Below are 57,082 nucleotides of genomic sequence, written 5' to 3'. Positions count from 1 at the left end.
GCTGTCACGACGATGGACTAAAGTGACATGTGCAGCAATATTTGAAAGATAAAGCGCTTCTTCTACCGCAGTATTACCACCGCCTACAACCATGACATTTTGGTTCTTATAGAAGAAACCATCACAGGTTGCACAAGCACTAACACCTTGTCCCATAAATGCAGCTTCAGATTCAAGACCTAAGTACTGTGCAGTCGCACCTGTTGCAATGATAAGCGCATCACATGTGTATTCAGCCATATCGCCCTTTAATACGAATGGGCGAGTTTTGAGGTCAACTTCATTAATATGATCGTAGACGAGTTCTGTACCGAAACGTTCTGCATGAGCTTGCATACGATCCATAAGGACTGGACCAGTCAATCCTTCAGGGTCACCTGGCCAGTTATCGACTTCAGTGGTCGTGGTCAATTGACCGCCTAGTTGTATACCGGCGATGAGTGTCGGTTTGAGGTTGGCACGTGCAGCATAAACTGCTGCGCTGTAACCTGCAGGACCAGAACCCAGAATAATTAATCGTGAGTGACGAGCGCTCATTAAAGAACATCCTTCTTATATTGAAAATGCTAAAATTATACGTGAATCCACACAAGATTGGGGGCAAAACCATGTGGATAATATTGATAAGTTCAATCGAAATAGGCTATATCATGTTTGAGGAATTGATTATTTCAAAATTACGTGTCGAAAATGTGAATCGCCCTTCGATGTTAACAACAACAGTAAACAATCGTGCATCTTTTTTTTTAGAACGCGTGCATAATATAAAACTTATTGATTAAGGTAAGTTAGACCTTAAAAGATACCAACAAATAACGAATTGGGTTACAGGATTGTATATGGCTGCGGTGTCAAGTGTTTATGCACAACGCTTTTTAATGACATTATTTTTAATTTCTTTTGGCATTTATTTATTTCTTGCCACAGTGACCTACACACCTTTTGATCCGGGTTGGATGCATATCTCTAGTGATACCCAGCATGTTTCAAATGCAAGTGGGGTCGCTGGCGCTTGGATCGCAGATTTATTATTTGGTTTCTTGGGCTGGGCGAGCTTACTCATTCCTTTATTTTTATTTATAGAGGCGGTACAGGTTTGGTGGCCAAGAAGCTTTCTAAATCTACCTTTTCGTTATGCAGCACAATTCTTTTTGATCTTATCGATCTCTAGTTTATTGTATTTACATTGGAACACGCCTGCGGATACGCTGGATAATGCTGCAGGTGGCATCATTGGTTATGAGTTAGGGCAAAGCTTGTCTCACCTTTTGACCATTTATGGTGCGACATTGTTCTTACTGGCATTTAGTATTTTATTGATTACTTTAGCTTTTGGTATTCAATGGAATAAAACATGGTTGATGTTGAAAAAGACACCTGCCTATTTACAAGATTTATTCTATAGAAATGTGCCGCAGAATGAGTCCGCTTATGACCGTACTGAGCAATTGGCGGCATCAGAAATACCTGCAATAAAAAATAAAGTACCAGTACAGACTGAATCGGATGTGCAGCAAGCAACGTTAACTAGCGCAACGGTAGATGATGTCCAAGCCAAAGCAACAAAAATGGATGATTCACATCATCAGATTTTGGCGGAAAAGTTGTTTGCTGATGTCGTTGCGCGAGAGCAACAAGGTAATCAACCACAACAAACGCCGCAAACCGAAGACTTCGAGCAAACCTTACAACGCGCACATCAGTTTGAAACGGAAAGCCAACGCCTCGTTCAAACAGGTGAGGTATGGCGCGCGCTACAAAGTGATGATGCGAATCATAAACAAGAAATTGATGCGCTCTTAAGAGCTGCTGATGATGAAAACTCTTCTACAGCGCCACAGCCATCTCAGTCAGAACCAGAGATTCAGAAAAGCAATCATCACCATTTAGACTGGAATGATGATCAAATTTTTGATGAGCTATTGGCTGCGGTTCCAAACACCAAGACAGCGACGGATTTACACACACCATTTACGCCAGAGCTGCAACAAAATGCACATCATGCGGTGGATATTGATTTTGATTCGCCACTAAGTGAATCAACGCCAACAAAAAATCTTTATTCGCATACACCGCCTGCCAATAATACACATCTAGATGCACAGGATGATTTCGATCATTTTAATGATCTTTTAGTTGAAAGTGAGCAAGACAAAATAACCACGCCAACAAGCAGTAACCCTCATGTACAACTTGCTGCTGTAAGTGCCACCGCTGAGATGCAAAAAGAAAAGTTATCCAAAGAAGCTTTTATTGAAGCGTGGCAAGAAACAGCAGGTAAGGCTGAAACAGATTTAGATATAGAAGAAGATTTTGATTTGGATGCGCCATTAACGGATACATTTGGGCGACCAATGTCACGTGCGATGCAGGTTGCGCAGAAACGTCGTGACTTGCCAACTTTACCGGGCTTAGAGTTGCTGGATAAAGTTGATCCAAACAAAAAGGTGAATTTTACAGCGGAACAATTGGCGCGACTTTCTGAATTATTAGAAATTAAGCTACAGGAATTCAATGTAAAAGCCCAGGTGGTTGAAGCTCAACCAGGACCTGTGGTCACGCGTTTTGAACTCGATCTTGCACCGGGCGTTAAAGCATCTAAAGTGACTAATATTTCGCGTGACTTAGCGCGTTCAATGTCGATGGCATCTGTGCGGGTTGTAGAAGTCATTCCGGGCAAACCTTATATTGGTATTGAAGTTCCAAACAGCACGCGTGAAATGGTGCGTCTGATTGAATTATTGACCATTCCTGCTTTTACCGATCCAAATAGCATTCTTTCTATGGCGATGGGTAAAGATATTTCAGGTAATCCTGTTATTGCAGATTTGGGTAAAGCACCACACATGTTGGTCGCGGGAACCACAGGTTCAGGTAAATCAGTTGCGGTCAACTCGATGATTTTGTCGATGTTGCTGAAATATACGCCTGATCAATTGCGTTTTATTTTAATTGATCCAAAACAGCTAGAATTAGCCAATTATAATGATATTCCTCACTTATTAACGCCTGTTGTAACCGACATGAAAGATGCGGTGAGTGCATTAAATTGGTGTGTAAATGAAATGGAACGTCGTTATAAACTGATGTCATTTCTTAAAATTCGTAAACTCAGTGATTACAATCGTAAAGTCGAAGAGGCGATTGCAAATGGTGAGGATTTAATCGATCCAACGTGGAAACCAAGTGACTCAGCAACACAAGAACGTGCAGCACGTTTGACGCCGTTACCTTCGATCGTCATTGTTGCGGATGAGTTTGCTGACATGATTATGCAGGTCGGTAAAAAAGCGGAAGAAATGATTACGCGGTTAGCACAAAAATCTCGTGCGGCAGGTATCCATTTGCTGCTTGCAACGCAACGTCCATCTGTAGATGTAATCACTGGTTTGATTAAAGCCAATATCCCAACCCGTGTGGCATTACGTGTAAACAGTAAGATTGACTCGCGTACGATCTTGGATGCGGGCGGGGCAGAGGACTTGCTTGGTCATGGTGATATGTTGTTCTTAGGGCCGGGTAAAATTGAGCCTGAGCGTGTTCATGGTGCATTTATTAGTGATGACGAAGTCAATCGCATTTGTGATGCATGGCGTGAGCGTGGTGAACCTAACTATGTTGATGAAATCTTGACGCCTTTTGATGAGGAACCGTCTTCACGTGGTTTTGAAGATGGTGATGGTGATCCAAATCGTGATGCGCTTTATGATCAGTGTGTTGCTTTTGTTTTGGAAACACGCAAAGCTTCAACTTCTTCATTACAGCGCAAATTTAGTTTAGGTTATAACCGAGCTGCCCGTATTATTGACCAAATGGAAGAAAATGGTATCGTCAGTGCGATGGGTGCAAATGGAAAACGAGATATTCTCGTTTAACGAGAAAAATCCAATAATAAAGCCTCTATTTAGAGGCTTTCTTTTTATATTTGCTTATTTTTATATAGTAATAATCACATTTTTTATTTAAGCTTACGCTTTGGAGTCCCATTGCTAGGGTGAGCTATGTTAGTTGCATTGAGTACGCTAATCTTCATTCATTTTTGTGCATTAATTACACCCGGACCAGATTTCTTTTTGGTCTCGCAAACGGCAATCAGTCGTTCGCGTAAAGAGGCTGTATTGGTTGTTTTGGGTATTTGCATCGGTGCAATGCTTTGGTCACTATTGGCGTTAATGGGGCTCAATATCATTTTTGAAAAAATGGCTTGGCTTAAACAAGGGCTGTTGATTGCGGGCGGCTTATATTTGTGTTGGCTTGGCTTCCAGATGCTTCGTTCTGCTTTCTCTAAAGGGGATCAGACGGTAAATCCGATTGTCTTACCTCAATCACCTTATTTATTTTTTATGAAAGGATTGCTAACAAATCTGTCTAATCCAAAAGCAATCATCTATTTTGGTAGTGTATTTTCTCTGTTTTTAACCAATCCTTTATTTGATCAGCATCATTCATTGCTGTTTATTATTGTTTCAGTAGAAACTGCGTTATGGTTTACTTTGGTCGCATTTGTATTTTCTCTACCTACATTTCGCACAGCGTATCAAAACTTTGCAAAATGGATCGATGGTGTTTCAGGTGGGATTTTTACTTTGTTGGGTGTATATTTAATCGGAAGTCGATAATTATTTAAAAAAAAGCCTGCATGATGCAGGCTTTTTTTATTAAGCAAACTTTGCTAAGACTTCTAAGAAACCATCTTTTTGGCGTGGAAATTGTGCAATTACGTCATGGATGCGTAATCCTTCAGGATTGGTTGCATTCAAGTCACGGCCATCAGCCAAAAACTGAGTAATCAATCGCTCATAGTCATTTGGACGCATGTGTTTAAATGCGTGATAGAGGACATGAAAGTCAGCATTGACACCTGTTGGTGGAAGTTGGTTGAGGTAGGCAAAAACACGCTCATCTGACCATTCTTCATTGAAAGTTGCTGGCTGTGATAATGCCATGACAGTCTCCTCAGTCTTTAATAAAGGAAAAATATTCTACTCGAAGCGTAGCTTCTCGTCTTGCGACTGGGCAAAGCTATGCTTTGCTTACCCAGTCCACTCAAAGCATAGCTTCTCGTCTTGCGACTGGACAAAGCGTTGCTTACCCAGTCTCATATTTTGCCTTTATTTGCAAAAAATCGCTAATGAAAAAACTACTATCGATCTTCAGGTAAATTGATATTCATTTCTAACATTTCAATATTTGCTTCTGAACGAACTTGCATTTGAATATGCTGTTCATCCACACCTCGAACGTAACGACTGACGACCTGCATGATTTCTTTTTTCATTTGGTCAATTTTGTCTTGGCTTAAACGACGACCTAAGCCTTGTTCAGATGCAACAATTACCTTTAGACGATCTTTGGCAGTTTGTGCACTTGATGACTTTTCATCACTGCTAAATAGTTTACTCCAGAATCCTGCCATCATTACGCTCCAAATAGTCTAGCTAACCAACCTCTTGGCTGTACCACAATGTGTCGATAAGGACGTTCTTCACCAAGAAAACGAGCCACTAAATCATCATAGGCTTGACCAGCTTTTTCTTCTGTATAAAGAATAACAGGCTTACCTTCGTTCGATGCTTGAAGTACGCTCGGGCACTCAGGAATAACACCCAAAGTCGGAACACGTAAAATATCTTTAGAAATGTCATCAATCGTCAGCATTTCTTGTCTATCTGCACGTTCTGGATTGAAACGTGTGATACACAAGTGCTTACGGATACGGCCTTCGTTTTGCTCAACTTTTTTAGTTTTGCTATCCAACATACCGATGATACGATCTGAGTCACGAACAGAAGAAATTTCTGGGTTTGTGACAATGATTGCTTCATCAGCATGATACATCGCTAAAATTGCACCACGCTCGATCCCTGCTGGTGAGTCACAAATGATGTAATCAAACTCTTGTGACAATTCATCAATCACACGTGCAACACCTTCATCACTTAAGGCATCTTTATCACGGGTTTGTGAAGCAGGTAATATGTATAGGTTTTCAATTTCTTTATCACGGATGAGCGCTTGTTGTAAGCGAGCCTCATTATTGATGACATTAACAAAGTCATAGACGACGCGGCGTTCGCAGCCCATGATTAAGTCAAGATTACGTAAACCTACATCGAAATCGATCACAACAGTTTTATGACCACGTTGGGCTAATCCTGTTGCAAAAGATGCGCTGGTCGTAGTTTTACCTACACCACCTTTGCCTGACGTTACGACAACAATTTTGGCCACCGAATCCACTCCTATTTATGGTCATACGCCCCTAAAAGGGCTTTTTTGGTGTTTATAAATTAAAACTGCAAAGTTTCAAATTCAAGCTCTTGCTTGGCGTTTAAATAAATATGTACAGGCTGCTTGATCAGATCTTTAGGAATATCATCTGCAACACAATATGTCCCTGCAATAGAGACCAGTTCTGCTTCGAGAGAATTGCAAAAAATGCGCGCTGAAGTATGTCCACCTGCACCTGCAATGACTCTACCACGTGCATTACCATAAATGTGAATATTTCCAGATGCAATCACTTCAGAGCCGCTGTTCATACCTGCATTTAAGATAATATCGCCTTGATCTTGTACCAAACATTGCCCAGTACGCAAAATCTCATCATGATAAGAGGTGATATGCGTATGCGCTGTGTTTTTTTGTGGTGTTTGTATTGCAGCACTATTCGCTTGCTCTTTAGCTGGGTGAGCTACCACTTGTTCTTTAGATGCTTTAATCCGCTGTAAGGGTTGATCCGCAGGTAAAACAGGGAATTGAATCGCTCGTGCTTCATCACCTAAGAGACCATCAATTACTGCCATTGGTTGTAGGCCTAGATCGATTAACACTTGAATTAAGGCAATGAGTTCTTGTTCAACGGTACTGTCTATAATTACCAAAGTTCCTAAATAAGAACCTTCATTGAGTGTGCTCGTCAATTGCTGTCGGATTGCATTATGGTCATTTGTGTCGAAAGTTAATCGACTAAAATTCACCATTCTGCCCGTAATCCGTATATCAGCCATAATGTATCCTTCAGGGCTTTTAAGCACTCTAGTGTGTTATAAATAAAAGCAAATGCTAGAACAAATTACAGCAATTCTCTAGCTCGAATAGTAAATTTTCTTGTAATCATTCTGCTTTTTTGTTCAATTGAGCATTTTCATCCAGCATTTCTTGCCATTGCTTGACTCGAACTTGTTTGCTTATCGCCTCAATGCTTTCAAATACGACAGATTTAACCAATTCTTCCAAGTATTGATTATTAATATTTAGCTCACTGACTTTTTCTGCAATCAGTTGAAAATTTTCATTGGGCTGCTGAGGTGAGCCTGCTGTAAAAGGCTCGATTAAACCTGCGCTAATATTTTCCCCCAAGCGTTGTCCAATACTTTGAATCTGTTGCTCAATCCGCCCACCGACGATCGGAATAAGGCGTAATAGCTGGGTCAGTTCAGGGGTATCTTCGATGGCTTGATTGACAATCGCACCTACTTTTTGGGTAATCGCAGGTTGTTGCTGTTGTAAAGCAGTCGCCAAAGATTCTTGTAGCAAAGAGGAAAGTGTCGTCACAAATAACTGGCGGTGATGATCAACCAAATTATGAATGGTTTTTTGATGGCTACTATTGGTTTGTAACTCACGCTTTAGCCCATCAAGTACAGTCAGTACCACGCGATCGGATAACTCTTCCATCACCACACGATAATAAAATAAAAGTGTGCGCTGTATCTTTTCTGGGATCACCTGATAGCCCATTTCATATAAGCGGTAGGCAATAATCCCAGCCCGAAATAAACGTAAGAAACGTAAATAAGGAATAATGGCTAGAATTTCATAGAAATGCACAAATGGAAACCACCACCAACGAGCATGGTGTTTATTGATGATCGCAAAAATCCAACGTACAACCAGTTCTGCAATCAAAAAGATAATAAACCAAGCTTCAGTGGTGATAACCCAAGGGTTGAGATGGGTTCGATAGAAATCAAGAACGCTGAGTAGATGAATCTGTTGAAATAACCATTCCCCAAGAGAACTCATCAGGAAAAGGTTCATACCTAAGCAGAATAAGTTAAATACAATAATAAACACCATAAAGATGTCATAGAGCAAAAATAGTCGGAAAGGCCAACTGTTTTGATCGACACTGTGGTATTTAGATTTTGGCTTCTTATTCTGCTGAGTCATAAATTTACTTAATGTCCGATGTGGTTGTATATTTTTCTTTCATTTGCTGAATAAGCTGATCTTTTTCAGTCCAGATTTGATCGACCCATTTTTGGAAACGTTCACGAAACTCTAGATCATCCTCATAGTTGCCCCCAAGCACCCAATTAGGAATCTCAATTTTACGTAAATCGACAGCTATGCGGGATACATCACCCAACCAAAAATCGCTATATTCAGGCGGACCATCTGGATAAACAATGGTCATATCAACAAAGGCATCTACTTTATCACCCAGAATATTTAACGCCAATGCTAAACCACCCGCTTTAGGCTTAAGCAGGTTTTTATATGGTGACTGCTGTTTGGCATGTTTTTCAGGCGTAAAACGTGTGCCTTCTAAATAGTTTAATAAAGTAAAAGGCTGACTCAGTAATTGTTCACAGGCTTTGCGTGCTTCGAGCATATCGCGTGATTTTAGCTCAGGATTTTTAGCAATTTGTTCTTTTGTATGACGTTTCATCATTGGGAAGCCTAAAATTTTAAAGGCTTGACCAACAAAAGGAATGAAAATCAGCTCCCACTTGGTAAAGAAGCGGGTAAGCGGCATACGGGTTAAACCAAAATATTGATTAACTGTGGTGTCGACCCAGCTTTGATGATTACAAATCATCATATATCTACCTTGTAAAGTCAGATCGAGTTTTTCATCGATGCTGATATCCCAATGCAAATCTGGAAGGACATTGTCAATCAACCAGTTATTTACACTAAGCCAACTATTGGTAATTTGAATATTGGTTTCATCAACTTTCGCAGATTTTTTGAATAATTTTGTCAAACCTAAAGCCAGTACAGGAGGACCATGTAAGAAGGTACTGCCTGTGATGACTGAGCTAACGGTCAATCCTTTACTAATTTTTTGCAATAAAGATGCTTTTTTATTTGAGGTAGACATAAATCAAACCTTGAGTGCAAATGTTTAAAAAATAGATGATCCAACTATAAACAACAGAAATTGAAATACAACCGTATATTTGAGGATCTTGACAATTTTTATATATTTAGATGGGTTAGAGCGCATTTCTACAAAATATTAAAGCTTCTCCTGAGGCGTGAAATACCAATTTGTAGTAAACTTAACAATGAAAATGGTGATATTATTTTTGAAAAGAACAGTCAACGTATAACGATGAAGGAAATGTGTTGCTTTATTCAAGTAAAGTGCATCAAAGTATTACAAAAATATAAATAAACTGTTTATTATTAACAAAATATCAATGGTATGGCATCGTTTTCTCATTCATTATTCACCAAGACAACAAAATACATAGACAGGAGCTACGCAATGCGTGCATTAATGATTTCAACACTCGTAGGGGCTGGATTGGTACTTTCTGGTTGCCAAACTACTGGTAATAATATTGGCGGCGTAGAATATGATAAGTCTGCTCTAGGCGCATTGATTGGTGCTGCTGCGGGATATGGCGTTTCTAAAGGTAATGCAAATACAAGTAAGCAAAATAACCGTGCTGCGGCGATTGGTGCAGTTTTAGGTGGTGCTGGTGGTTTATATCTTGACAACAAAGAGAAAAAACTTCGTCAACAAATGCAGGGTACTGGTGTAGATGTTGGCCGTAATCCAGATGGTTCTGTTCAATTGATTATGCCTGGTAGCATTACTTTTGATACTAACAAATCAAATATCAAGCCAAACTTCTATACGACTTTAAACAAAGTTGCGCAAGTATTGGCTGAAGATAACCAAAGTGCGATCTTAGTAACTGGTTATACTGACAACACAGGTAATGATTCAATCAATATTCCATTATCTCAAGCACGTGCTCAATCAGTTAAAAACTATTTAGCTGGTAAAGGTATTTCAGGTGGTCGTATTGATGCACAAGGTTATGGTTCATCAAATCCAATCGCAGACAACAGTACTGCTGCTGGGCGTGAACAAAACCGTCGTGTAGAAATCAGCATTTATGCAAAACAGTAATTTTTACTGATTTTTAAAGAACCACCTTCGGGTGGTTTTTTTATTGCTTAAATTTCTTGCGACAAGCTGTGGCGTGTTATTTGCAGAAGACATCATAATTTATACATATCCCAAGATTTATTATTGGGATTCTAAAACAGAGATGTCTATAATCATGCTCGGAAACGTGAGAGGTATTACAACGATGTCATCTGCCAGTCAATTGAATGACAAGCAACTTGAAGCCATGAAATATGTTCAAGGGCCTTTGTTGGTGCTTGCAGGTGCAGGTTCAGGTAAAACTTCAGTAATTACGAGAAAAGTTGCTTTTTTGGTGCAGCAGTGTGGTATTCCTGCTCATCGCATCACTGCAATGACTTTTACCAATAAAGCAGCACGTGAAATGAAAGAGCGTGTCAGTAAGCTCCTTTCTCGTGAAGAGGCAAAAGGGCTTTCTGTTTCGACCTTCCATACATTTGGCTTAAATTTATTACGCTTAGAATTAAAAAACTTGCCGCTGAAAGCCAACTTCTCAATCTTAGATGCAGATGACTGTAAACGAATTTTGATGGATTTGATGCAGCGTGACAATTTATCAGGTGCTGAAAGCAAAGATTTGATTGCGAAAGCGATGCGAAAAATTTCAGATTGGAAAAACGATTTGGTTTTGCCTGAACATGCACATTCAACCTGTGAAACGGTCGATGATGTTCAGCTTGCGCACCTCTATCAACTTTATGAGCGGAACTTACGTGCTTATAACGCAGTTGATTTTGATGATTTGATTGTGATGCCAACACGTTTACTTCAGGAAAATGCCGAAGTGCGTGATAAATGGCAAAACCGAGTCCGTTATTTGTTGGTGGATGAATATCAAGATACCAACACTGCCCAATATACCTTAGTTAAGCTCTTAGTCGGGGTGATGGGACAGTTCACTGCGGTAGGAGATGATGACCAATCCATCTATGCATGGCGCGGAGCAAAGCCTGAAAACATGGCTTTACTCAAAGAGGATTTTCATAATCTAAAAGTGATTAAGCTTGAGCAAAACTATCGCTCGACTAGCCGTATCTTAAAAGCTGCCAATGCCGTGATTGAAAATAATCCACACATTTTTGACAAGAAGTTGTGGAGTGATAAAGGCCATGGTGAAACCATTCGTATCATCACCTGTTTGAATGATGATGATGAAGCCGAGCGTGTGGTTAAAGACTTAATCACACATAAGCTCATGAATGGTAAAAGCTGGAAAGATTATGCGGTGCTCTATCGTGGTAATTTCCAAGCACGTGTTTTAGAAACCCAACTGCGTCAGTTACAGATTCCTTATAAATTATCGGGTGGCCAATCATTCTTTGCGCGTGCTGAAATCAAAGATGTGATGAGCTATTTACGTTTAATCATCAATCCTGAAGATGACAGTGCTTTCTTACGAATTATTAATACCCCAAAACGTGCCATTGGTCCGGTCACTTTAGAAAAGCTCGGGTTATTTGCACAAGAAAATACTCTGTCATTGCTAACGGCATCATCCGATCAACGTTTGTCGATGGTGTTGCCAAAGAAAGCGACGACACAATTACATGAGTTCGCGGATTTTATTGCTACATTCACTCGTGAACTTTTAGATGATGATGAACCTGTACCTAAAGTCCGTCAGATGATCAACGAAGCTGGCTATATTGATTATGTGCGTGAACAAGCGGCGACACCAGCACAAGAAAAAACCAAGATAGATAATATTGAGACGCTATATACCAGTATCCAAAACCTGATCAATCGTGCCGACGATGTTGATGAGAAAAATATCGAAAGCGTAATTCGTAAACTGGTGTTGTTGGATATGCTTGAACAGCAACAAGAGGAAGAAGACACTGACAAGGTGAACCTATTGACGCTGCATGCAGCTAAAGGTTTGGAGTTTCCTTATGTCTATATGATTGGTTTGGAAGAAGAGTTACTGCCACATAAAAACTCGATTGCAGCAGAAACCATCGAAGAGGAACGCCGTTTGATGTATGTGGGGATTACCCGTGCGCGTCAGGGCTTAACACTGACACTGGCAGAGCAGCGTAAAAACGGTGGGCAAATGCGTCAGATGACACCAAGTCGCTTCTTGGATGAGCTACCGCAAGATGAGCTGGAATGGCATGGTCGTAAGAAGAAACTTGCGCCAAATGTTGATCCGAAAGAGCAGGCGCAGCATTATCTCGCAAATTTAAAAGCTTTATTGAAACGTTAAGAAAGTGTAAGTAGGAAGTTGAAATGAAAGTCCAAGTTAAAGTATTAGATGCACGTTTAGGTCAAGAGTGGGCATTGCCTTCGTATGCAACGACAGGTTCAGCAGGTTTAGATTTACGTGCTTGCTTGGATGAAGCGATTGAGATTGCTGCAGGTGAAACAGTTTTAGTCAAAACTGGCTTGGCGATTTACATTGAAGATCCAAATTTTGCGGGTTTGATTTTACCGCGTTCTGGTCTAGGTCATAAGCACGGTATCGTGTTGGGTAACTTGGTTGGTTTGATTGATTCAGACTATCAAGGTGAGTTGATGGTGTCTGTTTGGAATCGTGGACAAAACACCTTCCGTTTAGAACCTGGTGAGCGTTTAGCACAATATGTGCTCGTACCTGTTGTACAAGCACAATTTGAACAAGTGAATGAATTTGTTGCGACTGAGCGTGGTGCAGGTGGTTTTGGACATACAGGCCAACAATAACGTTTCAACAGATCTTTAAAAATGCAATGTTCTCGCGTGGAACGTTGCATTTCTCATATTGATTGTTACTTAAAACTATATTAAAAAGCAGCTGACGATTTATTTATTTTAATTTTTCTCAACAAGGGTACGTTAATTTCTTAATAGTAATATTTTTTGAATAGTCTTTCGATTATAAAAAATAGGGGCTTACTGTGAATATAAAACATACATTTCCTCTGAATATTTTTCGTGCTTATGATATCCGGGGAAAGCTAAGTAATTTAACACCTCATGTTATTCGTTCAATTGCCTACGCTTTAGTACTACAGTATAAAAAAGCTGAACAAAACCAAATCGTAATAGGGTACGATGCGCGTTTAACCAGTCCAACTTATGCCAATATTATTCAGCAAATATTTGAACAACAAGGTTTTAAAGTCACCAACATTGGGTGTTGTTCATCACCAATGATGTATTACATTGCAAGAGATTATGGTGGTAATGGCATCATGGTCACTGCAAGTCATAACCCAAAATCGGATAATGGGATTAAGTGGATTTTGAGCGGTGAACCACCGAATCCTGAAGCGATTCAAAAAATCGGTCAATTGGCTCAAGTCTCTTTGTCTGATTTAAATCAAGCACATGATTTGGAAAATGTCTTGCATAAGATTATTCCTCAGTACTGTTTGCAGTATCAGCAATCATTGCTCAGCGATATTCACTTATCACGCCCTTTGAAAGTTGTTTTAGATGGTTTGCATGGTTCGGCTGGTCGTTGCGCAAAACAGGTCTTAGAAAAATTAGGTTGCGAAGTGATAGCTTTACGCTGTGAGGCAAATGGTGATTTTCCAGATCATGCTCCAGATCCATCGCATGCAGCACATTTAAGACAATTACAAGCTGCAATTATTTCTGAAAAAGCAGATTTAGGCATTGCTTTAGATGGAGACGGGGATCGGGTGGTTCTACTGGACGAACAGGCACATATTATTAGCCCTGATCGTTTATTGTCTTTGTTCGCACAGATGTGTTTGTTACAACATCCACATAAAGAAATTGTATTTGATGTGAAGTGTTCTCGGATGGTTGCAGATACAGTGCAGCAACTCGATGGACAAGCGAAAATGATTCGTACAGGTAGTAGTTTCTTACGTGCTTATTTATCACAGTCGCAAGGTGAAGCCGTGTTTGGCGGGGAATATGCTGGTCATTATGTCTTTAATGATGGGCGTGGTTTTGGCTATGACGATGGTTTATACGCCGCATTGCGTGTAATGGAGTACTTTACCCAATCCAATGCAGGCAGTTTTTCTGAATTATTCGCGATTTATCCTGAACGATATTGCACCGAAGATACCTATATCAGTACGCACGAGGCGAATCCTAAACAAGTTTTAAATGATATTGAGATTTTAAGTCATCGTTTAGGTGCTCGTTTAAGTAAAATTGATGGCGTAAGACTTGATTTTGACGATGGTTTTGGCATTATTCGAGCATCCAATACGGGTGAGTATTTTACCGTTCGTTTTGATGCAGATAACCCAGATCGATTAATTGAGATTCGCCAAGAATTTGTTTCTATGTTGCAAGATCAATATCCTCTAATTGCACAAGAACTCGCACAGGCTTAATAAGGAGAGATACATGCCACCTCACGAGCATATCGGCATTGATAAAGCTAAAATTTTGATTGAAGCTTTGCCGTACATCCAACGTTTTGCAGGCAAAACTTTGGTGGTGAAATACGGTGGCAATGCGATGACTGATCCAGAGTTGGAAAGTTCATTTGCTCGAGACATCGTGTTATTAAAAACAGTGGGTTTAAATCCAATTGTGGTGCATGGTGGTGGCCCTCAAGTTGACTCATTGTTAAAGCGTTTAGGACAGGAATCAGACCGTATTGATGGTATGCGTGTCACCGATCAGGCGACGATGGAAGTTGTCGAAATGGTCTTGGGCGGTAGTGTCAATAAGTCCATCGTGAACTTGATTAATCAACATGGTGGTCGTGCCATTGGTTTAACGGGTAAAGATGGAAATTTGCTTCGCGCGCGTAAATTGTTGATGGAAAAGCAAGAAGCAGATGGTTCAATCTCTCAAATTGATTTGGGCATGGTTGGTGAAGTCACAGGCGTTAAAACGGATGTACTTGAGATGTTTACCCAAGGTGATTTTATTCCTGTAATTGCACCATTAGGTGTTGATGATGAAGGTAATACTTATAATATCAACGCGGACTTAGTGGCTGGAAAAGTGGCAGAAGCACTGGGTGCTGAGAAACTGATTTTACTCACCAATATTACTGGCGTACTCGATGAAAATAAAAATCTGTTGACGGGTTTAAGTACGCAGGAAGTTGATCGTTTAATTGAGACGGGTGTGATTTATGGCGGGATGATTCCTAAAGTTGGTTGTGCACTGGATGCGGTCAAGGGTGGTGTGGTCAGCGCGCATATCGTTGATGGTCGTGTGCCACACGCAACGCTATTAGAAATCTTTACCGATCATGGTGTTGGTACATTGATTACTAATCGTATGAAGCATTAAATATTCATACCAAGATGAAAGAGACCTCATATAGGTCTCTTTTTTGTCATCAGCTCTTCATGTTTTAGTCATGGCAATGTCATTTAAGCGATTTAAGGTAAGTCTAGTCATAAGGAGCTTTCATTATGCTAGAAAAATTAAACCAATATCGCCAAAATTTGACTTTACCTTTACGTCAAAAACCTTCGCAAACCCAGTTTCGTTTTGAATGGGTGGATAATTTAAAAGAATTACAACAAGTACAACGTTTTAGAGCGACGCAATTTAGCCATCAATTTGGGATGACTTTTGAAGATGGCCTTGATCAAGATATTTATGATTTTGGTTGTGAGCATGCAGTGTTACGTGAGAAATGGACAGGGGAGATTGTGGCTTATACACGGCTTAAATTGTTCCAAGGACATGAAATCGGACAAAGTTATAGCGCACAAGAGTTTGATGTAGTGCCACATTTTTCACATTTACCAAATGTATTGGAAATCGGCCGAACCTGTGTTCACCCACAGTTTCGTTCAGGCAAAGCTTTATCCATGTTATGGCTGAATTTAGCCCCGAAAGTTCTTTGGTCAATGCGTGCCAAGTATTTAATGGGCTGTGTCAGTATTCATCTTGAAGATAATTCAGCCCGTGCTTATTACACACACCGTCAAATTCAACAACTCGCTGCACATCAGAGCATTGATATTCGTTCAAAACGTGCTTTTGAGCCTGAACGTCCTGACTATAGCTTTCCACAAGACGAACGCATGCCCAAGTTATTTCAAACGTATTTAGGGATGCAGTCGAAGTTATCAAAGCAAGCATTCTATGATGAAGATTTTAAGTGCTTAGACTATTTCGTATTCTTAGAAGTCAATAAAATCGCGACCTCTTTTGTGATGAATAAAATGGTGCAACGTTAGAGCTTTGTCAGTTTTAATCGGGTCCTGTGCACATATTGAGATTTACAAGGCATCTGAACCTCATGCACAATAGGTAAAGATGTCAGAAAGTTAAAAAGATATGTGCCAACTATTAGGAATGAACTGCGCCACACCGACAGATATTACTTTTTCCTTTCGTGGTTTTTCCCAACGAGCCGGTGTGACGTCTGATCATTGTGATGGTTTTGGTATCGCTTTTTTTGAAGACAAAGCCTGTCGTTTATTTGTCGATAATCAATCCGCAGTTGAGTCACCAATTGCGGATTTGGTGCGTAACTATCCAATCAAATCACGTAATGTCATCGCACATATTCGAAAAGCCACGCAAGGTAAAATTACCTTAGAAAACTCGCATCCTTTTTTACGTGAGTTATGGGGCAGACATTGGATTTTTGCGCACAATGGTGATTTACACGATTTTAATCCTGTATTGAATGGGCGCTTTGAACCTGTTGGCAATACCGATAGTGAATATGCGTTTTGCTATTTATTAGATCAAATGGTTGAAGCGTTTGGCTATACAGAGCCTAGTCTTGAAGAGCTTTTTTCTCTATTAGAACGTATCGCCCCTCAAATCGCTGAACATGGCACATTTAATTTCTGCTTATCCAATGGTCAAGCACTATTTAGTTATGCCACCACCAAACTGCATTGGCTTGTGCGAGAGTATCCATTTCAACATGCACATTTGATTGATTTGGATGTGGAAGTCGATTTTAGTGAAGTGACAACAGCAGAAGATCGGGTCGCTGTGATTACCACTGAGCCTTTAACTCATAATGAGGAGTGGACGGCTTTTCAAGCGGGTGAAATGATTTTATTCCAAGATGGAAAATCGATTAAACATGCATTAACTCGCGTTGAACGACTTATTCGTGAAGCAGAAAATCCATCACTAAAACGGGTCACTAAAGCCGATCAATATTAGACGCTTTGTATTATTCCCATCTCGAGAAAAATGGATTTATAAAACAAATCTATCCATTTATAAAAATGAAGTAGCATCGCTCAAATGTAGGTTTTTTCTTAATTTAAAGATGTATATATCTTATATATTTCAATAAAATTAGATAGATAATTTTTCTAACTGGTTAAAAAATACTTGAGTGTTTTAGTGGGTGAAAAATTTAAAATAAATATAAAACAATAGGTTAATTTATTTATTTGAAAAATATGTAAAATCTGACAAAAATGCTTTGTTTTTATTTGTCTCCTTTATCGATATTATTCTTTTATTCAATAAATAATATTGATCTTGGGGGATTTTGGGGATGAAATGGTCTGTTGATTATAATACAGGTATTGAAGTTATTGATGATCAACATCGTCGTATTCTAGATTATATTAATGAAATAGATGAATTAAAACACAGTAATGATCGGGTAAAAATGAAAGGTGTATTGGATAATATTATTGACTATACCCAATCCCATTTCACGTTTGAAGAAAGTTTACAAGAAGAAGCAAACTATAAATATCGTGTCCCACATAAGCGTGTACATGACTTATTTATCAAGAAGATAGAAGTTTATCGAGAGCGTTTTGAATTGGGACAGGAAATCGATAAAGAGTTACATGAAGCACTGTCTAAATGGCTGATTAATCATATTCGTCATGATGATGCTGATTATGTTGGTGCGGTCAAAGAAAATATGATAGGCATTATTAAAGAGAATGAAAAGAAAAAAGGGAAAAACTGGTTCTCTCGCTTTTTCTCATAATAACAAGATAATAAGAAAAGACCCTTTATCATAGAAAAATAAAAAGGTGAGTATCAGTGTAAATAAGGGGTCTAATGAGTAAAATAATAATTCATGCGCGGCAAATCATCTAGATGGTGGTTTGCCTTTTTCTTTCTCTATCTTTTATTTTGATTTTCAGGCTTGAGAAAGGCAAAATAGATTGAATATTTCATTGTAAGCACCATAAAGTGCAATGAGTTCAAAGATTTTTCAAGGAATGCATTATGCAGGACACAACTCTGTCACGCTGGTTAGCTCCAGTGATGGCGTTTTGCTTATCTTTTGTCATGATTACCACTTTAGCCCCTACGGTTGGCGTCCAAATTGATCGTCAATTGGATTTCTGGTTGTTATGGTTAGGCACAATGTTTTTATTGGCGTTGCCCATTGCTTATCTTGAAATTGCTTTAGCAAAGCGATCACAGACAACAGCATTGCAAGCATTATCCACACTCACACGTGATGCTGATGCGTCACCAAGATGGCGTATTGTTGGCTGGTTAGCAGTTGTTTTTATCCCATTTTTTGCGGGTAGTGTTTTAACAACAGCAAGCAGTGTGGTGAGTCCACAAATTGCATTCGATCTTTCTGATCAAGTCCTTTTTGCTATTTTTGCCGTTATCGCACTCGGTTTATCCTTTATTCCACGCCAGTTTTTGCTTGCGTTGACAACCTTGGGTGTAGTTGCAGCTTTTATTCTTGCAAATGTGATGGGTACTGAGCTATCTGCATGGCATTGGACCAGTATTGAATTTAAAGAGTGGGGCAATGTCACAGTTCTTGCATTAGTCGCAAGTGGTTTGGGACTTGGTTTATATTGGCAAAGCAGCTTATCAACGGTGAAGCAGCAGCCAGCTGCGACTACAGCTGTATTGCCGATTTGGCTTGCTCAACTTGTTGCTGTAATTGCTTTTGGTTTTTTCTCTGTTCAGGCTCAACTTCCTGCATTGGCATGGGTGTTCGCTGCGATCATGGCGGCAGCATTGTTGATTCAATTGACAAGAGAACAGTTAGCACAACGTCAACTCGCTCCTATCATCCAATGGGTGATTATTGTTGCTGCGATCGCAGTGTGGGCTATTCCACAAGTTGAACAAGTCTTTAATACGCTGCTAATGTTATGGGGCTTGGCGATTTGCTTAATCTATGCTGTTTTTGCTGGCTGGATTATGAAGATCAGTCATTTGCGTAAAGCGATGGGCTTTAGCAATGAGTTATTTTATAACTTATGGCGTATAGCTGTACGTGTGGTCTTACCACTGTCAATCGTTGTTGCTGCCATCGCTGTGATCGGACAGAGCTTTTAATGGAACAAATCAAGCAAGTTTGGGTTGCTTATAGCAACCCTGAGCAACAGTTTCATATTGCGGTTGCATTTGTTGAGGGGATGACGGCATTACAAGCCATTCAGAACAGTGGTTTAGCCGATCAAGTCAATTTACCTGAACCTTTACAACTCGGTGTCTTTGGTACAAAGATTGAAGCTGAAACCGTTCTTCAAGCAGGCGATCGGGTTGAAATTTACCGTGCGTTGACGATTAACCCAAACGATATTCGGCGTAAACGAGCTGCTAAAAACCCAGTAGGGCGTTTCGCCAAAGGTAATCGTTTCAAACTATGAGCTTGATAAAGAAAACCCTTCACGAATGATTCGATGAGGGGTTTTCTTTTATAGTAAAGCGACTATAGTGGTGGTGCAGTCAAAATCGCTTCTTTTGATGCGGGTAAGCCAGGTTGTGATTCTGGAATCGTATCTAAACCTTCGATACGCTCTACATTTCCAGTTGCATCAAAGTAAATTTTGAGATGTTGGCCATGTGCTGCAGGTATTTTTGCTTTTTTTGCATAAGTGCCTGGGATATAGTTGTAGATATAGTCCCAACGTTGAGGATTCAGTGGATCTGAAACAGTCGGGCTTCCTAGCAAGAAACGGACTTGCTGGAAACTCATGCCGACTTGTACCTGAGATGCTTGTGCCTTGGTTAAGGGCGTTCCTTGTGGAATGTCGACTTTATAAACACCAAAGACAGAACAACCGCTTAGTACTGAAGTGACGAATAACGCCAGCATGATTTTTTGCATTTTGCTACACTATCCTGATAAATGATGATGCATTTGATCCGAGGATAGATCATACTGCATCTAAACTCTATTTCCTATTCCAACTTAAGATTTGTTGAGAGACCTTTTTTCATGCCTATTTCCAATCAAGACTTACGCAAAGCTGGACTTAAAGTTACCCTTCCTCGTATTAAGATTTTGGAATTATTAGAAAATTCAAAACAACATCATTTAAGCGCAGAAGATATTTATAAAACTTTGCTTGAACAAGGTGAAGATGTCGGTTTGGCGACAGTTTACCGTGTGTTAACACAATTTGAAGCTGCAGGTATCATTCAGCGTCATCATTTTGAAAATAATCATTCAGTTTTTGAAATCATGCAAGAAGATCATCATGATCATTTGGTTTGCTTAAATTGTAATAAAGTAATTGAATTTACTAATGATATTATTGAAAGAGAGCAGCATTTAGTTGCAGAAAAGCATGGTTTTGCCTTAACTGGACACTCTTTGAATCTTTATGGTTATTGCAAAGATACTGAATGCCAAGAGACTTATCGTAAAAAATAAGTTTGATTCGGTTAAAACTGATTAGTTCACTAAAAATGAACAATTAAAAAAAGGAAGGTTACAAAAACCTTCCTTTTTTTAATCCCTCCCAACCTCCCTTTATCAAAGGGAGGAGTACCCCTCTTTGATAAAGAGGGGCTAGGGGAGATTTTACTGACCATCAAAGGTAATATTGCGACTCGCATTTAAGAGTTGGTCTGCACCTTCTTCTGAAAGTTTAATGGTGAGACGTAAATCATTTGGTGAATCTGCATGTTTAAGTGCATCTTTATAAGTGATTTCACCTGATTTATAGAGGTCGAATAAGGCTTGGTCAAAGGTTTGCATGCCAAGTTCACGCGAACGTTTCATCAGATCTTTGATCTCATGAATCTCGCCCTTACGGATATAATCAGCTAATAATGGTGTATTGATTAAAATTTCAATTGCTGCACGTCGTGAATTGCCATCTGGTGTTGGAATCAATTGCTGAGCAACCATTGCTTTTAAATTTAGTGACAAATCCATATACAGTTGCGTATGACGATCTGCTTCAAAAAAGTGAATAATACGATCCAGTGCTTGGTTGGCGTTGTTTGCGTGTAGGGTTGCCAATACCAAGTGACCAGTTTCTGCAAAAGCAATCGCATAGTCCATGGTCTCACGAGAACGAATCTCACCAATCAAAATAACATCAGGTGCCTGACGTAGTGTATTTTTTAAAGCAACTTCAAATGAGTCAGTATCAATACCGACTTCGCGTTGCGTGACGATACAACCTGCATGTTGATGTACAAATTCAATCGGGTCCTCGATGGTAATAATATGACCTTTGGAGTTGTGGTTACGGAAACCAATCATCGAAGCCAAAGAGGTAGATTTACCTGTTCCTGTTGCACCAACAAAGATAATAATGCCGCGCTTGGTCATGGCAAGATCTTTGAGTACGGTTGGAAGTTTCAACTCATCCATCGTTGGAATGACGGTTTCAATTCGACGTAATACCATGCCTGGCATATCACGTTGTTGAAATGCACTGACACGGAAACGTGCGGTTTTTTCACGGTTCATAATCGCAAAGTTACATTCACGTGTTTCCGCAAATTCTTTGCGTTGTTTATCACTCATAATTGAGTGCAGTAACTGACCGACGATTTCACCTGATAATTTTGTTTTGGCTACAGGGACAATCTGTCCGTTAATTTTCATCGATGGTTCTACATCATCAGTGACAAATAAGTCAGATGCGTTTTGTTGAATCATCAAATTGAGCAAGTCATTAAAGTCCATGAGATTTCTCTAATCCATTTGTAATTTTTATAGGAATGATTCAGGTTGCTTGGCTGCGGTACGTGCCGTTTGAGGACTAATCAGACCTTTAGAAACCAGTGTTTTAAGACTTTGATCTAATGTGGTCATACCGTAGTTGGCGCCCGTCTGAATCGCAGAGTACATTTGTGCGACTTTATTTTCACGAACAAGGTTACGAATCGCAGGAATCCCGATCATGATCTCGTGTGCAGCCACACGACCACCACCATTCTTTTTCAACAATGTTTGAGAAATTACCGCCTGTAATGATTCCGAGAGCATGGCACGAACCATATCTTTTTCTTCAGCAGGGAATACATCGATCACACGGTCAATGGTTTTGGCTGCTGAAGTGGTATGCAGCGTACCAAAGACCAAGTGACCTGTTTCTGCTGCGGTTAAAGCAAGACGAATGGTTTCTAAGTCACGCATCTCACCGACTAGAATAATATCAGGGTCTTCACGCAGTGCTGAGCGTAATGCTTCATTAAAGCCATGTGTATCACGATGCACTTCACGTTGGTTGATTAGACATTTTTTAGATTGATGTACAAATTCGATTGGGTCTTCAACTGTTAAAATATGGTCATAACGATTTTCGTTGATATAGTCGATCATCGCTGCAAGGGTGGTCGATTTACCTGAACCTGTTGGTCCTGTAACCAATACAATACCACGTGGATAATCGCAGATTTGCTTGAAAATTGTGCCTAAACCCAAGTCTTCCATCGTCAAAACTTTAGATGGAATGGTACGGAAGACAGCACCAGCACCACGGTTTTGGTTAAATGCGTTCACACGGAAACGGGCAATGTTTGGGACTTCAAATGAAAAGTCGGTTTCAAGGTCTTCTTCAAAATCACGACGTTGTTTGTCATTCATGATGTCATAAACGAGACGATGGACATCTTTGTGCTCTAGAGCGGGTAGATTAATTCGGCGAACCTCACCATCTACACGAATCATCGGTGGCATGCCCGCCGAAAGGTGCAAATCCGATGCACCATTTTTTACTGAAAAGGCGAGTAATTCTGTGATATCCATAATTTCCCCGAAACAATTAAAAAAGTAATTCATTATTTTGTAGAATAATATAAGACTTTCCCCGAAGCTTACCAAGACTTCTGATTGTGGTTATGCAAAAAAAGATGTCGTGAATGAGAACTGTGTCAATGAATTTACTCCAACAGCAGCGCCAACAAGTATTAAGCCAAATCGAACAGGCTTGTCAGCGAGTTAATCGAACGGCAGCATCTGTACAATTATTGGCTGTCTCCAAAATGCATCCGAGTAGCAGTCTCCAAGAAATGTACGCGGCTGGACAACGTTGTTTTGGCGAAAATTATTTGCAGGAAGCTTTAGAAAAAATAGATGATCTAAAAGATTTAGAGATCGAATGGCATTTTATTGGTCATGTACAACGCAATAAAACCAAACAGTTAGCGGAAAAATTTGATTGGGTGCATGGGGTAGATCGTTTGATTATTGCTGAACGGTTGTCTAATCAGCGTTTAGATGGTCAGCATGCTTTGAATATTTGTCTTCAGGTGAATATTGATGGACAAGACTCTAAAGATGGTTGTCAGCCTGATGAAGTGGCGGAGTTGGTTCAGCAAATCAGCCAACTGCCAAATCTGCGCCTACGTGGTTTGATGGTGATTCCTGCACCTGAAAATCATGCTGCGTTTGCTGATGCTCAAGCTTTATTTGAGCAAGTAAAGTCTCAACATGCACAGCCTCAAGATTGGGATACGTTGAGTATGGGGATGTCGGGAGATTTGGATGCCGCAATTGCAGCAGGTTCAACGATGGTCAGAGTTGGGACAGCGTTGTTTGGTGCAAGGGATTATTCAAGTAAGAGTTGAGCGTAATCTAAATTATAAATGCTTTAAAATTTCACTGAATTTTTCGTAATTATGTAAGTTAGCATCGGCAATCAATGATTCCACTTGCGGATCAGGGTGAAAGAAGATGGTTCTCATACCAACTTTTTTTGCACCTTGTATATCTGCTATTTCATTATCTCCAACGAAGATACAATCTTGTGGATGCACATCAAGTTGTGTACATGACAATAGAAAGATTTCTGGATCAGGTTTTCGGAGTCCAACTGCTTCAGAAACGATAATACTTGAAAAGAACTCAGTCAGACCTAATGCATAAAAATTATGTTCTTGAAAGGGTGTCTTCCCGTTAGAGACTAATCCAATTAAATAACCTTTCTGTTTAAGATCAAGAATCGTTTCTTCAACATTTCTGAAACAACATGAAAATTTATTGAAATCATTGATATAACTTTCTAATAGTTGCTCTTTAGAAATATGTTTGATCATAAACTCTTGAGTTAATTTTTCATAAACAACATCTTTCCAAACTTTGCCCTTATCGTCTATATCAAGAAAGCGTTGGATAAATTGTTGTTTGATTTGATTGGGAATTAATCGAAAGTAATTCGTTTGCCAAGTTAGGAATCTGATGAGAGAAGTTGTCCGATCAAGCAGAGTCTGATCAAGGTCAAAAATAATAGCTTTGTTCTGTTTCATTTCAATTGAACCGTTGTGACTATTTATTCACTATAAAGTGAGTTAACCAATAATTTCAATCCGACTCGAACCTGAACCAATCGGCTGTACCTGAATCTGTACAGGAATGCGCTCATGCATTTCTTGAATGTGCGAGATTAACACCACTTTACGCCCTTGGCTTTGAAGATGATCAAGTGCATTCATCACCATATGCAACGAAGATGCATCCAGAGTCCCAAAGCCTTCATCAATAAATAGCGACTCGATTTTCATCGAACCTGATGCCATATTGGCGATCGCCAATGAAATCGCAAGGGCAGTGAGGAATGATTCCCCACCAGAAAGCGATGCAACAGAACGGGTTTCGCCGTCCATATCATGATCAATAATCGCAAGGCTGAGGGAATTATCTAAACGTTTGAGGGTATAACGTTGCGACAACATCGCCAGCTGTTGATTGGAATATTCCAATAAAATATCGAGATTATATTGCTGTGCTAAATCACGGAAATCTTTGCCTTTTGAGTCTCCGATGAGACTGGAAATCTTATTCCAACGGTGTTCTTGTTGCTGAATTTGTTGAATTTGATCAGCAAACTGTTTTTGTTTGGCGAGGTTTTGTTGATGTAATTCAAGTTGAAGTTTGAGTTGATCTCGTTGATCTATTGTTTGCTGTAAATTTTCTTGGTTGCTATTCATTAATTCAGTCAGTTGTTCAGCTTGAATATTCGGTTGCTGTTGTAGATGTGCATTTCGTTGTTCTTGGATTGTTTTAAGTGCGTAGTCTGCTTCACTCAAGAGACGATCTGCATTTTGTATGGCTAAACGAATCTGCTGTTCTTGGAGGGATGAAATTGCAAGTAACTCGCTAAGTTGGCCTTCAGTAAAATGTTCGTGTTGAGTCAGCCATGTCGCTACTTCAGCTTTACATTGTTCAAGCGAATGATGATTCTGCTGGTGTTGCGCTTTAAGTTGTTCCAATTCATTTTTTTGCTGTTCAAAGTTTTGACGGGATTGCTCAAAACTTTGCTTCACTTGCTGATATTGACGCTGCAATTGCTGACGTTGTTGATCATGTTGAGTTAACCATTCATTGGCTTTGAATTCAGTTGAACCCGTCATGATAACGATCAGTTGATTGGCTGCTTCAGTATTTTGTTTACCTTTGGCTTCGATATCTTTTAATTGTTGTTTTAAATCGGTGTGTTGTGCGGTTAATCCAGCCAAATTCGATTTTAATAAGCTCAATTGTTGATCCGCATGCTCCATTTGCTTGATGAGACTTTCTGCGTGATCAAGTTGCTGATTACGCTGCTGCAAACACTGCAAAATTTGCTGTGAAAATGACAAGGTTTGTGCAGACCATGATATTTTCTCATCGGGATTCAGGCAGTCAACGATATGCTGAATGTGTTGTTGTAACTGTTGTACTGTTTCAAGTTGATGACGTGTATTTTGAATGATCTGCGTTAGGTTGTATTGATCTTTATGGGCTTGGCTGAGTTGTTGTAGATCTATTTCAATCTGTTGTTTAGATTGCATTGATTGGGTGACTAAAAGTTGCAACGATGCTGTGATTTCATGCTGAGCCAAATTGAAATCTAGTTGAATTTCGGATTGCACTATAAGCTGCTGTAATTGATGATCCTGAATCTTTAATTTTTCACTGATCTGTTGCAAAGCATTTTGTAACTGTACTTGTTCAGTCTGAATCTGAGTCAATTGTTGCTGGGTGGTTTGCCAAAGCTGAAAACACTGCTGTTCCTGCTGAATTGCTTGTTGTTCTTGCTGCTGTTGAAGTTCATACAACGCTTTAGAAATCTGACTGGCATTAGCACGGTAGGGGTGTTCGGTACTACCGCAAACTACACAGGCTTCACCTTGTTTCAGTTGAGCGCGTAAATGTTCAATATTTTCTGCATGTAATAAACGTTGTTGCTGCAAGATATCTTGTAATTTTTCACGTTCATTTTTTGCAGATTGATAATCTTGCTCAGTTTTTTTCTTATTCTGTTCAAGCTGTTGAGATTGCTGCTGTACAATCTCGAATTTGCTTTGCAAAGACAAGACTTCATTTTTTAACTCAAAATAGTGCTGAAGTTTTTGCTGAATGATATCGAGTTGATTTAGTCGATTTTGTTGTTGTTCTTTTAATTTCTGTTTTTGCTCAAGCTGAATATCGATCTGCTGCGCTGTTCCAAATTGTTGAACTAAACCATTTAGCCTTATTTGATCTTGCTCAAGTTTGGCTTGGGCGTGTTGAATATTACCTAAAGCATTTTCAGCTTTTTGGTGTTGTTGGATAAATTGTCTGAGTTGTTGGATATGCGCATTTAAACCTTTATCTAAAGGTGAGAATTGAGTGCTTTGTTGTTGCTGCTTGCTGCAAATTTTTTGTTGTTCAATTAGGGTTTGAATACTTTGCTCAAACTGTTGCTGCTGAGTTTGCAAAGGCTGTTGTTGGTTTTCAATTTGGATTAATCGATTTTTGGTTTTGTTATAGTCATCTTTAATATGTTCGCGTTTTTGCAAATATGTTCTTAAATCGGCAAGTTCTTTGTGGTGCTTTTGTTCAAAATTTAGAAATTGATTTAATGCTGATTCTGCTTGGGAATACAGCGTTTTTTCTTGCTCGAATTGAGTCGATAAAGTCGCGAAGCTATTTTGTTTTTGCTGAATTTGAGGTTCGAGTTGTTGTTGTGTTTTTTGAAGTTGTTGTTGCTGGAAAATAACTGGTCGTATGTCTGAGAAGGTCTCTAGTTGTACGAGCAATTGACGATCTGCTGCTAAGCTATCATGGGCCTTGAGTTGAGTGGCGTGGTATTGCTGTTTTAAGACAATTTCACTTTCCATCTTATGTTTTTGTTCAAACCACTGCTGTTGTTGTTTAAGTTGATTTTTTTCATTTTCAAATTGTTGAACTTGTTGTTGTAGCTGTTGAAATTTATTTTTTAGCTCAGCAATTTCCTCATCCGAACGGATTTCAATATGACCCAACACATTTTCTAGTTGTTTACGTTGATTGCTAATTTCTTTCGTTTTTTCAAATGCCAATTGACCAATCTTCGCAAAGATACTGGAATTAGTCAGATATTCTAATAATTCACCACGTTCATTATCACGGGCTTTGAGAAATGCAGTCACTTCTGATTGTGCCAGTAAAACTGCACGCGTGAATTGCTCAAAACTGAGTTGGGTGATTTGTTGAATATGATTTTCTACGGCTTTGGTTTTATCGGCAATGACCACACCATCGGTTAAGCATTTCAGCGAGCGCTGTACGCTTTGTAATTTACCATTGGCATTTTCACGCGCGCGTTTAATTTCCCAACGAGCTAAATACTGTTTTTGATCTTGCGCCACAAAACACAGTTCAGCAAATCCATGACCAGTACCACGCCGTAACACTGTGAGAGGAGAATTAGTGAGTAATTCTGAACCGTCCACATCCAAGAGTTTGCCATCACTGTCTTTAAGTCTTGGAATTTTATTAAATAGCGCAAGACACATGGCATCTAAAATAGTGGATTTACCTGCGCCAGTTTTTCCAATAATCGCAATCAACCCAGCATTGGCTAAAGGCTCAGTTTCAAAATCAATAAAATGTTCACCTGCTAGAGATGCCAAATTTTTAAGTCGGATCGATAAAATTTTCATGGCAGCTCTTTAGTTACGGTGATCATCTTCAAGTTGTTTTTGTGCTTCGGCAACCAAACTTAGGAAGTCTTTGCTGACGTCATCATCAACGCTATAACCTTTTTTTTGCCAAATTTGCTGAAATAGTTTTTCAGGCGTCGGTGGTTCAAGGCTAATACTTTGCTTCATCTCAGCATTATTTTCATTGGATAAGTATTGTCTTGAAATCCGCACTAAACGATAGCGATCTTTGGGTAAGGTATCTTCAAATTGTTGTCTTAAATTGGGTTGAGGAGGGGTCGCCGTGTGATATTCAATATCGACATATTCTCGATGATCAATATTCTCAATCACTTCGTTCGCTAAACTTTTTAGGCGTTGCATCACTTCAGTGAGTTCACCTTTAATTTTATGAAGTTGAATGGATCGTGGGATAGCGATGGCTTCAAATTCAAATTTATTTTGGTCTTTTTCTGGATCAATGGTGACCTCAACCACTTGGTGTTTATAGTTGATTTCACTAAATGACAGTGGAATCGGTGAGCCACTATAACGGATATGCGAATGTTGTACTTTTTGTGGTTTATGCAGATGACCTAAAGCCACATAATCAATCACATCATCAAATAGCGTGGTGGAAAGTGCTTCTTCATTGCCAATGATAATCGGGCGTTCAGAATCTGACGTTTCACCGCCTTGCATATGTGCATGGGACATTAGGATGAGGGCTTGATTATCGGTTTTTCTGCGTTTTGCCTCAGCGATCAATTGTTGATGTAAATAGGCAATCGCATTTTGGCTGTGAGTGGTATGTTCATTAAAGCCCGTGATTTCGGCCGAACGTAAAAATGGTAGGGCAATGCACCATGCTACAACCTGTTTATGCTCATTATAAATCGGCAAAATCAAACGCTCTAAATCCAGACTTTTATCTTCATTCCAACGAATTACACCGACTGTTTTGGCATTGTATTTTTCTAAAAGGGGTTCAACTTGTTCGATGCGGTAGCCTGAATCGTGATTCCCTGCAATCATCAAGGTTTGCATCTGAGGTGCGATGTCATGCGCATCGGCTAAGAATTGATAGAGTTGCTTTTGGGCTTGTGAACTGGGATTGATCACATCAAAAATGTCACCTGCGATCAGCAAAGCATGTGGTTGTTTTACCTTGATTTGTTCAAGTAACCATGCCAAAAATTGTTCATGTTCGTAATGGCGGGAGTGATTATAAAAAAATTGCCCCAAATGCCAGTCAGAAGTATGAAAAAAACGCACGGTCATGAAATGGAAAGTCCCAGTTTTGAATAGGAATAAGGTAGCATAATTTACAGCGAGAAAATGGAATGGCGTTATTTGAATGCAACAAGTACGCTTAAATTGATTGAAGATCGTTCAGCAAAGCATCGAAATGCTTTGCTGAACTTATAATCTCTCTACAGCGTTATGAATTAATGATGAAAGTCATTCTCCATTTTCCACGGTAATGTTTTAGGCGAAATATGCAAGAAGTGAAGGTATTTCTCAAACTGATTTAAAATATCATTGATGAGTGAGCTTTGATCGAAGCCATATACATCATAAGCACGTCCTCCGCGAAGTAAGAAAACTTCTGCTCTATAATATTTTTCTTGGTCAGCATATTCCTTACGCTTCAGCTCTTTCATATAGCTTGGCGTGCTGTATTCACACATTCGTATTTCGTAGATAAACTCAACATTATTGGGTTCTGATAATTTAAGCTGTACCCGAGCATTTACCTCATCATAGGTCACTTCAAATGGCCAATCTTTTTCTTGGAAGCCTTGTTTCACTGCCTCGATACTTTGATACGCGGTAGATGCAATAAACTCTCTGACTTGTTCTTGGGTTGGAAAGGCCACTAAATAGTTGAGACGCCTTTGTATTAAAGTTTCAGTATCATCATTTTTTTGTGCGTTATGCTGTGAAGGTTGATGATGGGTCAAACTGGTATTTCGATGTTGTTCGATCGCCAGTGCTTTGCACAACCCGATGATGGCGATTAACATAATAATGGTAAAAGGTAATGCACTCACGATGGATGCAGTTTGTAGGGCTGAAAGCCCACCTGCAAGTAATAAGCCTGAAGCAATAAGACCTTGTGTTGTGGTCCAAAATACACGTTGCCATATCGGGGTATCGGTTACGCCACCTGAGGTCAATGAGTCAATAACCAATGCTCCAGAGTCCGCAGAGGTAACGAAAAAAGTAATAATGAGGATTACACTCAAAACGGACAATAAAGTGGTGAGGGGTAAGTGCTCATATAACTTAAACAATGCAATGGCTTTGTCTTGCTGCACATCTTGAACGAGAGACTGGTAACCTTCGACTAAAATTAAATGTAATGCCGTATCACCGAACACAGAGAACCATAAAAAGGTAAAAATAGTCGGAATGAGCATGATACCCACGATGAACTGTCGAATGGTTCGCCCGCGACTAATTTTCGCAATAAAGATTCCTACAAATGGCGCCCAAGAAATCGTCCATCCAAAGATGAATAATGTCCAGTTACCAATCCAATCATTTGCTGTATAGGCCTGTAAACTAAAAGTTCTCTCGACGAGATTGCTGAGATAACTTCCTGTATTTTCTACAAAGGTTTGTAAAATAAATAAAGTTGGTCCGACGATAAACACAAAAAGCATCAGTGCCACTGCGAGCCCAATATTGATGACCGATAGTCGTTTAATACCTTTATCCATGCCTGCGACAACTGAAAATGTGGCTAATAAGGTAATAATTAAAATGGTCGCAATTTGTACAGGGATACTGACGGGAATAGAGGGGAATAAGTAATTTACACCTGTATTGATCTGAGTGACAGATAACCCTAGCGTGGTTGCAATACCAAATAAAGTCCCTAAAACTGCAAAGGTATCAACAGTATGTCCCATCCAGCCATTTATTCTATTTCCAATAAATGGGAACAGTGTGGAGCGCATGGCAAGTGGTAGCCCATGTCGAAAAGTAAAATAAGCGAGTGACAATCCGACCACACCATAGATAGCCCAGATATGAAATCCCCAGTGGAAATATGAAATCTGCATCGCTTGTTTTGCAGCTTCAATCGTTCCTGGAGCGCCTTGAGGCGGGGCACTAAAATGTAAAACGGGCTCTGCAACGCCAAAAAAGAGCAATGCGATGCCGTAACCAGCTGAAAAGAGCATGGCAAACCACGACAAGAAACTATACTCAGGTTCAGCATGATCTGGGCCTAACTTGATATTTCCCCAGTTACTCATCGCAATCCCGACAATAAAAATGAGAAATGCGGCGACTGCGAGCATGTAAAACCAACCAAAGGTGTTGGTCACATAATTGAGAACTTGAGAGAAAAACTGCCCTGCTAATTCTGGATTGCTGATGGTGCCGAGAAGAACCAACACAATGACGATGATGGTTGGGATAAATACGGGAAATAAAATTGCGGTTCTAAAAAAACCTTTCGTTTCAGTAAATGTCATATAAAACCTTGCTAATTCGATATATTTCTTTAATTTCTAAGTCGATCGAGGGTTTATATAACATCATTGATAAATGATATTTCGTTTGAATCGGTATGAATAGGAATGTGCTTGGGTCGACATAATTTTGTTCATATTGAACATACTATCGTCAAAAACCAGATAGTACAAATCAACAAAAAATACAAAACACAAAGCTAAAAGAATTTTTACAGTGGATTCGTGCTTATGAACTTGGATGGATCACTTTAAAAATATCATCTGCAATCGCCAAATATTGAGGAAAAAATACTGTACAAGATGATCATTGATCATCTTTAAACGATCCTCTAGTTTGATATTTAAATGATGATTCGACGCTTTAATTATTTACACCTTCTTTGTATTTCTCTGATCGGAGAATGAGGAACGATTGAAGTTCCGCAAGGGCATGTATGAAAGAAGTCTATTTAAAAAAAGAGGAAATAGAAAATGAGCTTAGGTAAAGTAAGCCGCGAAATAATTGATCATATCATGTTGATTGGGTTAGACCGAGTCCCCAAACGCAATGCTTTTGATAGCCATATGATTTCAGCTTTGTCCCAAGCTTTGACGGAATATGAAGATGATCCTGAATTGCGTTGCGCCGTGATTTTTGCTCATGGTGATCACTTTACCGCAGGTTTGGATCTTGTTGAATTGCAGTCCAAAATCTCAGAGGGAATTTTCAATTTTGATGAAAATCAAATTAATCCTTGGGGCGTTGGCGGTCGGCACAGAACCAAACCCTTGATCGTTGCGGTACAAGGAATCTGCTATACCGCAGGGGTGGAGTTGATGCTCAATGCTGATGTGGTGATCGCGAGTGAAGATACTGTATTTGGTCAACTTGAAGTATTACGTGGCATTATGCCTTTTGGGGGTGCAACGGTACGCTTTGTGCAGGCCGCAGGCTGGCAAAAAGCGATGCCATATTTATTAACAGGTAAAACGTTTGATAGTCAGACTGCAAATGAATTGAATCTTGTTTCTGAGGTCGTTGAACAGGGCAAACAACTTGATCGTGCCATAGAAATTGCTCAAGAAATCTGTATTGCTGCGCCTCTTGCTGTACAAGCTTTACTGGCTTCGGCAACGGATGCTGTGACGCTAGGGCAAACTGTTGCATTTCAGAAAATGGATAATTACCTTAAACCATTATTTGAATCTGAGGATGCTCAAGAGGGTATACGTGCCATGCTAGAAAAGCGTCCGCCGCAGTTTAAGGGGCAATAAGTCTCGAGGTGTTATCTATCAATCAAAAGAATATCTTTTAAGTTGATTCAAGTTTAAAATTTGATTAGTACAATTGCTTAAAATCTGAAGCAACTTGCTGTATTTCATTAGTACCATGAAACCAAATGTAGACAGCATCTGAAAGTGTTTGTGGTGTGTGATCATAGGGAAGAAAAATTAAATAATCTCCGCACCCATTACGAGCGATAGCAATGGCAAGTTCAGGAAAACCGACCCACTGTCTCGCAAGTTTTGTTTCATGCAAAAGATGATTACAAGTACGGATTTTTCGTTTTTGATTGGATTGATCAAAAAATGGGAAAATTTGCCAGTAATCTTCTGCGATAAAAACATCACCACCATTTTCCTCAAGCATCTTATTTTTAAATGATTGGGGGAAAACGAGATTCAGCTCTTTTTCCGTAGCTAAAATATATTCTTCCTCTATGGGAAAAGGCATAGTTAAATCTCAATAAGATTGAATTCAATGGTCTATTTTATATAGCTTTTTCATCCATTTCACAAATCCCAAAAACATTATTATCTAAATCGAGGAAATAGCCCTGCCAGCAACGATTTGGAATGGCAAATTTATCCATTGCCACAATACCTCCTAGGCTTAAAATTTTAGCGGCTGTTTCATCGAAGTTTGCAACTTCTATGGTGCAGGTATAGGCATTGGTACCACACTCAGTCGGTGGGGTTGCAACAGGGCGCTGTAATAAACCACCGTGAATGCCGTCAGTTTCTATGCGATAGTATTCAATTGGCAAATCCTCTACTTTTTCAAACTTCCAGCCAAAAGCCGACGCATAAAAAGTGGTATCACGTTGCGGGTTTGAAGATTGGATTTCAAAATAAATAATAGCGTTCATCCATTTATTCCTTTGTCTTTATTGTCTTTGAATTATTCTAAATAGATTGGGTGATCTGGACATAAAGATTTATGTAAGTATGCTTTATTGGAATACATCCCTTGACTGGAAATACAAATTTTATTCGTTTAATCATTTTGAGATAAACGTATTGAAAATGAATGTAATTAAATTAGCGAATACACCATGACTTGTAGAGCAGGCGGCATTTAAAACACAAATTTTAGGCAAATAAAAACCGACGATTCGAGTGATGGTAAATCGTCGGTCAAATCTTCATCATAAGTTCTGGCTGCTAACAAAACCAATTCCGAAGAGGAAAAGTCATAATGAAAGGTCACCGAAAACGTTGCGGATGCCGTGCAATGTAGCTTCGGTTGCTGCGACCTTGTACTCTATATAACGAGACTAGATGCAGATTGGTTGACATAAAAATGAAAAAAAAGTGAAAAAAAACTATAATCATTGATTAAGGTCGATCTAATTGGGTATATGCTTATGATTTCATTGCGTTTGTATTATTTATGGTTTTTTATCATTTGTCTCATTTCGACTTTATTGGCTGGTGTGCTGGCTGCGATTTTACCAAATAGTATCGGCGGTATCCTCACCGCACTTCCTTATCTGATTGCGATCATCTTTGTATTATTCAAATTTTTAAAACAACAACAACGTGCACCCAGTATCCAAGAGAAAAAACGTTTAACACTCGCCTTTACCTTGATTTTTTGGGGATATAACGTATTGGGCTTATTGTTGGGGCTATTTATCTTTGCTCGTAAAGATCCTGAAGTTTGGCAGAACTTCCTCTTGTATTTGCAACAACCTAAATTCATGCTGACTGTACTCGCGATGTGGTTGATGCTGGCGATTCCATTATTCTTAATTACTTATTGGTTTTATGGCAAGCAAGCACAGCGAATGGCGCATAAGATGTTTGGATAGTTTCAAAGTCATCTTGTAATTCATTTTTATTCTGTTATAGCTACTTATACATATCATTTTTGATAGGTAGCATCATGCAAAAATTGACTGTACTGGTAACTGGTGCGAGTGGTTTCATCGGCTCTCATCTTTTACCGTTTCTGTTAGAACAACAATATCAAGTTATTGCCTTAACTCGACAAAAACAAAACGCATCTCAACATCCGCATTTAACTTGGGTGAATGATTTAGAGCAGATCCAGTGCGTTGAAATAGACTATGTGATTAATCTCGCTGGTGAAAGTATTGGGCAGAAACGCTGGAGCGAACAACGAAAAAGGCAACTCATAGAAAGCCGAGTCAGTACGACAGAAAAGCTCTATGAATGGTTAGAGCGTAAACAGATTTATCCTAAATGTATTATTTCAGGTTCAGCGATTGGTTATTACGGGATTGATCCGACTGAACAATGGGCGACAGTGTGCGATGAAAATTCGCCTCCACACGATATTTTTATGTCAGAACTATGCCAAGCCTGGGAACAGGCAGCATTAAAATTTTCTAATCAAAATACCAAGATCATTCGTTTAGGTGTGGTTTTTGCGGGTGATGGTGGGATCTTACCGCAGATGCTTTTGCCTATTAAATTGAATATGGTCAGTAAAATTGGTACAGGATTACAACCCGTAGTATGGATTCATATTCAGGATGTGCTGCGCGCCATGTTGTTTTTATTGACCTTGGAAAGCTCGCAAAAGGTTTATAATCTTGTTGCTCCTGAACAATCCAATCAACAGCGATTTGCCCGTATTGCAGCCAACGTTTTAAAGCGTAAACCATTTATGCGGATGCCAAAATGTATCTTTGAATGGAGCTTAGGTGAACAGTCGCAATTGATTTTAAATGGGCAATATGTACAACCAAGTGCGTTATTAGCGCATGGGTTTGAATTTAGTTATCCCGATCTTGAGTCTGCATTACAACAAATTCTAAGGCGTGACTAAGGCCAAGCGCTGCAATCGTTGAGGTGAATAAGCTGTTGGATTGACAAAAGTTTCTTGTCCTAATATCAACTGGCGTAGAAGTTGAGCCGATCCAGCACCCATACATAGCCCATTACGGAAATGTCCAAAGTTTGCCCATAGATTTTCTATTTCAGGCATTGCACCAATATAAGGAATACCGTGTGGCGAACTAGGGCGTAAGCCTGCCCAACGTTTCACAATCGGGAACTGTTCCAACTCAGGAATCATCTCCAAACAAGCCGTTAAAATGTTGTGCTGGGTTTGTTGATCAACGGTAGTGCTAAATCCACACTCCGACATACTCGAACCACAAACGATATGACCATCTTGACGTGGAATCAGATACATCACACGATTCATACACATGGTGGGGAGCCAGTTCTCAGGGGTTTTAAACAGTAGCATCTGACCTTGAACGGGATGAACAGGAATGTTTCGTTGTATTTGTTCAACCCAGTGTTGACTCCATGCACCAGACGCGAGTACCACTTGATCGGCAAAATATTGTTGCCCATCTTCCGCCTGTAAGCCATGCACTTTTTTATTTTTAATAATGAGTTTTTCAATCGGGCAGTATTCAAAAAAACGGACTGAAGGGTGTTGTTTTAAATAGCTGATCAGTGATTGGAGTAAACGAGGATTGCGGACATTTGAAAGCTCTGGGAAATAGATTGCTTGTTCGAAGTCCGCAGAGATATGCTGATTTACCTGTTGGATGTCATCGCCTGTTAAGTATTCACAACGTTGCATCGGCTCATGATATTTTTCAGCATATTCCAAGCCTACTTGGAAGTCACCCTTATCAAAAATCAGCATACCTGTATCGTGAATTTGAAAATCAATGCCTGTGATAGGGTATAGTTTTTCATTCCACCTTTGATATAGGGATTTGCCATATTTGGCGAGTTGATTCACTTCAGGCGCATATCGCCAAGGGTACATCGGGGAGAGGATACCGCCACCCGCCCACGAAGCGGCTTGACCAGCTTGTTGTTGATCAAAAATATCGACTGAGCAGCCTTGTTCAGCAAGCTCAAGTGCAGTCATTAAGCCGCTAATCCCTGCACCAATGATGGCAATATGCATAAGTGGAGTTCTATTTCATCTCTTTCAGTTTACGCGCTGCTTCTTCTGCAAAATAAGTCCAGATACCATCTGCACCTGCACGACGACAGCACATCAATGATTCTAAAATCACACTGTCAGATAACCAACCATTTTGAATCGCGCCTGCAAGCATGGCGTATTCACCACTGACCTGATAGATGAAGGTCGGTACGCCAAAGGTGTCTTTTACCTCACGGACGATGTCGAGATAAGGCATACCCGGTTTGACTATCACCATGTCTGCGCCTTCTTGAAGATCCAATGCGATTTCATGCAACGCTTCGGAACGGTTGCCGATATCCATTTGGTAATTATATTTATTGCCGCCTTTTAAGTTGCTTGCTGAGCCAACTGCATCACGGAATGGACCATAGAAGCTAGATGCGTATTTCGCTGAATAAGACATGATGTTGGTATAAATAAAACCATTTTGTTCAAGCGCTTGTCGAATCGCACCAATACGACCATCCATCATGTCACTTGGTGCAACTACATCAGCACCCGCCGCCGCATGGCTCAAGGCTTGTTTAACCAAGCATTCAACTGTTTCATCATTCAAGACATAACCTGTCTCATCAATAATTCCGTCTTGACCATGCGTGGTATATGGATCAAGTGCGCCGTCTGTAATTAACACCATTTCAGGTAATTCTTTTTTTAATAAACGGCAGGTGGTTTGTACTAAACCATTTTCATCCCAAGCCGCTTCTGCTGTTAAACTTTTATCTTGTTGTGGGGTAACTGGAAATAATGCAAGTTTTGATACACCCAGTTCCAACAAGCTTTCAGCTTTTTTGAGTAATAAATCAGCAGATAAGCGTTGCACATTTGGCATGCTTGGAATATCTTGCGTTTGTTGCTGTCCAGGTAATACAAATACTGGATAAATCAAATGATTAGCTGTGAGTTGTGTTTCACTGACCATGGCACGAAGTTGGTCATTTTTACGGATACGGCGCATGCGAGTCGCAGGAAAAGCTGGACGATTGAACGTATAAGTCATAACAATCTCGATGTTCAGTATTACACTATAGGAGTAATTGAATCTTTTTAAGTCACGCTAGGGGAGAACTTAGCGGCTTAGGTCAATTAAATATCCTCGCTATTGTAGCCCCATAATTTTAGATTTGTACAAAATAATGGGATGTTTATCGTTCCTTTGGATTTAGACAGCGTATGAATGATGTAAAGAAAAACTGGACAGGTAATATTCAGTTAGGTGCTAAAGCCGATCATGGCGTGGTATTAAAACAGCTTTGTAAAGCATTTAATTCTTCACCATTTTTTAAGCACTGTGGCATGGTCATGCGAGTGGTGGATGATCAAATCGAGGGTTATATCGACATGCAATCTGAACTGATTGGTAATGTCGCTTTCCAAATTTTGCATGGTGGTGTTGCTGCAACAATGCTGGATAGTATTGGTGGCGTGGTGGCGATGGAACAACTTTATCGTCGTGCAAACCCTGAAGATTTACCCGATACCATTAAAAAAGTCTCTCGCTTAGCGACGGTCGATATGCGTGTTGATTATTTAGCACCGGGGCGAGGGAAATTCTTCATCGCACGTGCAGAAACATTACGTTTAGGGCGCAAGGGCTGTACTATGCGCATGACCATGGTCAATGATGAAGAGAAACCGATTGCAACCGCAATTGCATCTTATGCATTTTAGTCATCTCCTGAATACTAAAGCGTCTTTGGACGCTTTTTTTTATTTTTATAATCCATATCAAAAAATAATCATAAACCTTATGAATCTTGTTTTTTAGGTATAGCGATTCTGATGGTCCGAATCATTATAGCCCCTTGTCTGTCTTTAGCTTTTAAATTTTGATATTCAGTTAAGTTTTCAAAATTAAGCTGGTTAGCTGATTAAACCAAAAGTTAAAAAGTCGTTTTAATTTTCAGGAATAACCGATGACTGACGCCCCAGCAAATTCACTGAATATGGTTTCAGACTCGGCATCAGGTGATGCGATGAAAGCAAAACGTAAAAAGTTTCTTGGATTTTTTGCGCTCATTCTGATTCTTGCCGCAATTTTGTATGCGATTTTGGCGCTATTTTTCAATCATTCCGTCAGCACAGATAATGCTTATGTCGGCGCAGAAACTGCTCAGATTACTTCAATGGTTAGTGGGCAAGATGATGGTTTTGGGTTTGTTTTTTAAATACTGGTTGAGTTTAGAAATGGCAGATTATGTTTGTATTTATCAAAATACAGCATGCTAGAATCGGGCAGATCAGTTAAAAATTAAGCTAGATAAACCATGGAGGAATATTATTAGGTGCTGGGAATAAACCTAACTCATTCAATATTATTAAAACTTTAATTTTATCAAATATTAAAAAATCTCAATACCTGAGAACAAAGAAGCTTGCATAGCAATTGCATGGATAGGTAGGCATAAATAGTGGAGTGATCACGTGAATAAAAGATATACATTTCTTTTCAGTAGCTTATTAGCAGTCGGTTTATTACAAGGGTGTGGAAGTGATTCCTCATCAGATCAGTCCAAAGATGATTCAAATATTGGTCAGCCACCGCAGTCGAATTTAATTGTTGATAATGACCCGACCAGTTGTAGCAAATTGGCGCAAGACGGTTCAAGTGTCGTGGTTGGATCTAACCAAAATGGTGATCCATCAGCCCCTGAAGCTGCATCGGGTTATAAGTTAGGTCATACCGTAAAATATGCAGATAAATATATGGTGGTGGCAAATACCCCACTCGCGGTAAAAGCAGGCTGTGATATTTTAAAAGCTGGCGGCAGTGCAGTTGATGCTGCTGTTGCCGTACAAGCTGTACTGGGTTTAGTTGAGCCGCAATCAAGTACCATTGCTGGTAGTGGTTTTATGATGTACTACGATGCCAAGACTAAAACCGTAACTGCTTATGATGGGCGGGAAACAGCACCTGCCGCAGCCAATGAATATTATTTAATTCGCCAAAATATAGATGATCCAAACTCACCTGCACCTGTACCAAGTGCACGTCGTAGTGGACGTTCTATAGGCGTGCCGGGCGTCATGCGTTTGTTGGAACAGGCACAGCAAGAACATGGCAAACTGAAATGGAATCAGCTTTTTGATGAGGCGATTCATTTGGCGGATAATGGTTTTCGTATTCCGGGGCGATTGGCCAGTGCCATTGAAAGTAATGCCAACAATCTAGCGCTTGATGCGAATGCGATGAAGACCTATTTCTATCCTGATGGTACACCTAGAAAAGTAGGTGAAACCATGACCAATCAGGACTATGCAAAAACGCTAGAAGCACTTGCAACTCAAGGAGCTGGGGCAATGTATAGTGGTCCGATGGCTAGGAATATTGTTGAAAAGGCTGGGCAGATGGTGGGAGATGATCCAGCACGTACACCAATGACACCAAGCTTGATGACGTTGCAGGATTTATCCGATTATCAAGTTAAAAAACGCCATCCCATTTGTACGACCTACCGTGACCGTTACTACATTTGTACGATGCCACCTCCATCTTCGGGCGGTATAGCTGTTGCTCAAACACTGGGTATTTTAGAAAGCTTTGATATGGCCCAATACCCACCTAAAAATCCAGAAAATGAAGGTGGAGTACCAGATGTAATGGGCGTGCATTTGGTGTCTGAGGCAGAGCGTTTGGCCTATGCCGACCGTGACAAATATGTGGCAGACACTGACTTTGTACCTTTACCTGCGCGTGGTATTGCAAGTTTGCTTGATAAAAACTATTTAAAACAACGTGCTGGCTTGATTAATCCAAATCAAAGTATGGGTGTGGCACAGGCAGGTGATTTCAATTCAGCTTTTGGTGTCGATAACACTGTTGACCATGGTACAACTCAGTTCACGATTGTGGATGCTTATGGCAATGTGGTTTCAATGACATCGACTGTTGAATCGAGTATGGGGTCTTTTCACATGGTGGATGGTTTCTTACTGTCGAATCAGTTGACTGACTTTAGTGCTAATCCTTATGACAGCACAGGGGCACTGGTTGCCAACCGTGTGGAAGGTGGTAAACGTCCTCGTAGTACGATGGCACCTACTTTAGTCTTTAAGGGTACCACGTCAGATGAGTTTTATATGGCAACGGGCTCACCTGGGGGCGGAACCATCATTCAATATGTGGTTAAAACTTTGGTTGCTGCACTGGACTGGAACTTAAATGCTCAGCAAGCAACTTCTTTGTTGAACTTTGGTGCAACCAATAGCCCAAATACCAATATTGACAGTTCGAATGACCAGCTCTCTTTGATTGAGCTGATCGAAGGTTTAAAAGCAAAAGGGCATAGTGTTGCGAATACTGCGCAAACGAGTGGTATTTCAACGATTATGAAAGTCAAAATTGATAAGCAAAGCAAATATGCTGGTGGGGCAGATCCACGCCGTGAAGGCATTGTTTTAGGTAATGGCGCTTTGTAGACTAAACTTAAAAAGCTGTCATTTTTGGCAGCTTTTTTTATGCAGGCCTTGAAAAAAACAAAAGCTACTCAATTATATAAATATGCCCATCAATGGCGGACTGTTGATAAAATGCGCAGTATTTTATTTTAGATATGCTATGATGTTGCTGTACTTAGGGGGTGTTTCTGGCTTCGACGCTGGTGATGAAACTTATAGATGCATGCCGAGAGCGCATTTTCTCTCGTAAATCAAATTTGCATTTTTTAGTCGCAAACGACGAAACTTACGCTCTAGCTGCCTAAGGGCAGCTTGTCCGCTTCACTGAATACTTGTGGTTAGTGAACCCGACTGTAGCGCACGCACACAAGTCCGTATAGAGCCAAGCCTCGGGGCTTTATACCAAACTAAGAGGATCGCGATTTGTACCCTGTTCGTCGGGTCACAAAGAGTTAAAATAGTAGACGATATCTAAGCATGTAGTATTCTCGAGTGTAGTGCTGGCGGACGCGGGTTCAACTCCCGCCATCTCCACCAAAATTCTCTATATAAAAAAGCCACTTATCATAAGTGGCTTTTTTATTGACAGGTTTTTGACAGGTTTAGTCTGTCTTTAATTTTCCCATCTCTATTTTGTTTTTATCGCCGTGCATCCACTTCGCATAGCGTTTCATCATCATTTGCAGACTATGGCCCATCTGGTTAGAAACAAACACCGGGTTAATTCCATCCATAAGCATCATAGTCGCATACGTGTGCCGAGCATTATAAGCAGGGCGATGACGAATACCGCATCCTCTCATTGCAGCAACAAGTCTGTTACGTGGTGGCTTCTCATTAAAAAATGGTTCACCAGTTTCAGGGCAAATCATCAAATATTTACTTCGAATATTTCTATCCATTTTATATTTGATTAATTCATTTGCAGCTTTCTCAGATCGTGGATTCAAATATACATCACGCGCCGTGTGAGTTTTTGTCACGTTCTTCTCAACGCCGCGTACTCGACTTTTATTGACTTTGAACATACCGCTAAAAAAATCAAAATCCGATTCTTTTAATGCAATCAGCTCTGAAGGGCGGCAACCACTCCAAAAAGCAAGTTCGTAGTACCAGTAATATAAAATCTCATCTCCTTTTAAATTCATTTTTAACCAGTCGAGAAGGGCATTCATTTCTTTTCTGCTGAATGGATCTGGAATATCAACTTGTACTTTCTTATTCCTAATACTTTCCAGTGGATTTTCATGAATGTATTTATTCTCCATTGCAGAATCAAAAACACCACGTAGTGGAATGAGGCAATTATTTAGGGTTTTCGCAGTTTGAAAGTCACGATCAATAATTGCTTCTTTTATGTCCTCTGTTGTAATTGAGTTGATTGGCTCTAAAGCAAAATAGCGCATCCAGTGATATTCAAGAATATTTAAATAACCTTTTTTGGTGTCCGCATTACTTTCACAAAATTTAAGGTATTTCTGGGCTACTTCCTGAAAAAGAATCCCTTCGTTGACAATGACTGAGTCATCATCAACGAATTGGCCTCGAGCCTCTGCAATATCACTATCAGTTAAAATACCCCATTCAGCTTTAGTCGCTAACTGATTTCTAATTTTAGCGGCTGCCGTGATACCCTCTGCACTTGGGGGGTGCGGTAGCGTGATGTTGTATTGTTTCTTTCTTCGCTCGAAGTAGATTTGGATTGCGCCGTTTCTGATCCGCACACCTGTTGGCATCGACTTTGTGCTTTTTGAGTCAGCCATTGATTGAAACCTTTAATCGAATAATAAATATTTCCATCCTGTTTAGTCCAAACAAGATCTTCTTGCCATCGTTTACGGCGGTGCGTTAGCTTTTCTTCATCAATACCAGTAAGAGCTGAAAACTGGTTGGCACTTACCCAGTCAAGCGGAACAAGGCCAAGACGAACGAGTAAATCAAAAAGTTCTTCATTCATGTTGTTGTACCTCACTTCTAGGTTTTGCCCACCATAAAAATGGACCGTCTTCACTATCATATGCGGCGATTAAGAAATACTCTGATGAAGGAGGTTGAGGTTTCCATTTGGACCAATCACAACCATCTTCTTCAGGTACTTCTGGAATATCCTCATACCAATGGCCTTCAAATTTCAATTTGATACCAGCATTACACTCTAGTGTGGCCAGTTCTTCTTTTGTATAACCACGTTCATCATGATCATTCCAACGTGGATCGACGAGTGATAAATCAGGGTGCGACCAATTATAAATATCATCTGGCAGTTCAACAGGTTTTAATTGCTTAATCATGATTTGCATCCCCTATTCTCTAATAGGCATTAAAACGCCATGTACTTCGTCATTTAGCTCAACGTAGGTTGGTTGATTGTGTGCGGTTGGAAAGAATTTCGGACAAAAAATCTTTAATGTTTTTGCGCATTTCATAAAGATATGAATGTAATCAAGATTCCAGTGAACAAATTCATTCGGTGCTTCCGCTGGTTTCTTAATGTCTACGCGAGCAATATCTGGAAACTTTCCATCAATTGGCTTGAATATTTCATAAACATCCTCTTTGTAGTCCATTAACCAAAAATCTTTATCGATTTGGCTGATTTTGATTTCGTCATGCATTGGCGACTTCCCTAATTTTTTGATTAAGGATTCAATAGCTATTCTTGGAATGATGACTTCCATGTCATGCACATCATCTGCATTGCAGATCAGTGCACAATGACCATTTGTAGCCGCAATTATTCCATCTTTGACTAAAACACCAGTGAGATAAAACCTAACATCATTTTTTGCTGCAAAAGGTAGAGCAGCTTGTAGATGGCTATACTTAACAGAAACCTGCTTTATAAATTCCATATCTAACTCCACTGAATGTTTGTTAAACCATCTATAAATTCTTTGCCATTCTTTAGCCATTGGTTTAAAAATGATAAATATTGATGCTGCATGGCTTTGTTCATCTGACCTTTGTAGTTCAGTTCTAATCGAGCTGATTTAGGTTTAATGAACTCAACTGTTAGTGCATTTCGCTTGGGCATGTAGCCATTTTTCTTTAACCATTCACGAAAAGCTATTTGCACTGCTACTGGTGGGCGTGATGCTTTTCTCATGTGGCCACCTGCTTCTCAAGTTCGGCTTTTTTAGCAACATGGGCAATCATAAGTTGGTGTGCTAATGTGCCATCAACTGCAACCATCTCTTTGATCTGTGCAAGATATGCATCAAGAGTATTTAGATCCGAAGCTTCCCTGATTTGTGTTACCAGTGGCTTTCCCAATTCCACCAGCCGTTTACTAATCGCCGTGATCAATGGCAATCGTTGTTCTACTGTCCAATCTAGCGTTTGTGATGCAGGTTCATTAGCTTCATCAACGGATTGAGCTTGCTGAACAATGTCAATAAGGTTGGTGAGTTTTTTCTCATACAAAAAATTAAAATGAAGTTCAGACCTTTTGGCACCAAGTTCGCTTAATAATTCCGCCTTCTGAATAGAATCCAAGTGACGATCATCACCAATATCCCTATCTATACCTACGATAGTTACAAGGCTATTCGCCTCTGCAATTCTAGTTCCATACCGATTATGCGTATCAATGGATAAACTTTTCATTTCATCAGACGTTGGTATTGATGATAATTTCACTAAAGCTTGACGCTTATTTTGGAGTGAAAATTGATATTGATCTTTTTGTTCTAGCGTGAGGGTTTCTTCTAGAACATCTAAATCTATTAGGGTGTTTGTTAAATCAATTCGATCCACAATATTGATCGATGAATTTTGATTGCTGTCAATAAGATCTAACTGGTTTAGCTCTTCTTTTTGGGCTTCAATCTCTACTATCAAGAAATCATAAGCTCCAGCGGAAGCAGGATATTCAGTTTGGGTTTGCTTAATTTCTTCTGAGATAACAGTTAATTCATCCACGGTCTTAGCAGCTAATATCTGTTCTAAGAACTCAGATGTAAGTGGGGCTTTTTTAAACTTAGGCTGAGCATTTGTATCTTTAGTTTCGCTGTTGCTATAAATCGATTCTAAACGTTGTTCACCGCGCTCATTCAAAGATTGGACTTGCTCACGATCCAAGCGATTATCTGCACTTAACGTATAGCGAACCTGCATTACATCATCTACAGTCATACATTTATCAAGCTGAGAAATATAATCTTGGACTATGGCTGTTGTATTTTCCATGGTTTGCTGCTCATCCAGCGGTTCATTTTCGGGTACTTGTTGTTCGGATTCAACAACTGTGGTCTCAGTAGCTTTTTTCTTACGTCCACCACGTTTTTTGGTTTCAGGTTTTGGTGATTCGCCATCAACCACGAAAAAATCGTAGTCCACCACAGTTGGCTCATCTGAAGTAATACCCAACAAAGATCTAAACGCTTTAATCTGAATAACGGCGTTTTCTTCATCACGTTGAACAGATCCGTTATTGACACCTGAAATCAACATTTCATTTTCAGGATTAAATGTCCCTTTTAAAATTGTTCCACTTGCACCGATATAAAAAATGTCTTGTCCTGGTGAAAGCTCTTCAAGGGTGAATGGTTTTGAAAATTCAAAATCACCGAGCGTTATAGTGTCGATCTGAATAGCAAAAACATAATGAGGATCGAACCAAGTTTCAGCTGACACGTTGCCAAGATCTTCAAAGAACTCAGACTCTGCATGACGACACACAACATTTTTACCAGCTTGTTTTGCTGCAAAGGCTTCTTGTACCGATAGTAATGTATGCATTTTTATTGTCCTTCTTTGATATATGCAACTAAGGCTGAATTGATTGCCTGGTGATCTTGGCGATTTGTAAAGTCGTTGTAGCCTTTACCATTCACATCAGTGATTTCACCAATCTCCAAGCTTGAGATCGACACTGGATCCGTATCAAATGAGAATTTAACGGGTATATAGAATCCGCCAAGCTTGAGAAGGGCATTACTAGAAGTGGGTAAGATGTGTGCGCCAACAACTTCAAATTCGCTGGCAAAAATGAAATCGTTTGTTGGGATAGGTGCTGGATTTGCTGTGGCCTTATTGTTGTAAACAAGCAGAGCAAATACGATTGCTATTGTTGCTGCAAACCATACGCACACTGCACCAACAGTGAAACGGAAAGCTGGATTGCTTATAATTGGAGTTTGTTCCATAATTTACCTCATGTAACGTTTTACGTTGTTGTGAAAAGCCCCATTCGCCGTCGGAAGTGAGAGGGGCTTTTTGCTGTTCATGAGAAAATAGTAAGCTAACTTACCTTTATGGTCAAGTGTTTTGGTAACTAAAATTACTTTATTTTTTTGAAGGCTTACTTTTTATGTTTTAATAGACAAAAGAAAACTCATCACAGAGGTGATATGAAAAAAGCATGTATCAGCAGTGTTATCGTGAATCCTAGTATCAGAGGTGGTATTTACATTGAAGTAAAATGTGCATCTGATACTTTCTTCCTCGACATAGGAAATATGTATTTAGAGTTTAAAAGGGTAAACCAAGATACGTTCCAATTAACAGGATCGCACTCGGCAGGCTATCCAGACTTGCATCCAATAATTTCGTGGAAAGGTGTTTTATGGACTCGGCAGGCAGCTCTTGAAGCGCATCAATCATTGACTGCTTATATTCAGGGGCTAAATCTGATTGGTTGATTCGACTTTCTAGGATTGCCTTTAATGTGTTAGCTTCAAATTTTACCGTTACGACATTTAAAATAGCGGATAGACCGCCGTCATCCGCTAAAAAGTCCAATCCTTTAGCTGTAATTGTAATGAATTCTATGAAGTGGATGCCGTCCAAGCTAACTGAATATGAATTTGGTTTAATAAGCCCATGTTCCTCTAAATATCGAAGATTGGAATAAAACTTAATATCAGATGTATCCATAGTTAATGGTAAGCGATTCTCATCAAGCTCTGATGGGTGTGCCTCAGCAGCTAAAGTAAGAATGATGTTCTGTAATTCTCTATCTAAATGCATTTCTTCACTATTTTAAATTTAGCTGTTTCGGGTTCAAAGTTTAGTAGCTATTCGGGTGTTCTTGCTTATGTTGGCTTGGTGGCACGATATCCGTAATCGCAGTTATGCTTTCTACCTCATCCATATCAAAAGTGAGCTTTTCACCACCATTCACAGCAAGTAGATTCAATACATTGTTATGTATGCCAATAAACTCCTTAAGCGTACATCTCCCATCTTTTAGGCACACTTGAACAAACTCAGTCGGTGTTGGCTCTGCATCTGGATCGCAAACTACATACCAACCATTGCGGATTGCTGGATACATTGAATCACCAGTACCTTTGATTCCATAAGCTCTCTCACCAGCAGAATGAGTAGGGATGTATCCATCACCACCATTGCCTTCATAACCCATATCTGAGAAATAACCATCCATCCCCATCTTGCCATACGCTTTTACAGGGACCCATCTTTTTGAAATAACGAATGGTTTTTCAATGGTATTTGAAAATAGAACAGCATCCTCACTGTCAGGAATGTTGTACTGCTTCTTAAAAGCTTCGATATCAAGCTTTTTAAACTGAGAGGTATTGTTTTCCAGTTGACTAATAACAACCTCTGATTTTTTTCCAGAGAGCAGCCACTCTGGAGTTGTGTCCAATGCCTTGGCAAGCGCAAGAAGACTTTCATGTTTAGGGGTGTTTTCATCCTTCTCCCAATAAATTACAGAAGTTTTAGACACGCCAACTAAATCAGCTAGTTGTTGTTGCGTTAGTTTTTTTACTTTGCGCAATTGTTTTAGTCGAGTACCAAGAGTTTCCATCACAAAACACCTTTGAGATATGTAAGTAATCTTACCAATTGACAAGGTAAGTTTAATGCTATTTAATAAGGTAAGTTAAATTACTAAATGAGTAACTTAGATGACTAAATCTGATGCTTTAACCCTGCTGAACTGCACGGTTACTCAGTTAGCAGAAAAACTAGGTATTTCACATAACGCTATTAGCCAATGGGACGAGTCAAAAATTCCATTGGCAAGAGAGTACCAAATTCGTGATTTAGCTAGTGGTAAAGAACCATTAAAGAGAAATACGGCAACGGTATAAGGGCAATTAAATGAGTCTTGAAAAGAAATCTACACATGTGCGGTTATCTCCTGAGAACCATGAGCGAGCAAAAGTTCTTGCTGAAATCAAAGGTAAAGACCTTGCTCAATATCTTGCGTATTTACTTGAGAAGGAAATAGCAGGTGAGTGGCATGTTCTTAATTTACAAGCAAAATCATTTGAGCGCTTGGGATTAGGAGCTTTGATGAGGGATTTATCTACAGAGGTGATTTTCGCCGAGGGATCGGAAGGAATTCATCGGGATTCAGACATTAAAAAAGCCTGATATCTGACATCAGGCTTAGGTATTCATAAAACTAGAGGGTTTCAATGAACATGATTAATTTAACAGAACATCCATGCAGTAACAAGTGCAGTGAATTTAAAGAAGAACAGTGCACACATTGTTTAATCATGGGTGATGATCAATACATCGAAAATCATATTTCACCAAACTGCAAAATTGTCTCAAATGACGAAAGCATTTTTTATAACCGTGCAATGAATGCACAACGGGAGGTTTCATGACGAATTTCCCAGCAGGTACAACACATTTGGAAAATGACGGCACGTTCTGGAAGTGTGAAAAAAATATGTGGTCGCACTGGAACGAGAATTTTAAAAAATGGTGTCCATACGTTGGATTGGTAAATAAGAATTTTATTGATGTGCGTATGCCATTGGTTGGTGAAGTATGAGATATGGATCAGTTTGTTCAGGTATTGAAGCTGCGACTGTTGCTTGGCACATGTTGGGTTTTGAACCAGCTTGGTTTGCAGAGATCGAGGAAGCACCTAGTCTAATTTTAGATCACCACTATCCCGAAGTACCGAATTTAGGCGATATGACATTAATTCGTGGAATGGTACGCCGTGGTGAAGTTGAAGCACCTGATGTTTTGTTTGGTGGAACTCCATGCCAAGCATACTCAGTTGCTGGTCTGCGTAAATCACTTGATGATGAGCGCGGACAATTAACACTTGAATATGTGAGGTTATTAGATGCAATTGATGATACCAGATCTTTACATGGCAAAAAGCCATGTATTGCAGTCTGGGAAAACGTGCCAGGAGTCCTCAACACAAAAGATAACGCTTTCGGCTGCTTCTTGGGAGACCTTGCAGGTTCGGGGTGTGAATTGCAGCCGTCAGGGCGAAAGTGGCCAAACGCTGGTTGTGTGTTTGGACCATCTAGACAAGTTGCTTGGAGAGTCCTTGATGCTAAATATTTCGGACTCGCCCAACGACGCAAAAGAGTGTTTGTTATCGCAAGTGCTCGAGCAGAAAGTATCGGAGAAATACTTTTTGAGCGAAAAAGCGTGCACAGGGATTCTACGCCGTGCAGCAGCAAGGGGCAAAGTGTTGCCGCCTATCGTTCAGCACACGCTTCAAGAGCAAGCCAAACTATCAGCGGGAAAAATTACACTCCACCCATTTTAGCCTCGCATGGAGAAAAGAAGTGGTTAGGTAATCAGGAAGCTTTTTGCGGTGATTACTATATTAAACATGCGATTGGTGTAGGTGGTGACAATGCGAATGTCTCTGTCTCTGAAGAACTGTGCCCGACACTCTTAGCAAATCACAGTAGAGCATATGTTATTAAGACCTATGGCATTCAAGGAACTCTGATTAATCGTACAGAGAAATCAGGTCCAGAGGGATTAGGTTTTAAAGAGGAATTATCTTACACACTAACATCAACCCAAAAAAATGCAGTTTTATATTGCGGCACCAAAAATGATGCTTTACGTGATCTATCTGAAGATATTGCACCAACTCTTAGAACTGGTGGAAAAGGCGGAGGACCCATACAACAAGCTATATTTTACTTTATCCCACCTTATATCTTCTGTTTAGCGCGCTACCTCACAGAAATTGAATGTGAGCGTCTGCAAGGCTTTCCAGATAACTACACCAGAGTGCCAAAAGTTGCCATGGGTAAACGATATAAAACGCTAGGAAACAGTATGGCTGTCAATGTTATGCATTGGATAGGTAAACGACTCCGCACTTATTTGTTGGGGGAGCTTGTATGAGCAAATTTACGCCTAATTCATTCCAGATCACGAATGCATTTGTTGATGAAGCAATGGATAAAATTAGTGATGCGTCAGTTAAAATCTATTTGCTGATAGTGCGCAAAACACGTGGCTGGGGTAAAGACTTCGATTCTTTGTCTCTATCTCAATTAGAGGGCTTATCAGGCAAGAGTAGACCAACAGTTGTTAAGTGTCTGAATGAGCTTGTCAAAGTAGGGCTAGTCAAGAAGCATCCGCCGTCAGTGTATGGCAACGTTTATTCATTGATAGAAAATTACAACATTGGTGAAAGAATTAGCTTTGCTAGTAAAAAATCTTTACTAGTGCGGAATTTTCACCCTGTAAATAAAGACTTACAGATACTGCTAGTTAAAAATTTTAACTACCCATTAAATGGTAAAAAACAGGTTAAAAACTCTAAGGATTTGCCTAAAAATCGTACTAAAGTGGCTACCAATATCCCACGTGATTTTAAGGATGGGTGGTTAATTAATTTTACTAGTAAAAAATCTTTACTAGTAAAAAGTTTTTACCCTGCTAGTAAAAATATTTTACCTTTGCTAGTAAAAATTTTTAACACACAAAAGACACTATCAAAAAACACTAATCAAACTAACAGCGCGCTTGAGGAAAAATACGAAATCTTTTGGACTGAATACCCAAAGTGCAAACGCAAGATTCGTAAATCAGAAACTTTTGCAGCGTTCAAAAAACATGCAAAACATTTTGACGTGTTGATTTCAATTTTAAAACTTCAAAAAAATTCTGATGATTGGATCAAAAACGATGGTCAATTCATACCAGCACCGCAGTCTTGGTTGAATCAAAAATTATGGGAAGTGGATTACTGGCTTGAGCAACTAAACCAAAAATCTACATCGGTGGTGATACCAGCACAAGTTCAGCAGGAACAATCTCAAGTTCGCTTCAAACCTGAACCAATGCGTTTTGGACAAGGGTTGGTGTAATTATGAAATCAATCGAAACCTTACTTGATGACCGCTTGAAGAACCATCAGTACGAAATCGCCGTTCTTGCAACACTGATGACTTACACGAACGCTTGCAATGATTTCATTGGTCAAATGACTGATGATCTTTTTACGATCCATACGCATCAAGTAATTTTCAATGGTATGAAAAAACTTTATGAAGCTGGATCAGCAGTTGATTGCGTTACGCTCTTAGGTGGCATTCAATCATTGGGTGAATCCGCATCAGGTATTAATGAAAAATATTTGCTAGATTTTTTGTCTAATGCACCCATTTCCCAATTAACGAATTTTCCAGATTATTTAAAACATTTGCAGGATCTGAAAGCTCGCCGTGATTTACGTGATGCCGCAGAGAAAACAAAATTCTTGGCGAATGATCTAAGTAATGGATCTGCTGATGATGCGATCGCAAAGGCAACTAGTTTGCTTGGTGGCATTGGTACTGGGAATGATGCTGATAGTGTTGAACACATTGTCCATTCTGCAATCAATGTATTTAGTGAAATTGCAAAGATACAAGAAGAAAAGGAAAAGGGTACATACAAGGTTCGTGGTGTAACAACAGGCTTTTTCGGTCTAGATTCAAAATTAAATGAAGTCGCACCAGGTGATTTGATAATTATCGCTGCACGACCATCAATGGGTAAAACTGCATTTGCTCAAAATATCGCTGCACACATCTCAACTAATTTAGCTAAGCCTGTTTTGTTTGAATCATGCGAAATGAAGAAAGAAAAAATCGCACGGCGTTTCATGGCTGCAATGGGTAACGTTGAATTGAGTCGCCTACAGTCTGCTGATATTCGTCCTGAAGATTGGCAGGGGTTGCAACAAGCAACAATGATTTTAGAGAAAGCCCCAATTCAAATGCACGACGGTAATGTCACATTATTTGATATTCGCCGTCATGCACGTCAGACCAAAAAACAACATGGATCTATTGGCGCAATCTTTGTTGATTATCTACAACTGATTAAAACTCCAAATTTACCATCAAGCGCATCTGAGAATGATCGATTAACCCATGTGTCGAACGGTTTAAAAGGCATTGCGATGGAGTTTGATTGTCCTGTATTCGCATTGTCACAGTTAAGCCGTGATGTTGAGAAACGTCCTAATAAACGCCCTGTTATGTCTGACCTACGTGGATCTGGTGCAATCGAGCAAGATGCAGATGTGATTTTGTTTTTATACAGAGATGAATACTACAACCAAGACAAATCTAAATTTTTGGGCTTACTTGAAGTAAATGCCGCTAAGTGTCGTGACGGCGCAGTGGGTAAAACCTTCCTTTGTTCTGAACTTGAATATAGCCGTTTTTCCAATGTAGCGAGTCACCAGTTAGAAAGCCTTGAAAATATGGGGGATGCAGCGTGATCGAGCATGATGTTTCAAAGTCGATTAATAAAGTTCTGTTATTTGTTTTGGTGATGTTGTTTTGTGTGGCAGTGAGAGGGTGTGGTGCATGAGTAAAAATCTAAAGAAGAGAAAATGTGGTTCTTGCGGCGGTTACTGTGGTGGACGGAAAGGCAGTTGCAAGTTTGTTTCCAATGAAGAAAAAAATCGCGCTGATCAAATCTGGTCAATGTTGGTGGGTGGTAAAGGAGGACAATGTTAATGAAAGCAGTAGATTTAATTAAAAATCACGACCTAGATTACGCCGTCAATATTATTAATTCTGCACCATCTAATGCTACTGAATGGAATGATGGTTTTGAGTTTAAGTGTGGTCAAAATGCTGTATCGATTAGTCCAGAGGATCGGGAAAAGTATTTTGTTGATCTGATTGAGCTTAGACGTGTAGTTGAGTCATTAAGTACAATCAATGAACTTGATGGGATTGATTGTGCCAGAACTGAATTTAAAACTATGTTTTTTGAAGATGAGCCTTATCGCATCAAAGCAAGCGGTAGAAATATTTGCAAGGATGATTTGTGGCAGTCAATTCAGGATTGGGAGTCAGTATATGGGTGATCTAATTATAGGCATAGATCCTGATCTTGATAAATCAGGTGTGGCGTTAAAAGGTTCTCAAGGACTAGCTTTATATAATCTGACATTTGTTGAGTTAAAAAACCTAATTGAAAAAGAGTACGCCGTAATCAAGAAAGTTGTTGTTGAAGCAGGTTGGTTAAATGAGAAGGCAAATTTTCATTACAGACCAAAGCAAACAAAGTCAGCTGGTGAGCGTATTGCAAAGAATGTAGGGGAGAATCACGCAACAGGTAAATTAATCACCCAGCTTATAGAAAGCATGGGTATTCCAGTTCAATTAGTTAAACCAACTAGATCAAAACTTTCTTCAGACGATTTTAAACGCATTACAGGATGGCCTCAACGATCTAACCAAGAACAACGTGATGCAGCTATGTTGATATGGGGAATGTGATGGATAAATTCGGGTTTTGGATTTTCGCTAGTGTGGCTCTTATTTGCTACACAGTTTTAAAAATGAACGGTTTAGAATTTTAAAGGTGACGGCATGATTTCAGCAGCAGCAATTGAAAAATTCAAAGAGTTTGAATGGTTGACTAGTGGTCTAACTGCGAGTTCACCTAATTTATCGCCGTCCGTTCGTGGCACTGGTGAGAGGCCATTAGATTATCAGGATCGTTTAGGTGCCATCGCAGCAATGGATACTCAGCTAGCGAAGTCGGTAACAGCCCTGATTATTTATAACGGTAATTCTAAAGACGATTATGAGTATGTCCGTGATCACCTTGCCAATATCATGATTAAAAATGCATTACATGATAAGAAGAGGGAGCCAGAAGGTGTGGCTATATATCATCTAGCATGGCTTATTGCCCGAATGATTTTAGATTTTGCGCTTGATCCGTCGTTAGAAGAAGATTACACAAACAAAGGTCGCTTATCCTATGCTGGTCTTAAATCACATCAAATGTCTGTTAATGCATACCGTCAAACGTGGAAGCCATATGAAAACCTTATGTCTATGGCTATTGAGTCAGCCATTGATGAAGCAGGCAAGGCTATCAATAAGTATAAAAATGATACTTACAAAGAAGTGTGGAAAAACTAATAGCATTTATCTGCTGACTCAGGTACAGTATTTATATACTGGTCGTATTACGGTTGAACCGAGACCAACGAATTAAAGCTCCTCATATGAGGGGCTTTTTTTATGTCTGGAGAAAAGCTATGAAAGAACGTTAGCCTTTATAGGTAACTTGGATTTGTGACGCTTTTTTATATTAGGAAAGCTATTCGCGCAAACGGTGGGATGCAGAAACCAGCCGTATAAATCGGTTTGAATCCAACATGATTTCGTCACATGTTGAGTTAGCCTCAGAGCCATAAGTTGTGGGTGACACCCCGACCAATGAGAGCGAAAAATATAAGGTCTATTCAATAGCTAACTTTGATTAGGCATTTGTGTTGAGTAGCGGTAGGCCACAGTACCGTAATCCATCTGTGGCAATCCAGTTTCTATTTATACCTTGCCATTGGTTGGGTTTAGTATTTCCTGTAATAGGTGCCTAATGTCAGAAAATGAAAATACAGTGAATAGCGAGAGCATTCATTTTGATCCGAACGGCGTAATGGTTACGCATAATATTTGGCTGGAAACTCCAACAGAAACAGTTGAACTTACTCCTGGTCATTTCTATGACGTTTTTGCAGGTAGTGAAACGCTACCAATTCAATTCCAGTTAGGACCAGTCAAAGAGCACGGCGTTAATGGTATTACCAATGAAGCATTGCTTGCTGTCCTGATCCACCGCACCACAATCTTAGACGACAGCATTCCATGTGATGAAAACAAACAAGCCATTACACATATGGGAAATGCTTTAGCTTTATTCAACAAGCGAACAGCAGATCGTCAGCGCTGTGGCGTGGAAGGTTTAAATAAAGCTTAACAATACTCAATTTAGCCGAACGTATTACGGCGCATGAGGACTCACCAGATACTAGATATTGGTGAGTCCTTTTCTTTTATATCTATATGAGGATTGATCAATGAAGTTTGTCAATTGTCAGGGCTGTGAACAGCGGAGAGAGTGGTTGCATGAGCAAGCAAGAAAATCAAGCGAATCTATCAAGCGAGCAATCAATGCTCTCACTGGTGCTGGAACAAAACAATCAGATCCTGAACCAACACCAACAGTTGCTGCAAAACCAAAACGATCTGATCGGAACAATCAAAACGTTAGTACAGATTAATGTTAACCAGTCTGCCCATATTCAGGAATTGATCTGCTTAATCACTGATGAACCTGATGACGATAAACAGCCTGATTCTTTGGATGATTAGTCATGTCGAGACCATGCAGACAATATGGTTGCCCCAACATAGTGAAGTCAAGAAGCCAGCATGGCTACTGTGATGACCATGCCGACCAACGCAGTAATTGGAATAAGCGGCCACAGCGCTCAGGTTCAACGACAGAGCGCGGATACGGACATGCATGGCGATTGTTGCGAGAGAAAGTATTGCAGCGTGATGGTTATCTATGTGTTAAGCATTATGCAAAAGGTGAGATTGTTGAAGCCACTGATGTCGATCATATCGTTTCTAAAGAGAACGGCGGCACAGATGATCTAGACAACCTACAGTCGTTATGTGCGCCGTGTCACCAAGAGAAGACTGCGAAAGAGGATAGTAAGACATGAAATGTATCACCATCGAACATACAGTTGATGCGTTTGAGGTTAAAAGATTATTGGATTTGGCTAAAAGCAATTGGTCTAGTCTGCCTACATGGTTTAAGCAAAAGCATCAACAAGACAAGATATTAATTGGCGCAAACAAACTTCAAGTCGAGACAGAAGACTATAACGAAGAAGCTAATATTGACGATATGGTTTACGTGAAACCTAATGGACATCTTGGAGTTATGCCCAAGAATAAATTCTTTGAACTTTATAAAGATGCATTTGAATCTTAGTTCTTAGATGTTCTGGACTACCTGTCGAGTACCGATTGCAATAAGGGAAAGAGCCACGCCTCGAGTGAGCCATGATCGCCGTGATAGTTCGGTTTGCAACTAAGCCTGTCAAGAAATTGATGGGCTTTTTTATATCTCCAAAATGCACAAGAACGGTGCAAAAATCGCCGTGATGGGAGGGGGGAGGTAAAAAGTTCAGGCCTCCGCCGTAAATGACCGCCCCCCTAGTCACATCTTTACGTGCGCGAAATTAAAAATTCAGGGTATTGACAAATGAGTGGAATTGCATCTGTTCCTGGGCGAGGTAGAAAGCCCAAACCGCAAGAGACCAAACAGGCATCTGGGAACAAAGGTAAGCGACTGCTCAATAATAATGCGCCTGAGTTTTCTGAAGTTACAGATATCGAGGTTCCTGAGTACATCACTCCAATGGAGCATGCAGCCATGATGTGGCGTTCGGTGATTCCGGAGTTACTGAAAAACAAAGTGCTTCGGATTACTGATATGCACAATGTTGAAGCTTTCTGTATTGCTTACCACAACTGGCGTTCAGCCCAAAAAGAAGTAGCTTTGTTCGGGGTTACGATGACAAATGATCAAGGTGGCGTTATAAAAAATCCGGCTTTAACAGTGCTAAACGAAGCATCAAAACAGATGGTTACTTTCGGTTCATTGCTGGGTTTGGATCCGTCATCTCGTAGCCGTTTAACTGGTGGAAATGGCAAACCAAAAGATAACCCGTTTGCAAAGGTATTGAATATGTGACGAGGCCGAAATGACAGCTTTCCCAAACGTTGACATAGCAAACAAGTGGGCAAAGCAAGTTGTTTCAGGAAAAATACCTACGTGCAAATGGGTAAAACTGGC

Annotated in this window: 61 protein-coding genes, 1 other RNA gene and 1 pseudogene (1 of these 63 cut by a window edge); 37 read left to right on the top strand and 26 right to left on the bottom strand. The window is 39.8% G+C overall.

Translation table 11 applies throughout. The annotated features are described in order from the left end of the window. Nucleotides 1–537, bottom strand: the 5' portion of a protein-coding gene (gene trxB, locus MMO38_RS14130; protein WP_005198070.1) for a thioredoxin-disulfide reductase. The gene continues 414 nt to the left of window position 1, outside the view; only the first 537 of its 951 coding nucleotides appear in the window; the start codon lies at nt 535–537; its stop codon lies off the left edge, out of view. Between the two features lie 302 nt (nt 538–839). On the opposite strand from trxB, the gene MMO38_RS14125 reads away from it, so the two are divergent. Together MMO38_RS14125 and rhtC are read left to right on the top strand one after the other, a co-directional pair. After that, nucleotides 840–3,875, top strand: coding sequence for a DNA translocase FtsK (locus tag MMO38_RS14125; protein WP_241323945.1), 3,036 nt, complete (start codon nt 840–842; stop codon nt 3,873–3,875). Nucleotides 3,876–4,001: 126 nt separating this feature from the next. Continuing rightward, on the top strand, nt 4,002–4,619 hold the full coding sequence (rhtC, locus tag MMO38_RS14120; protein WP_004670116.1) for a threonine export protein RhtC: 618 nt from the start codon (nt 4,002–4,004) through the stop codon (nt 4,617–4,619). 39 nt (nt 4,620–4,658) lie between these two features. Here rhtC and MMO38_RS14115 read toward each other — a convergent pair whose 3' ends face one another. The 6 genes from MMO38_RS14115 to MMO38_RS14090 form a co-directional block, all read right to left on the bottom strand. Further along, nucleotides 4,659–4,946 (bottom strand): PA4642 family protein, encoded by a 288-nt coding sequence (locus tag MMO38_RS14115; RefSeq protein ID WP_004670118.1) that lies wholly within the window; start codon nt 4,944–4,946, stop codon nt 4,659–4,661. A gap of 197 nt (nt 4,947–5,143) precedes the next feature. Continuing rightward, complete coding sequence (gene minE, locus MMO38_RS14110; RefSeq protein ID WP_004670120.1) at nt 5,144–5,416, bottom strand: cell division topological specificity factor MinE; 273 nt, start codon at nt 5,414–5,416, stop codon at nt 5,144–5,146. A gap of 2 nt (nt 5,417–5,418) precedes the next feature. After that, nucleotides 5,419–6,231, bottom strand: coding sequence for a septum site-determining protein MinD (minD, locus tag MMO38_RS14105; protein WP_004670121.1), 813 nt, complete (start codon nt 6,229–6,231; stop codon nt 5,419–5,421). Between the two features lie 59 nt (nt 6,232–6,290). Further along, nucleotides 6,291–7,010, bottom strand: coding sequence for a septum site-determining protein MinC (gene minC, locus MMO38_RS14100; protein ID WP_241323944.1), 720 nt, complete (start codon nt 7,008–7,010; stop codon nt 6,291–6,293). Nucleotides 7,011–7,116: 106 nt separating this feature from the next. Next, a complete protein-coding gene (locus MMO38_RS14095) occupies nt 7,117–8,175 on the bottom strand; it encodes a preprotein translocase subunit SecA (RefSeq protein WP_241323943.1) in 1,059 nt (352 codons plus the stop codon). A gap of 4 nt (nt 8,176–8,179) precedes the next feature. Continuing rightward, nucleotides 8,180–9,112 (bottom strand): acyltransferase, encoded by a 933-nt coding sequence (locus tag MMO38_RS14090; RefSeq protein ID WP_241323942.1) that lies wholly within the window; start codon nt 9,110–9,112, stop codon nt 8,180–8,182. A gap of 390 nt (nt 9,113–9,502) precedes the next feature. Here MMO38_RS14090 and MMO38_RS14085 point away from each other — a divergent pair, with 390 nt between their 5' ends. The 10 genes from MMO38_RS14085 (at nt 9,503) to MMO38_RS14040 (ending at nt 19,674) form a co-directional block, all read left to right on the top strand. Then, nucleotides 9,503–10,156, top strand: coding sequence for an OmpA family protein (locus MMO38_RS14085; protein WP_005198053.1), 654 nt, complete (start codon nt 9,503–9,505; stop codon nt 10,154–10,156). 184 nt (nt 10,157–10,340) lie between these two features. Further along, nucleotides 10,341–12,380, top strand: coding sequence for a UvrD-helicase domain-containing protein (locus MMO38_RS14080; RefSeq protein ID WP_004670132.1), 2,040 nt, complete (start codon nt 10,341–10,343; stop codon nt 12,378–12,380). 23 nt (nt 12,381–12,403) lie between these two features. Beyond that, nucleotides 12,404–12,856, top strand: a complete 453-nt coding sequence (gene dut, locus MMO38_RS14075) for a dUTP diphosphatase (RefSeq protein ID WP_004670134.1) — start codon at nt 12,404–12,406, stop codon at nt 12,854–12,856. Between the two features lie 194 nt (nt 12,857–13,050). Then, nucleotides 13,051–14,472: a phosphomannomutase/phosphoglucomutase gene (locus tag MMO38_RS14070; RefSeq protein WP_241323941.1), complete on the top strand. Its 1,422-nt coding sequence runs from the start codon at nt 13,051–13,053 to the stop codon at nt 14,470–14,472. A gap of 13 nt (nt 14,473–14,485) precedes the next feature. Beyond that, the gene (gene argB, locus MMO38_RS14065) at nt 14,486–15,388 is read left to right on the top strand and encodes an acetylglutamate kinase (protein WP_005198048.1); all 903 of its coding nucleotides are present in this window, start codon (nt 14,486–14,488) and stop codon (nt 15,386–15,388) included. Between the two features lie 125 nt (nt 15,389–15,513). Continuing rightward, a complete protein-coding gene (locus MMO38_RS14060) occupies nt 15,514–16,290 on the top strand; it encodes a GNAT family N-acetyltransferase (RefSeq protein ID WP_004670140.1) in 777 nt (258 codons plus the stop codon). 100 nt (nt 16,291–16,390) lie between these two features. Continuing rightward, entirely contained in the window at nt 16,391–17,239 is an 849-nt protein-coding gene (locus MMO38_RS14055; protein ID WP_241323940.1) for a class II glutamine amidotransferase, read from the top strand. 337 nt (nt 17,240–17,576) lie between these two features. Continuing rightward, the gene (locus MMO38_RS14050; RefSeq protein WP_034595086.1) at nt 17,577–18,032 is read left to right on the top strand and encodes a bacteriohemerythrin; all 456 of its coding nucleotides are present in this window, start codon (nt 17,577–17,579) and stop codon (nt 18,030–18,032) included. Nucleotides 18,033–18,277: 245 nt separating this feature from the next. After that, a complete protein-coding gene (locus MMO38_RS14045; protein WP_241323939.1) occupies nt 18,278–19,360 on the top strand; it encodes a hypothetical protein in 1,083 nt (360 codons plus the stop codon). Continuing rightward, nucleotides 19,360–19,674 carry an RnfH family protein gene (locus MMO38_RS14040; RefSeq protein WP_241323938.1) on the top strand — a complete coding sequence of 105 codons (315 nt, stop codon included), beginning with the start codon at nt 19,360–19,362 and terminating at the stop codon, nt 19,672–19,674. The genes MMO38_RS14045 and MMO38_RS14040 overlap by 1 nt, the downstream gene beginning before the upstream one ends. A 62-nt stretch (nt 19,675–19,736) precedes the next feature. Here the strand turns inward: MMO38_RS14040 and bamE are convergent, their stop codons facing one another. Continuing rightward, nucleotides 19,737–20,135, bottom strand: a complete 399-nt coding sequence (bamE, locus tag MMO38_RS14035; RefSeq protein ID WP_004670150.1) for an outer membrane protein assembly factor BamE — start codon at nt 20,133–20,135, stop codon at nt 19,737–19,739. 111 nt (nt 20,136–20,246) lie between these two features. On the opposite strand from bamE, the gene fur reads away from it, so the two are divergent. Next, nucleotides 20,247–20,684 (top strand): ferric iron uptake transcriptional regulator, encoded by a 438-nt coding sequence (fur, locus tag MMO38_RS14030; RefSeq protein WP_241323937.1) that lies wholly within the window; start codon nt 20,247–20,249, stop codon nt 20,682–20,684. 150 nt (nt 20,685–20,834) lie between these two features. On the opposite strand, the gene MMO38_RS14025 is transcribed toward fur, so the two are convergent. Together MMO38_RS14025 and MMO38_RS14020 are read right to left on the bottom strand one after the other, a co-directional pair. After that, nucleotides 20,835–21,953, bottom strand: a complete 1,119-nt coding sequence (locus MMO38_RS14025) for a PilT/PilU family type 4a pilus ATPase (RefSeq protein ID WP_005198037.1) — start codon at nt 21,951–21,953, stop codon at nt 20,835–20,837. Between the two features lie 27 nt (nt 21,954–21,980). Beyond that, a complete protein-coding gene (locus tag MMO38_RS14020) occupies nt 21,981–23,018 on the bottom strand; it encodes a type IV pilus twitching motility protein PilT (RefSeq protein ID WP_004670156.1) in 1,038 nt (345 codons plus the stop codon). A gap of 128 nt (nt 23,019–23,146) precedes the next feature. Between MMO38_RS14020 and MMO38_RS14015 the strand changes: the two genes are divergently transcribed. Then, nucleotides 23,147–23,839, top strand: coding sequence for a YggS family pyridoxal phosphate-dependent enzyme (locus MMO38_RS14015; protein WP_241323936.1), 693 nt, complete (start codon nt 23,147–23,149; stop codon nt 23,837–23,839). A gap of 12 nt (nt 23,840–23,851) precedes the next feature. Here MMO38_RS14015 and MMO38_RS14010 read toward each other — a convergent pair whose 3' ends face one another. The 4 genes from MMO38_RS14010 to MMO38_RS13995 all read right to left on the bottom strand — a co-directional run bounded on the left by MMO38_RS14010 (nt 23,852) and on the right by MMO38_RS13995 (nt 31,623). Continuing rightward, a complete protein-coding gene (locus MMO38_RS14010) occupies nt 23,852–24,517 on the bottom strand; it encodes an HAD family hydrolase (protein ID WP_241323935.1) in 666 nt (221 codons plus the stop codon). Between the two features lie 42 nt (nt 24,518–24,559). After that, nucleotides 24,560–28,156, bottom strand: a complete 3,597-nt coding sequence (locus MMO38_RS14005; protein ID WP_241323934.1) for an AAA family ATPase — start codon at nt 28,154–28,156, stop codon at nt 24,560–24,562. Nucleotides 28,157–28,165: 9 nt separating this feature from the next. Beyond that, nucleotides 28,166–29,416, bottom strand: a complete 1,251-nt coding sequence (locus MMO38_RS14000) for an exonuclease SbcCD subunit D (protein WP_241323933.1) — start codon at nt 29,414–29,416, stop codon at nt 28,166–28,168. 167 nt (nt 29,417–29,583) lie between these two features. Further along, complete coding sequence (locus MMO38_RS13995) at nt 29,584–31,623, bottom strand: BCCT family transporter (RefSeq protein WP_241323932.1); 2,040 nt, start codon at nt 31,621–31,623, stop codon at nt 29,584–29,586. A 471-nt stretch (nt 31,624–32,094) separates the two neighbouring features. On the opposite strand from MMO38_RS13995, the gene MMO38_RS13990 reads away from it, so the two are divergent. Then, the gene (locus MMO38_RS13990) at nt 32,095–32,877 is read left to right on the top strand and encodes a crotonase/enoyl-CoA hydratase family protein (RefSeq protein ID WP_241323931.1); all 783 of its coding nucleotides are present in this window, start codon (nt 32,095–32,097) and stop codon (nt 32,875–32,877) included. 64 nt (nt 32,878–32,941) lie between these two features. On the opposite strand, the gene MMO38_RS13985 is transcribed toward MMO38_RS13990, so the two are convergent. Then, a complete protein-coding gene (locus tag MMO38_RS13985) occupies nt 32,942–33,337 on the bottom strand; it encodes an SMI1/KNR4 family protein (protein ID WP_005198026.1) in 396 nt (131 codons plus the stop codon). Between the two features lie 37 nt (nt 33,338–33,374). Beyond that, nucleotides 33,375–33,752 (bottom strand): VOC family protein, encoded by a 378-nt coding sequence (locus tag MMO38_RS13980; protein ID WP_241323930.1) that lies wholly within the window; start codon nt 33,750–33,752, stop codon nt 33,375–33,377. 498 nt (nt 33,753–34,250) lie between these two features. Here MMO38_RS13980 and MMO38_RS13975 point away from each other — a divergent pair, with 498 nt between their 5' ends. Continuing rightward, complete coding sequence (locus MMO38_RS13975; protein WP_241323929.1) at nt 34,251–34,697, top strand: ABZJ_00895 family protein; 447 nt, start codon at nt 34,251–34,253, stop codon at nt 34,695–34,697. Nucleotides 34,698–34,771: 74 nt separating this feature from the next. Next, nucleotides 34,772–35,680, top strand: a complete 909-nt coding sequence (locus MMO38_RS13970) for a TIGR01777 family oxidoreductase (RefSeq protein ID WP_005198021.1) — start codon at nt 34,772–34,774, stop codon at nt 35,678–35,680. Here the strand turns inward: MMO38_RS13970 and thiO are convergent. Next, entirely contained in the window at nt 35,666–36,787 is a 1,122-nt protein-coding gene (thiO, locus tag MMO38_RS13965) for a glycine oxidase ThiO (RefSeq protein WP_005198018.1), read from the bottom strand. The two genes, MMO38_RS13970 and thiO, sit on opposite strands and share 15 nt — an antisense overlap. A gap of 10 nt (nt 36,788–36,797) precedes the next feature. Then, the gene (hemB, locus tag MMO38_RS13960) at nt 36,798–37,811 is read right to left on the bottom strand and encodes a porphobilinogen synthase (protein WP_241323928.1); all 1,014 of its coding nucleotides are present in this window, start codon (nt 37,809–37,811) and stop codon (nt 36,798–36,800) included. A 173-nt stretch (nt 37,812–37,984) separates the two neighbouring features. On the opposite strand from hemB, the gene MMO38_RS13955 reads away from it, so the two are divergent. The 4 genes and pseudogenes from MMO38_RS13955 to ssrA all read left to right on the top strand — a co-directional run bounded on the left by MMO38_RS13955 (nt 37,985) and on the right by ssrA (nt 41,746). Continuing rightward, the gene (locus MMO38_RS13955) at nt 37,985–38,482 is read left to right on the top strand and encodes a thioesterase family protein (RefSeq protein ID WP_004670177.1); all 498 of its coding nucleotides are present in this window, start codon (nt 37,985–37,987) and stop codon (nt 38,480–38,482) included. A 245-nt stretch (nt 38,483–38,727) separates the two neighbouring features. After that, nucleotides 38,728–38,949, top strand: a pseudogene (locus MMO38_RS13950) (EmrA/EmrK family multidrug efflux transporter periplasmic adaptor subunit); the annotation flags it as partial. 286 nt (nt 38,950–39,235) lie between these two features. Beyond that, nucleotides 39,236–41,230 carry a gamma-glutamyltransferase gene (ggt, locus tag MMO38_RS13945; RefSeq protein ID WP_241323927.1) on the top strand — a complete coding sequence of 665 codons (1,995 nt, stop codon included), beginning with the start codon at nt 39,236–39,238 and terminating at the stop codon, nt 41,228–41,230. A gap of 157 nt (nt 41,231–41,387) precedes the next feature. Continuing rightward, nucleotides 41,388–41,746, top strand: a transfer-messenger RNA (tmRNA) gene (gene ssrA, locus MMO38_RS13940). Between the two features lie 65 nt (nt 41,747–41,811). Here the strand turns inward: ssrA and MMO38_RS13935 are convergent. From MMO38_RS13935 to MMO38_RS13900, 8 genes are all read right to left on the bottom strand, one after another. Further along, the gene (locus tag MMO38_RS13935) at nt 41,812–42,972 is read right to left on the bottom strand and encodes a site-specific integrase (RefSeq protein ID WP_241323926.1); all 1,161 of its coding nucleotides are present in this window, start codon (nt 42,970–42,972) and stop codon (nt 41,812–41,814) included. A 186-nt stretch (nt 42,973–43,158) separates the two neighbouring features. Then, a complete protein-coding gene (locus tag MMO38_RS13930; RefSeq protein ID WP_347006052.1) occupies nt 43,159–43,509 on the bottom strand; it encodes a hypothetical protein in 351 nt (116 codons plus the stop codon). 3 nt (nt 43,510–43,512) lie between these two features. After that, nucleotides 43,513–44,061: a hypothetical protein gene (locus MMO38_RS13925; RefSeq protein WP_241323925.1), complete on the bottom strand. Its 549-nt coding sequence runs from the start codon at nt 44,059–44,061 to the stop codon at nt 43,513–43,515. Nucleotides 44,062–44,063: 2 nt separating this feature from the next. Next, on the bottom strand, nt 44,064–44,315 hold the full coding sequence (locus MMO38_RS13920) for a hypothetical protein (RefSeq protein WP_241323924.1): 252 nt from the start codon (nt 44,313–44,315) through the stop codon (nt 44,064–44,066). Next, nucleotides 44,312–45,949: a hypothetical protein gene (locus MMO38_RS13915; protein WP_241323923.1), complete on the bottom strand. Its 1,638-nt coding sequence runs from the start codon at nt 45,947–45,949 to the stop codon at nt 44,312–44,314. The genes MMO38_RS13920 and MMO38_RS13915 overlap by 4 nt, the downstream gene beginning before the upstream one ends. A gap of 2 nt (nt 45,950–45,951) precedes the next feature. Continuing rightward, on the bottom strand, nt 45,952–46,356 hold the full coding sequence (locus tag MMO38_RS13910) for a hypothetical protein (RefSeq protein WP_241323922.1): 405 nt from the start codon (nt 46,354–46,356) through the stop codon (nt 45,952–45,954). A 325-nt stretch (nt 46,357–46,681) separates the two neighbouring features. Next, a complete protein-coding gene (locus MMO38_RS13905) occupies nt 46,682–47,179 on the bottom strand; it encodes a hypothetical protein (RefSeq protein WP_241323921.1) in 498 nt (165 codons plus the stop codon). A gap of 40 nt (nt 47,180–47,219) precedes the next feature. Then, nucleotides 47,220–47,984: a helix-turn-helix domain-containing protein gene (locus MMO38_RS13900; protein ID WP_241323920.1), complete on the bottom strand. Its 765-nt coding sequence runs from the start codon at nt 47,982–47,984 to the stop codon at nt 47,220–47,222. Nucleotides 47,985–48,084: 100 nt separating this feature from the next. Between MMO38_RS13900 and MMO38_RS13895 the strand changes: the two genes are divergently transcribed. The 16 genes from MMO38_RS13895 to MMO38_RS13820 all read left to right on the top strand — a co-directional run bounded on the left by MMO38_RS13895 (nt 48,085) and on the right by MMO38_RS13820 (nt 56,980). Continuing rightward, nucleotides 48,085–48,270, top strand: a complete 186-nt coding sequence (locus tag MMO38_RS13895) for a Cro/CI family transcriptional regulator (RefSeq protein WP_241323919.1) — start codon at nt 48,085–48,087, stop codon at nt 48,268–48,270. Between the two features lie 10 nt (nt 48,271–48,280). Next, complete coding sequence (locus MMO38_RS13890) at nt 48,281–48,556, top strand: hypothetical protein (RefSeq protein WP_241323918.1); 276 nt, start codon at nt 48,281–48,283, stop codon at nt 48,554–48,556. A gap of 50 nt (nt 48,557–48,606) precedes the next feature. Continuing rightward, nucleotides 48,607–48,798, top strand: a complete 192-nt coding sequence (locus tag MMO38_RS13885; RefSeq protein ID WP_241323951.1) for a hypothetical protein — start codon at nt 48,607–48,609, stop codon at nt 48,796–48,798. Then, the gene (locus MMO38_RS13880; protein WP_241323917.1) at nt 48,795–48,968 is read left to right on the top strand and encodes a hypothetical protein; all 174 of its coding nucleotides are present in this window, start codon (nt 48,795–48,797) and stop codon (nt 48,966–48,968) included. Before MMO38_RS13885 ends, MMO38_RS13880 begins: the two co-directional genes overlap by 4 nt. After that, entirely contained in the window at nt 48,965–50,305 is a 1,341-nt protein-coding gene (locus MMO38_RS13875; protein WP_241323916.1) for a DNA cytosine methyltransferase, read from the top strand. Before MMO38_RS13880 ends, MMO38_RS13875 begins: the two co-directional genes overlap by 4 nt. Beyond that, nucleotides 50,302–51,276 (top strand): replication protein, encoded by a 975-nt coding sequence (locus MMO38_RS13870; RefSeq protein WP_241323915.1) that lies wholly within the window; start codon nt 50,302–50,304, stop codon nt 51,274–51,276. The genes MMO38_RS13875 and MMO38_RS13870 overlap by 4 nt, the downstream gene beginning before the upstream one ends. 2 nt (nt 51,277–51,278) lie before the next feature. Beyond that, nucleotides 51,279–52,679, top strand: a complete 1,401-nt coding sequence (locus MMO38_RS13865) for a replicative DNA helicase (RefSeq protein WP_121930755.1) — start codon at nt 51,279–51,281, stop codon at nt 52,677–52,679. Nucleotides 52,680–52,767: 88 nt separating this feature from the next. After that, nucleotides 52,768–52,920, top strand: coding sequence for a hypothetical protein (locus MMO38_RS13860; RefSeq protein WP_241323914.1), 153 nt, complete (start codon nt 52,768–52,770; stop codon nt 52,918–52,920). Next, complete coding sequence (locus MMO38_RS13855; protein ID WP_241323913.1) at nt 52,920–53,276, top strand: hypothetical protein; 357 nt, start codon at nt 52,920–52,922, stop codon at nt 53,274–53,276. Before MMO38_RS13860 ends, MMO38_RS13855 begins: the two co-directional genes overlap by 1 nt. After that, nucleotides 53,269–53,691 (top strand): hypothetical protein, encoded by a 423-nt coding sequence (locus tag MMO38_RS13850; protein WP_241323912.1) that lies wholly within the window; start codon nt 53,269–53,271, stop codon nt 53,689–53,691. Before MMO38_RS13855 ends, MMO38_RS13850 begins: the two co-directional genes overlap by 8 nt. Nucleotides 53,692–53,787: 96 nt before the next feature. Beyond that, nucleotides 53,788–54,345 carry a hypothetical protein gene (locus MMO38_RS13845; RefSeq protein WP_241323950.1) on the top strand — a complete coding sequence of 186 codons (558 nt, stop codon included), beginning with the start codon at nt 53,788–53,790 and terminating at the stop codon, nt 54,343–54,345. 460 nt (nt 54,346–54,805) lie between these two features. After that, entirely contained in the window at nt 54,806–55,186 is a 381-nt protein-coding gene (locus tag MMO38_RS13840; RefSeq protein WP_241323911.1) for a hypothetical protein, read from the top strand. Between the two features lie 149 nt (nt 55,187–55,335). Next, nucleotides 55,336–55,581: a hypothetical protein gene (locus tag MMO38_RS13835; protein ID WP_171407486.1), complete on the top strand. Its 246-nt coding sequence runs from the start codon at nt 55,336–55,338 to the stop codon at nt 55,579–55,581. A gap of 2 nt (nt 55,582–55,583) precedes the next feature. Then, complete coding sequence (locus MMO38_RS13830) at nt 55,584–55,940, top strand: HNH endonuclease (protein WP_241323910.1); 357 nt, start codon at nt 55,584–55,586, stop codon at nt 55,938–55,940. After that, nucleotides 55,937–56,215: a hypothetical protein gene (locus MMO38_RS13825; protein WP_241323909.1), complete on the top strand. Its 279-nt coding sequence runs from the start codon at nt 55,937–55,939 to the stop codon at nt 56,213–56,215. The genes MMO38_RS13830 and MMO38_RS13825 overlap by 4 nt, the downstream gene beginning before the upstream one ends. 273 nt (nt 56,216–56,488) lie before the next feature. Continuing rightward, a complete protein-coding gene (locus tag MMO38_RS13820; protein WP_121928316.1) occupies nt 56,489–56,980 on the top strand; it encodes a phage terminase small subunit P27 family in 492 nt (163 codons plus the stop codon). Nucleotides 56,981–57,082 lie beyond the last annotated feature (102 nt).

Source organism: Acinetobacter sp. NIPH 1852, assembly GCF_022549455.1.
Taxonomy (GTDB): domain Bacteria; phylum Pseudomonadota; class Gammaproteobacteria; order Pseudomonadales; family Moraxellaceae; genus Acinetobacter.
This window is presented reverse-complemented; position numbering and strand designations above follow the sequence as displayed.

Bases quoted from the DNA above. Each gene is read 5' to 3' on its own strand.
- MMO38_RS13920 (WP_241323924.1), bottom strand. From the start codon at position 44,315: ATGAGAAAAGCATCACGCCCACCAGTAGCAGTGCAAATAGCTTTTCGT.
- MMO38_RS13915 (WP_241323923.1), bottom strand. From the start codon at position 45,949: ATGCATACATTACTATCGGTACAAGAAGCCTTTGCAGCAAAACAAGCT.
- MMO38_RS13910 (WP_241323922.1), bottom strand. From the start codon at position 46,356: ATGGAACAAACTCCAATTATAAGCAATCCAGCTTTCCGTTTCACTGTT.
- thiO (WP_005198018.1), bottom strand. From the start codon at position 36,787: ATGCATATTGCCATCATTGGTGCAGGGATTAGCGGCTTAATGACTGCA.
- MMO38_RS13880 (WP_241323917.1), top strand. From the start codon at position 48,795: ATGACGAATTTCCCAGCAGGTACAACACATTTGGAAAATGACGGCACG.
- MMO38_RS14060 (WP_004670140.1), top strand. From the start codon at position 15,514: ATGCTAGAAAAATTAAACCAATATCGCCAAAATTTGACTTTACCTTTA.
- MMO38_RS13930 (WP_347006052.1), bottom strand. From the start codon at position 43,509: ATGCAAATCATGATTAAGCAATTAAAACCTGTTGAACTGCCAGATGAT.
- MMO38_RS13885 (WP_241323951.1), top strand. From the start codon at position 48,607: ATGATTAATTTAACAGAACATCCATGCAGTAACAAGTGCAGTGAATTT.
- minE (WP_004670120.1), bottom strand. From the start codon at position 5,416: ATGGCAGGATTCTGGAGTAAACTATTTAGCAGTGATGAAAAGTCATCA.
- dut (WP_004670134.1), top strand. From the start codon at position 12,404: ATGAAAGTCCAAGTTAAAGTATTAGATGCACGTTTAGGTCAAGAGTGG.
- MMO38_RS13870 (WP_241323915.1), top strand. From the start codon at position 50,302: ATGAGCAAATTTACGCCTAATTCATTCCAGATCACGAATGCATTTGTT.
- MMO38_RS14015 (WP_241323936.1), top strand. From the start codon at position 23,147: ATGAATTTACTCCAACAGCAGCGCCAACAAGTATTAAGCCAAATCGAA.
- MMO38_RS13995 (WP_241323932.1), bottom strand. From the start codon at position 31,623: ATGACATTTACTGAAACGAAAGGTTTTTTTAGAACCGCAATTTTATTT.
- MMO38_RS13840 (WP_241323911.1), top strand. From the start codon at position 54,806: ATGTCAGAAAATGAAAATACAGTGAATAGCGAGAGCATTCATTTTGAT.
- MMO38_RS13820 (WP_121928316.1), top strand. From the start codon at position 56,489: ATGAGTGGAATTGCATCTGTTCCTGGGCGAGGTAGAAAGCCCAAACCG.
- MMO38_RS13860 (WP_241323914.1), top strand. From the start codon at position 52,768: ATGAGTAAAAATCTAAAGAAGAGAAAATGTGGTTCTTGCGGCGGTTAC.
- bamE (WP_004670150.1), bottom strand. From the start codon at position 20,135: ATGCAAAAAATCATGCTGGCGTTATTCGTCACTTCAGTACTAAGCGGT.
- MMO38_RS14005 (WP_241323934.1), bottom strand. From the start codon at position 28,156: ATGAAAATTTTATCGATCCGACTTAAAAATTTGGCATCTCTAGCAGGT.
- MMO38_RS13905 (WP_241323921.1), bottom strand. From the start codon at position 47,179: ATGCATTTAGATAGAGAATTACAGAACATCATTCTTACTTTAGCTGCT.
- MMO38_RS13925 (WP_241323925.1), bottom strand. From the start codon at position 44,061: ATGGAATTTATAAAGCAGGTTTCTGTTAAGTATAGCCATCTACAAGCT.
- MMO38_RS13865 (WP_121930755.1), top strand. From the start codon at position 51,279: ATGAAATCAATCGAAACCTTACTTGATGACCGCTTGAAGAACCATCAG.
- MMO38_RS13980 (WP_241323930.1), bottom strand. From the start codon at position 33,752: ATGAACGCTATTATTTATTTTGAAATCCAATCTTCAAACCCGCAACGT.
- MMO38_RS14020 (WP_004670156.1), bottom strand. From the start codon at position 23,018: ATGGATATCACAGAATTACTCGCCTTTTCAGTAAAAAATGGTGCATCG.
- MMO38_RS13825 (WP_241323909.1), top strand. From the start codon at position 55,937: ATGAAATGTATCACCATCGAACATACAGTTGATGCGTTTGAGGTTAAA.
- MMO38_RS14025 (WP_005198037.1), bottom strand. From the start codon at position 21,953: ATGGACTTTAATGACTTGCTCAATTTGATGATTCAACAAAACGCATCT.
- MMO38_RS13975 (WP_241323929.1), top strand. From the start codon at position 34,251: ATGATTTCATTGCGTTTGTATTATTTATGGTTTTTTATCATTTGTCTC.
- MMO38_RS13855 (WP_241323913.1), top strand. From the start codon at position 52,920: ATGAAAGCAGTAGATTTAATTAAAAATCACGACCTAGATTACGCCGTC.
- MMO38_RS14115 (WP_004670118.1), bottom strand. From the start codon at position 4,946: ATGGCATTATCACAGCCAGCAACTTTCAATGAAGAATGGTCAGATGAG.
- MMO38_RS13875 (WP_241323916.1), top strand. From the start codon at position 48,965: ATGAGATATGGATCAGTTTGTTCAGGTATTGAAGCTGCGACTGTTGCT.
- MMO38_RS13970 (WP_005198021.1), top strand. From the start codon at position 34,772: ATGCAAAAATTGACTGTACTGGTAACTGGTGCGAGTGGTTTCATCGGC.
- MMO38_RS13895 (WP_241323919.1), top strand. From the start codon at position 48,085: ATGACTAAATCTGATGCTTTAACCCTGCTGAACTGCACGGTTACTCAG.
- MMO38_RS13990 (WP_241323931.1), top strand. From the start codon at position 32,095: ATGAGCTTAGGTAAAGTAAGCCGCGAAATAATTGATCATATCATGTTG.
- MMO38_RS14090 (WP_241323942.1), bottom strand. From the start codon at position 9,112: ATGTCTACCTCAAATAAAAAAGCATCTTTATTGCAAAAAATTAGTAAA.
- MMO38_RS13830 (WP_241323910.1), top strand. From the start codon at position 55,584: ATGTCGAGACCATGCAGACAATATGGTTGCCCCAACATAGTGAAGTCA.
- MMO38_RS14055 (WP_241323940.1), top strand. From the start codon at position 16,391: ATGTGCCAACTATTAGGAATGAACTGCGCCACACCGACAGATATTACT.
- MMO38_RS13955 (WP_004670177.1), top strand. From the start codon at position 37,985: ATGAATGATGTAAAGAAAAACTGGACAGGTAATATTCAGTTAGGTGCT.
- fur (WP_241323937.1), top strand. From the start codon at position 20,247: ATGCCTATTTCCAATCAAGACTTACGCAAAGCTGGACTTAAAGTTACC.
- MMO38_RS14080 (WP_004670132.1), top strand. From the start codon at position 10,341: ATGTCATCTGCCAGTCAATTGAATGACAAGCAACTTGAAGCCATGAAA.
- MMO38_RS14040 (WP_241323938.1), top strand. From the start codon at position 19,360: ATGGAACAAATCAAGCAAGTTTGGGTTGCTTATAGCAACCCTGAGCAA.
- MMO38_RS13835 (WP_171407486.1), top strand. From the start codon at position 55,336: ATGAGCAAGCAAGAAAATCAAGCGAATCTATCAAGCGAGCAATCAATG.
- MMO38_RS13850 (WP_241323912.1), top strand. From the start codon at position 53,269: ATGGGTGATCTAATTATAGGCATAGATCCTGATCTTGATAAATCAGGT.
- MMO38_RS13890 (WP_241323918.1), top strand. From the start codon at position 48,281: ATGAGTCTTGAAAAGAAATCTACACATGTGCGGTTATCTCCTGAGAAC.
- MMO38_RS14085 (WP_005198053.1), top strand. From the start codon at position 9,503: ATGCGTGCATTAATGATTTCAACACTCGTAGGGGCTGGATTGGTACTT.
- MMO38_RS14000 (WP_241323933.1), bottom strand. From the start codon at position 29,416: ATGACCGTGCGTTTTTTTCATACTTCTGACTGGCATTTGGGGCAATTT.
- minC (WP_241323944.1), bottom strand. From the start codon at position 7,010: ATGGCTGATATACGGATTACGGGCAGAATGGTGAATTTTAGTCGATTA.
- MMO38_RS14010 (WP_241323935.1), bottom strand. From the start codon at position 24,517: ATGAAACAGAACAAAGCTATTATTTTTGACCTTGATCAGACTCTGCTT.
- argB (WP_005198048.1), top strand. From the start codon at position 14,486: ATGCCACCTCACGAGCATATCGGCATTGATAAAGCTAAAATTTTGATT.
- MMO38_RS14095 (WP_241323943.1), bottom strand. From the start codon at position 8,175: ATGACTCAGCAGAATAAGAAGCCAAAATCTAAATACCACAGTGTCGAT.
- MMO38_RS14045 (WP_241323939.1), top strand. From the start codon at position 18,278: ATGCAGGACACAACTCTGTCACGCTGGTTAGCTCCAGTGATGGCGTTT.
- MMO38_RS13985 (WP_005198026.1), bottom strand. From the start codon at position 33,337: ATGCCTTTTCCCATAGAGGAAGAATATATTTTAGCTACGGAAAAAGAG.
- MMO38_RS13935 (WP_241323926.1), bottom strand. From the start codon at position 42,972: ATGGCTGACTCAAAAAGCACAAAGTCGATGCCAACAGGTGTGCGGATC.
- hemB (WP_241323928.1), bottom strand. From the start codon at position 37,811: ATGACTTATACGTTCAATCGTCCAGCTTTTCCTGCGACTCGCATGCGC.
- MMO38_RS14125 (WP_241323945.1), top strand. From the start codon at position 840: ATGGCTGCGGTGTCAAGTGTTTATGCACAACGCTTTTTAATGACATTA.
- MMO38_RS13900 (WP_241323920.1), bottom strand. From the start codon at position 47,984: ATGGAAACTCTTGGTACTCGACTAAAACAATTGCGCAAAGTAAAAAAA.
- rhtC (WP_004670116.1), top strand. From the start codon at position 4,002: ATGTTAGTTGCATTGAGTACGCTAATCTTCATTCATTTTTGTGCATTA.